Origin of the sequence: Streptomyces justiciae (assembly GCF_015163075.1) — a bacterium.
GTDB lineage: Bacteria > Actinomycetota > Actinomycetes > Streptomycetales > Streptomycetaceae > Streptomyces > Streptomyces justiciae.
The window spans coordinates 740,072-796,296 of record NZ_JADDXU010000001.1; the positions used below are offsets into that span (position 1 = coordinate 740,072).

Below are 56,225 nucleotides of genomic sequence, written 5' to 3' on the forward strand. Positions count from 1 at the left end.
GCGGTGACGGTCCGGGACACGGTGTCCTTCCACAACGCGGGCGCATCCTTCGACGACACCGGCCACCTGAAGGACCCGTCGGGCCCGGAGGCGGCGGCGAAGACGATGCTGGACCAGTTGGTGTGGTGGGGGAAGGGTCTGAGAGACGCAAGGGCGAGCCGCCCGTACGGGGCGTAGCCCCGTCTGGGGGGCGCGGGGAACTGCGCGACCAGCCCCCACCGGCCGTCAGCCGCGCTACCGAACCTCAGGCAGCACGACGGTAGCGACCGCACCCCCCTCCTCCGCATTCGACAACGAAACAGTCGCCCCGATCACCTGGGCCTGCCCCATCACAATGGTCAGGCCCAGCCCGGTCCCCTGCCCCCGCTCAACCGCCCCCGTCAGAAACCGCCGCGGCCCCTCCCGAAGCAACGCCTCCGGAAACCCGCCCCCGTGATCCCGTACGGTCACCACGGCCCCCTCCACCCGCACCTCCACCGGCGGTACCCCGTGCCGCACCGCGTTGGTGGCGAGGTTGGTCACGATCCGCTCCAGCCGCCGCGCATCGGTCCGCACCAGCGTCCCGTCGTGTCCGCCACTGAACTCGACGCCCACCGGCGCCTGTTGGACGAACCCGGCGACCATCGGCCCCACCGCCCGCACCTCCAGCTCCGGCTCCTCCACCGCCGCGTCCAGCCGGGCGATCTCCAGCAGATCCTCGGTGAGCGTCCGCAACGCCCCCACCCGGTCCCGCACCAACTCGGCCGGCCGCCCCGGCGGCAGCAGTTCCGCCGCGGTGTGCAACCCGGTCAGCGGCGTCCGCAGCTCGTGCGCGACGTCGGCGGTGAACCTCCGCTCCGCTTCGAGTCGTTGCTGCAACGAGACGGCCATCGTGTCGACGGCGGCGGCGAGTTCGGCGACCTCGTTCTTCGTGTGGGGCATGCCGGGCCGCCCGATCCGGGCGTCGAGATCACCCGCGCTGATCCGCCGTGCCGTCGCCGCCGCCGTGCGCAGCTCCCGGCTCAGCCGGCTGGACAGCGCCGCCCCGCCGAGCGCGGCCAACGCCACCACGACCACGCCCGACACCAGCAGATGCCGGTCGAACGCGCCCATCTCGGCGGCCTCTTCGCCGAGCGGCTTGTGCACGGACAGCACATGGCCGCCGATCGGCCGCGCCGCCCACACGCTCGGATGCGCGGACGACAGATCGAGGTACGTGGTCCGCTTCCCGGCGGTCGCCGCCCGTTCCAGCGGACGCGGCACGTCGTGTGCGTCGAGCCGGGCGTCGATGCCGTCCTGACTGACCTGTCCCGTCAGCTCGTACACCTGCCGCACCCGCACCAACTGCGCGAGCGCCTCCGCACGCGCCCCGGCGGACACCTGCTCCAGGCGCGCGTGATGCACCAGCAGTCCGATGGCGACGGCGACCAGCGCGCACCCGGTGGCGAGCAGCGCGGCGATCTTCCAGCGCAGGCCGAGCCCGTTGACGTAGGACCTGACCGCCCTGAATCCGGGACCGGTCATGACGCGCTGTCCCGGCTGTGTGCGGGAGTCGGCAACTCGGTGACGCCGTAGGGGAGTCGGGAGCCGTACTTCTTCTCGTCGGTCACGGTCGACAGGCGTTCGCCGTCCCAGTGGAAGCGGACGGCCTGCTGGGCGCCGTCCGCGCAGACCGAGCGGAGCAGCAGGTCGTGGCCGAGGGTCTCGACGGCGACCTGCCGGCCGCCGGTGAAGAGGACGTCGTAGACCTTGCCGGCGCGGGCGGTGTAGACGGCGAGCAGGGTGCGGCCGCTCTCGGTGTCGGCGGCGACGAGGAGTTCGGGGGTGCCGTCTCCGGTGAGGTCGACGTGGCGGGGCGGGCGGAGGCCGGCGTCGCCGGGCCTGGTGATCGTCGCGAGGCCCGCGAGCGGCCTCATCCGCGGGTCGGCGCGCAGGACGGCCCGTACGTCGAGGGCTTCGAGGCCCTTCGCGCCGACCTTCGGCAGCCCCTTCAGTGCCTCGGGCGGCCGCTGCCGGGTGGAGGCCGCGGCGCCGGGGGACGCCGACGACGTACCGGACCAGGCGTGCCAGACCGCCTTGGGCCGCGGCTGCACGGACACGGCGGGCGCGGGTTCCGCGGCGCCCAGCCCGTCCGTGCCGGCGCACCCGGCGACCGCGCCCGCGCAGACGAGGGCGGCGCAGCCGGCGGCGAGGAGACGGAGAGGGGAGGTCATGCCGGAGGTCGTGCCGGAGGTCATGTCCCCTACCGTGCGGTCCGCCCGTAACAGCGACCGGGAGGTTGTGTAACAGAAGCCCGGGAATGCCTACGTTTCGTGCTTGTCGGGACCAAAGGCCCGGCCCGATGTCACTTCGGCAGCCGCAGGGCGAGCCCGTCGAGGACGACCGCCAGGCCGTAGCGGAACTTCTCGTCGCGCAGGGCGACCGGGTCGGTGATCGCGGCGGCGTCCGTGTAGGAGCCGGCGAGGTGCTCGTGGCCGGCGGCGGCCTGCTGGGCGGCGGGCATCAGGCGGGCGATGAACGTGGCCTCGGTCTCGCCGGAGCGGGCGACGGTGGTGAGCCAGGCGGCCTCGGTGGTGCTCATGCCGATGACGTACGACAGCACGGTGTCGATGGCGCGGCTCGGCTCCGGGAAACCGGCCGCCGTGAACAGCGCGGCGAGACGCTCGGAGTAGGTCATGAGGTTGGGGCCGAGGTAGGCGAGGCCGGCCTGGCCGAGGACCGAGGAGAGCCAGGGGTGCCGCAGGGCCGTGGCGCGGAACCCGGCGGCGGCCTCGGTGACGGCGGCCCGCCACGCCGCGCCGTCCTGGAGCTCCGGTACGCGGATCTCGGCGGCGACCTCGTCCACGGCGAGCTCCATCAGCTCGTCCTTGGTCGCGACGTGCCGGTAGAGCGAGGTCGCGCCGGCGTTGAGGCGGGCGCCCAGCTTGCGCATGCTCAGCGCCTCGATGCCGTCGGCGTCGAGCATCGCGACCGCCTCCCGCACGATCGCCGCCCGGCTGAGGGCGGGCTGGTCGGGGGTGCGCTGCTCACGGGCCCAGACGGAGGGGAGGGGGGTGGCGGCGGGCTTGGCCTTGGGGGGCACGGTGACTCCTCGGGCTGCGGTGCGTACGGCGTGCGCAACCAGCGTACAGAGCCCATGGGTTGCGCACACTGTTCCGGCATGCGTACAGTGTTCGCATCGAAGGAACGGTGTTCGCAGCAGTGAGGGGATGTTGGCGATGGAACCGCGTAACCCGCGTCGTTGGTGGATTCTGATCGTGCTCTGCCTGAGCACGCTGGTGCTGACGGTCGACAGCATGGCGCTGACCGTCGCGGTGCCGTCGATGGCCGAGGACCTGGGCGCGAGCGCCCGTGACACCCAGTGGATCCTCGACTCCTACATCCTGGTCTTCGCCGGACTGCTGCTGACCTCGGGCAGCCTGGGCGACCGCTTCGGCCGCCGGAAGGTGATGCTGATCGGGCTCCTGGTCTTCGGGGCGGCGTCCCTGGCGGCGACGCTGTGCACGAGCCCGGGCGAGGTCATCGCGGTCCGGGTGGCGATGGGCGTGGGCGGAGCGCTGATCATGCCGTCGACGCTCTCGATCCTCATCACCGTCTTCGACGAGGACGAGCGCGGCAAGGCGATGGCGGCCTGGGGCTCGGTGTCGATGCTGGGCCTGGTGGGCAGCCCGGTGCTGGGCGGCGTCCTGATCGACCACTTCTCCTGGCACTCGATCTTCTTCATCAACGTGCCGATCGTGGTGCTGGCGCTGATCGCCGGGGTCGTGCTGATGCCGGAGTCGAGGGCGCCCTGGCAGAAGGCCGACCCGCTGGGCGCGGTGCTGTCGGCGGCCGGGATGACGGCCCTGGTGTGGTGGATCATCGAGCTGCCGCTGCACGGCGGCCTCGGCGGCAGCCAGACGCTCACCCTGATGACTGCGCTCGGCGCGCTGGCCGGCTTCGTCGTCTGGGAGAACGTCACCAAGGCCCCGATGGTCCCGCTGGTCCTCTTCAAGCACCGCAACTTCAGCGGTGGTTCGCTCTCCCTGGCCCTGGTCCAGATCGGCAACGGCGGACTGCTGCTCGTCCTGACCCAGTACCTCCAGTTCGTCCTCGGCTACTCGCCGATCAAGGCGGGCCTGGCGTTCCTGCCGCTCGCGATCGCCGCGCTCGTCGGCAACGGCCTGGGCGTGAAGCTGGCGGCGAGCATCGGCAACCGGTTCGTGATCCTCGCGGGGATGCTCGTGATGGTGGCGTGCTTCGCGCTGCTGACGACGGTGGACGCGGCGTCCGGCTTCACCGTCCCGGCGGTGGCCCTCGGGCTGCTGGGCCTCGGCGCGGGACTGGCGATGCCGGCCGCGGTGGGCGCCCTGATGGGCACGATCCCGGCCGACAAGGCGGGCGTCGGCTCGGCCCTCAACGACACAATCCAGCAGGCGGGCACGGCACTCGGCATCGCCATCCTGGGCTCGCTCCTCTCCAGCGGCTACACGGCGGAGATGCCGGCCGACGCCCCGGAGGCGGCCCGCCACTCGATCGCCGGCGCGGCGACCGTGGGCGACGCGAGCCTGCTGCACACCGCCCGGGAAGCCTTCGCCTCCTCGATGTCGACGACCTTCACGGTCAGCGCGATCGGCGTCCTGACGGCGGCCCTGCTGGCGGTCCTGGTCATGCGGGACGGCAAGGAGGGGCCGGCGCCCGCGGCGCAGGCGCAGGAGCAGGAGACGGAGGCCGAGCTCGCGGCCTGAGGTGTGATCGCGGAGGGCCGGTTCCCGGAAGGGGGCCGGCCTTCTGCGTCGGCTGTTGGCGGAGGTGCGGCTGGGCGGTGAACCCGGCGACGCCTGGCGGCCGGCCTCGATGCCGGGGGCCGGGCCGCTGCCGCAACGGGCCGACGTCTCCGGGCTGCCCGCGGCCGTCCCCGTCGCCCGGATCGCCGCGGAGGCCCGGGCCGACCGGGCGCGCACCGCGAGGGCACGGGCCCGGCGGGCCGCAGTCCTCGTGACCGCGCCGGTGGGGCTCTGCCAAGGTTCGTCACCCCGTCCCCCCGGGTACCCGGCGCGCGTGCGTATCCCGAGGAGACACCGCCGATGACCGCCCCGGACAAGCCGACGACCGGCGCGGACGCGCTGCCCGTCCTGCGCAGCCTGAAGGAACTGGCCGAGCTGGTGGAGCGCGGTGAGCGGCTGTTCGTCCGCTGGTCGCGCGGGCCGGAGGCCGATCTGGAGGAGACGGCCGTCAGTACCGACGACCTCACGGGGGTGAGCATGCCGGGCCTGTCCGCCAACCCGCTCGACGTCGAACCCTGGTGGCAGGACCGTTCGACCGAGCTGTGGGTGGCGCGCCGGCTGCACGACTACTCGCATCTGCCGCGCGAGAAGGGTCCCGGCGTACGCCCGTGGGTCCTGGTCGGCCGGGTGGCGGGCCGCGGCCCCGACAACGAACCCCTCGTCCGGGACGTGGAACCCGTCGGCTGGATCGACGAGGACGTCATCGGACAGGCGGAACGGGAGGTCGCCGAACAGGAGGAGCGGTGGGGGCCGCTACGGCGTGAACGGTGAGGCGGCCTGGCCCGGGGCGGGCGCCACCGACCTCACCCCTCGGCCGCCTCCCGCCGAGCGTCGTGATTGGCCAGCAGGTTCAGGAGTTCCGCCACGGTCAGTCCCGACTCCGCCGGATGACGCAGGATCGTTCCCGGCTGGATGCGGTACGTGTTCGATCTGCCCTCGCGCCTGTGGGTCAGATACCCGTCGCTCTCCAGATCCGAGATGATCTTCTGGACGGCACGCTCGGTGAGCCGGCAGCGGGCCGCGATGTCACGGATGCGGGTGGACTGGTCCTCGGCGATGGCTGCCAGCACACGGGCGTGACTGGTCAGGAACGTCCACCCCGAGTGTGGTTCCGGCACTTCTCCCATACCCCCCAGCATATGACCTCTGATTCGCGTAACCAAAAGACTGAATTAAATTTCCGGTATCTCTTGACGTGTGAAGGCGCGGTGCGGAAGCTGGAAGCGGAGCGAGCGGACTCGACAAGGACGGCGGAAATGCACGCACCGACGGCGGTTGACGAGGTCCTGGACCTGACCACGGACGTGCCGTCCCCGAGCGGCCACGTACGCGTCACGATCCGCGGCGAGCTCGACATCAGCGCCGTCCCGGCACTGGAGCGAGCCCTGCGGGAGGCCGTGGCGCGCGCCGCCCGCGGTGTCGACCTGGACCTGAGCGGTACGGCGTTCTGCGACTGCTCCGGCCTCAACGCCCTGCTGACCGCCCGGCGGCACGCGCTGGAACGCGGCAGAACGCTCACCATCCGATCCGCCGGCCCCGCGGTGCGGCACCTGCTGACCGCGACCGGCACCTGGCCACTGTTCACACCGGGGGAGCCCACCCTGAACCACGACGAGCAGGAACTGCGCAACGAGGTCGTCCAGCTGCGCCGCGCCATGCAGACGCGGCCCGCGATCGACCAGGCGCGGGGCATCCTGATGGCGACGTTCGCGCTCAGCCCCGAGGACGCCTGGGACGTGCTGGTCAGGATCTCCCAGAACACCAACACCAAGCTGCACGTGCTCGCCGACGAACTGGTGGGCACGGCACAGGACGGAGGCCTCCCCGACGGCATGCGACAACAGGTGACGGCGGTACTGGCGACCCTGCCCGCGTCCCCCGAGGCCGAGGAGCCCGCGCCGGACGCGAGCTGAGCCGGTCGGCGGTGCGGCGACGGAACCCGGTCGGGCCCGTCACCGCACCGCCACCGCATCTACATCAGTCCACCGGTCAGCCGACGTTCACCGCGCTCCACGCCGCGGCCACCGCGTTGTACTCCGTGCTCCCGGCCCCGTACAGGTCCCTCGCCGCGTTCAGCGTCGCGGTCCGGGCACCCGCGTAGTTCGTCGAGGACGTCATGTAGACGGTCAGCGCCCGGTACCAGATGGCACCCAGCTTGTCCCGCCCGATCCCCGACACCGAACCGCCGTTGCAGGTAGGCGAGTTGTAGCTGACGCCGTTGACCGTCTTCGCCCCGCTGCCCTCGGCCAGCAGATACGCGAAGTGGTTCGCGACGCCGGACGAGTAGTGGACGTCGAGGTTCCCGACCGAGGAGCTCCAGCAGTCGGCGGAGTTGCCGTCCTTCGACGGCTTGTCCATGTAGCGCAGCGCGTCCCGCCCGAAGCCGGACCGGACGATCTTCTCGCCGATCAGATAGTCCCCGGGGTCGGAGGAGTTCGCGGCGTAGAACTCCACCAGCGTCCCGAAGATGTCGGACGTCGCCTCGTTGAGCCCGCCGGACTCACCCGAGTACGTCAGTGCCGCCGTCTTCGACGTCACCCCGTGCGACATCTCGTGCCCCGCCACGTCCAGCGACACCAGCGGACCGAGCTGCGTCCCGTCACCGTCGCCGTACGTCATGCAGAAGCAACTGTCGTCCCAGAAGGCGTTGTTGTAGCTGTTGCCGTAGTGGACGCGGTTGTACGACCCCTTGCCGTCCCCGGCGATGCCGTTCCGCCCGTGGACGTTCTTGTAGTAGTCCCAGGTGACGTCGGTGCCGTACTGCGCGTCGACCGCCGCCGTCGCCCGGTCCGAAGTCGCCCCCGTGCCCCAGTGGTTGTCGGCGTCCGTGAACAGCGTCGCGGGGGCGCGGCTGAAGCAGATGCCGAGGATGCACAGGTCGGTCTTGTTGGCCGCGTCACCGGTGTACGTGTTCCCGCGCGTCGGGTCCTTGAGCTGGTACGTCGACCCCGACAGCGTCGTCTGAAGCGGCACCGTCCCGCCGTACAGCGACTTGCCGTCGCCCGAGGCGCTCTCCAGGGAGTCCCAGGCGTCGATCTGCGCCCCGGTCCCCGCGTCGGTCAGCACCACGCGCGCGACCGGGTTGCCCTGCGTGTCCTGGGCCACGGCCTCGGTGCGCCAGGCCAGCCTGGGCGTGCCGTGCAGGGCGTCGACGACCAGCTGCGGCTTGGCGGTCAGCTTCTTCAGCGTCTCGCCGAGGTTGGCGGCGCGCAGCGCGTTCGCGGCGAGGTCGGCGGCCTTCGGGGCGGACAGCGTGGGCGTCACGCGGGACAGCGAGATCGCCTTCTTCGTCGCCCGGTTGACGCCTTCGTACGACCCGTCCGGCGCCAGGTGGACGACGAAGTCGCCGCCCAGCACCGGCAGATCGCGGTACGTGCGGTCGTAACGCACGTGCTGGGTGCCGTCCTTGTCGACGACGACGTCCCGCACCTTGGTCTCCTGCGCGGACGTCAGCCCCAGCGCGGCGGCCCGCTCGACCAGTACCGAGGCCGCGTTGTCGACGGCGGTGGCCCGGGTCGGTCTGTCGGCCGCGTCGGCGGCGGGGACGAGTGCGGCCGCCAGCAGAGCGGTGGTGGTGGCGGCCACCCCGGCCGCGGCGAGCCGGGAACTCCGCAGGGAGGGGAGGGAGCGGACAGGGCGGACTGAGCGTATTCGGCTCATCTGTCTCCTCAGAAAGGCGCCTTGGGGCGCGTGGGGGAGGCGCTCGTGCTGGAGGAGATTCAAAAGGCACAGGCCTGTCATGTCCATACCGCGTCTGTGCCGGTGTGTGTGGAGAGAGAATCGTTTCTGTGAGCCTCGCGCCCCTGCCCCCGCCCTCCCTCCCGTTCTTCGTCTACGGCACCCTCCGCCCAGGTGAGCCCAACCACGACCACTTCCTGCGCGGCCGTACCCGGTCCGAGGAACCGGCATGCCTGCACGACGCGGCCCTGTACGACGGCCCCGGATATCCGTACGCGGTGGAGGAACCCGGCATCGTCTACGGCGACCTCGTCACCGCCCGCCCCGAGGAGTACGCCGCCCTGCTCGTCGCCCTCGACCGCCTGGAGGAGTACGCCCCCGGCGACCCCCGCAACCTCTACGAGCGGGTCGAGCGCGAGGTGGTCCGGGAGGCCGACGGGACACGGGTGCGGGCCTGGGTGTACGTCGCAGCCCCCGCCGTAGCCCATCGGCTGCGCCTGCGGGGCCGCCGTATCGAGACCGGCGACTGGCTCACCCTGGGCTGACTACAAGTCCCCGGCCGCTCTCAGGACTTGACCGCCTCCACCCGCACCGCGCACGTCTTGAACTCCGGCATCCGTGAGGTCGGGTCCAGCGCCGGGTTGGTGAGGGTGTTGGCGCGGCCCTCGCCGGGCCAGTGGAAGGGCATGAAGACCGTGTCGGGGCGGATGCCGGTGGTGATCCGGGCCGGCGCCACCGCGCGGCCGCGCCGGGACACGACCGCCACCGGGTCGCCCTCGGCGGCACCGAGCCGGGCCGCGAGCCGCGGGTGCAGCTCCACGAACGGGCCCGGCGCGGCGGCGTTCAGCTCGTCGACCCGGCGGGTCTGCGCACCGGACTGGTACTGGGCGACGACCCGGCCGGTCGTCAGCAGCACCGGGTACTCGTCGTCGGGCTCCTCCGCCGACGCCCGGTGCGAGACCGGCACGAAGCGGGCCCGGCCGTCGTCGGTGGCGAAGCGGTCGAGGAAGAGGCGGGGCGTGCCGGGGTGTGTGTCGCTGTCCTGGGTCGGGCAGGGCCAGAACACCCCGTTCTCCTCCGCCAGCCGGCGATAGGTGATCCCGGAGTAGTCGGCCACGCCGCCCGCGCTGGCCCGGCGCAGCTCCTCGAAGACCTCCTCCGGGTCGGTCGGGAAGCCCTTCTCCACGCCCAGCCGGTCGGCGAGTTCGTGCATGACCTCCAGGTCGCTGCGCACGCCCTCGGGAGGGGTGATCGCCTGCCGGCGCAGCAGCACCCTGCCCTCCAGGTTGGTCGTGGTCCCCGTCTCCTCGGCCCACTGGGTGACCGGCAGGACGACGTCCGCGAGGGCGGCCGTCTCGGAGAGCACGACGTCACAGACGGCAAGGAAGTCGAGGGACTTGATGCGCTCCTCGATGTGCGCGGCCCGCGGCGCCGACACCACCGGGTTGGAGCCCATCAGCAGCAGGGACTTGATGTCCTGGCCGAGCGCGTCGAGGAGTTCGTACGCACTGCGCCCCGGGCCGGGGAGGGAGTCGGGGTCGACGCCCCACACCTCGGCGACATGGCGTCGCGCGGCCGGGTCGTCGAGCTTGCGGTAGCCGGGCAACTGGTCGGCCTTCTGCCCGTGTTCACGCCCGCCTTGCCCGTTGCCCTGCCCGGTCAGGCAGCCGTACCCGGACAGCGGCTTGCCCGCCCGACCGGTCGCCAGGCACAGGTTGATCCACGCGCCCACGGTGTCGGTGCCCTTGGACTGCTGCTCGGGCCCGCGCGCGGTGAGCACCATCGCGGCCTCGGGCTCGCAGAACATCCGTACGGCTTCCCGGAGTTGGGGCACCGGCACGCCGGTGATCCGCTCCACGTACTCCGGCCAGTGCGCCATGGCTGCCGCCCGCGCGTCCTCCCAGCCGGCGGTGCGCTCGGCGACGTACGCCTCGTCGACCCGCCCCTCGGCGACGATCAGGTGCAGCAGTCCCAGCGCCAGGGCGAGATCGGTGCCCGGGCGCGGCATCAGATGCAGGTCGGCCTGGTCGGCGGTCTTCGTCCGGCGCGGGTCGACGACGATCAGGGTGCCGCCGTTCTCCTTCAGCTCGGTGAAGAAACGCAGCGACGGCGGCATGGTCTCGGCGAGGTTGGAGCCGACGAGGATCACGCACCCGGTCTTCGGGATGTCCTCCAGCGGGAACGGCAGCCCGCGGTCCAGGCCGAACGCCTTGATGCCGCCGGCCGCGGCCGAGGACATGCAGAAACGGCCGTTGTAGTCGATCTGTGAGGTGCCGAGGACGACCCGGGCGAACTTGCCCAGCGTGTACGCCTTCTCGTTCGTCAGGCCGCCCCCGCCGAACACCCCGCACGCGTCCGGACCATGTTCCGCACGCGTACGTTGCAGCTCCTCGGCGATCCGGTCCAGCGCCTCGTCCCACGTCGCGGGCACCAGCGTGCCCCCGGAGCGCACCAACGGGGAGGTCAGGCGGACGCTCGACGAGAGCACCGCGGGCGCTGTCCGGCCCTTGCCGCACAGCGCCCCCCGGTTCACCGGGAAGTCCGCGCGCTCGGTGACCTCCACGCCCCCGTCCGGGACGGGCGTGAGATTCATCCCGCACTGCAGGGCGCAGTAGGGGCAGTGGGTGGGCGTCGCGGTGTTCTGCATGCCCTTCAGCGTGCTTCCGCCGTGTTACGTGCGCGGCGGCTCCCTGTTACGCGAGCGGCACGGCGACCTCCCCGCCGCACCCCGGCCACGGTGAGGGCGCCTGCGCAGGCGCACGCCGTCCTGTCCGACGGCACGAAGATCGACTCTCCGCGCTTCCTGCGACGCGCGGAGTCGAGCGCGGATTCAGCGTGCCGCCGGGACCGCCGGCACCCCGGAGGCCAGCGCTTCTTCCGGTAATACTGCCTCGTCCTGCCCGCCCCGTCCCGGCCCCGCTGCTCCGAGCCGTCGAACGTAGTGGCCCGGAGGTGCGCAACGGCATGGCCGGCATTTCCCGGCCTCGGACCGGGGAGGTCGTCAAGAACGCCGGGTGTTCCACGCCCTGTTCGCGACCCACGACCAGAAGGAGGGCATGACCGCGTTCCTGGAGAAACGCGCCCCCAAGTTCACCGGCCGCTAGCCAGCGCCTCGCGCACCCCCGGTTCCTTGGGCCCGAGGAACCGGGGATCGGGCTCGAAGACGGCGTCCAGCGCGGCCTTGCCGGCGGCGAAGATCTCGCGGGTGCCGCCGTAGTACCAGGTCACGTCGTGCTTGGCGTCGACCCCGACGCCGTACGACGTCACACCGGCCGCCTCGCACAGCGCGACCGCCCGCCGGATGTGGAAGCCCTGGCTGATCAGCACGGCGCGGTCCACGCCGAAGATCTTCTTGGCCCGGACGCAGGAGTCCCAGGTGTCGAACCCGGCGTAGTCACTGACGATGCGGGCGTCGGGAACCCCGTGCCGCGTCAGATAGGCCCGCATCGCGTCGGGCTCGTCGTAGTCCTCCCGGCTGTTGTCGCCGGTGACGAGGACGACCTTGATCTTCTGTTCCCGGTACAGCTTCGCCGCCGCGTCCAGCCGGTGCGCGAGATACGGCGACGGCTCCCCGTCCCACAGCCCGGCGCCGAAGACCACGGCGACCTCGGTGCGCGGCACGTCCGCGGTCGTGCGCAGCCGGTCGCCCGTGACGACGTACATCCAGGTCGCCGGGAGCAGCGCCAGCACACACCCGGCCATCACGGCCTGCACGAGCCGCCGCTGCCCGGTACGGGTGCGCGGCAGACGGGGTCGGCGCAGTCTCACGGGGTCCCTCCCAGGTCGTCCTTCGACAGTCAGGGACGTGCTGTAAGCCTCCACGGTTCGCCGCCGCACACGTGACCAGCCTCACGCACACCCACGAAACCGCAGGTCAGCCCACCTCACACCGCCTTACCGGGCGACGGTGAACCCACGGAAAATCCCCGTTATCTTCATGCAACGGGGCGGCAACGTCCCCCGGCCACCATCGGTCCATGACGGCGTCGAGTAATTCGAGAGCTCCTCGCGACGAGTCCAAGGCAGTCCACTTCGACAGTACGGCGCACCTCATGAACCGGATCAGCAGCCAGCTCGCCAGCCAGCTCAGCCTCGTGTCCCTCGACGGCAGGCGGCGCCCCGAGCCGCCCGCGCTCGTCGTCGTGGCCCACGGCAGCCGCGACCCGCGCGCCCTGAGCACCGTACGCAGCCTCCTCGACAAGGTCCGCGCCCAGCGCCCCGGCCTTCCGGTCCACCTCGGCCACATCGAGCTCAACGAGCCGCTGCTGACCGACACCCTCAAGACCCTCGGCAACCGCGAGGCGATCCTCGTCCCGCTCCTGCTGAGCCGCGGCTACCACGTGAAGCGGGACATCCCGGAGATGGCCGCCGAGACGCAGGTACGCGCACGCGTGGCGTCGGCGTTGGGCCCGCACCCGTTGCTGGTGGACGCGCTGCACGCCCGCCTGGTGGAGGCGGGTTGGGAGGAGACCCCGAGGCCGGGCAGCGCGGTGGTCCTGGCGGCGGCCGGCTCACGCGACCCCGAGTCGAAGGTGGACATGGCCCGTATGGCGACTTTGCTGTCGACCCGCCTCGGAGTCCCGGTGGTCCCGGCCTACGCGACGACGGCGGCCCCCACGGTCCCGGCGGCGATCGAGGCCCTGACGGCGAGAGGCTACGACCGTGTGGCGATCGCCTCCTACTTCACGGCCCCCGGCCGCTTCGCGACGGAGTGTGCGGAGGCGGCACCGTGGATAGCGTCGGCGCCGCTAGGGACGCACGAGGCGATGGCGAGCCTGCTGCTGCACAGGTACGACCAGATGACGTCCCTAAGGGGCGCGGGGAACGGCGCGAGCAACCACGAACAACCCGCACTCGCCGTCTGACAGAACAAGGCAGACGAACCGGCGAATTGTCAGTCCCTGCCCGTACTGTCGAGTCATGCCGTACGACCTGCCCTCAACAGACCGCTGGGCCCCGGAGCCGGACAAGCGCCCCGGCCGCACCGCCTTCCAACGCGACCGCGCCCGCATCCTCCACTCGGCCGCGCTGCGAAGGCTCGCCGGAAAAACGCAGGTCGTCACCCCAGGCACCCGAAGCCAGGCCTGGGACGCCAGCCCCAGAACCCGCCTCACGCACTCCCTGGAGTGCGCCCAGGTAGGCCGAGAACTGGGCGCAGCCCTCGGCTGTGACCCCGACCTGGTCGAAGCCGCCTGCCTCGCCCACGACCTCGGCCACCCCCCGTTCGGTCACAACGGCGAACAGGCTCTCAACGAGTTCGCCGAGGACTGCGGCGGCTTCGAGGGCAACGCGCAATCCCTGCGCCTCCTCACCCGCATCGAACCCAAACGCTTCACCGAGGAAGGCTCGGTAGGCCTGAACCTCACCCGCGCCACCCTCGACGCGGCCACCAAGTACCCCTGGCCCCGCGGAGCGCAGACGTCGCCGAAGTTCGGCGTCTACGAGGACGACCGCCCCGTCTTCGACTGGGTCCGCAAGGACGCCCCCGGCACCCGCACCTGCTTCGAGGCGCAGGTCATGGACTGGTCCGACGACGTGGCGTACTCGGTGCACGACGTGGAGGACGGCCTGCACGCGGGCCACATCGACCCCAACTGCCTGCACGCGGAACCGGAACGGCAGGCGGTCTTCGCGGTGGCCCTCGGCCGGTACGTCCCCGACGACACCGACCCCGCCGAGCTCGCCGCGGCCCTCGACCGGCTCCAGGACCAGCCGTGGTGGCCGCACGGCTACGACGGTTCCGCCGTCGCCCAGGCCCGCCTGAAGGACGCCACCAGCCAGCTCATCGGCCGCTTCTGTCTCGCCGCCGAGGGCGCCACGCGCGCGGCGTTCGGCGCCGGCCCGCTCACGAGATACGCCGCCGAACTCGTCGTACCGCACGAGACGCGGCTGGAGTGCGCGGTCCTCAAGGCCGTAGCCGACCGGTACGTGATGCAGCGCGCCGAGCAGGAGCGGCTGCGGGCCGACCAGCGGATCGTGGTCGCGGAACTCGCCGAGGCGCTCACCGTCCGCGCCCCGGACGGGCTCGACCCGCAGTTCCGGGCGCTCTTCGACCAGGCGACCGACGACCGGGCCCGCAAGCGGGTGATCGTCGACCAGATCGCGTCCCTCACGGACGCGTCGGCGCGATCGCTTCACGCTCGTCTTACCGGGCATATGTGAGACAGATGTGCCATGGGTGAAGCGAAACACGCCCGAATGTGACCCTCCGTGGCCTGATCGGGCCACTCCCTCTTCCCCCATCACGCTGCGTGCGGGACGCTCCCATGTGGCGGCACCCTTACGAGGAGGCATCAAGTGGTCGACGCGGACCAGACATTCGTGATCGTCGGGGGCGGTCTCGCCGGCGCCAAGGCGGCCGAGACGCTCCGAGCGGAGGGCTTCACCGGTCGCGTGATACTGATCTGCGACGAACGCGACCACCCCTATGAGCGCCCGCCCCTCTCCAAGGGCTACCTGCTCGGCAAGGAGGAACGCGACAGCGTCTTCGTGCACGAACCGGCCTGGTACGCGCGCAACGACATCGAGCTGCACCTCGGCCAGACGGTCGACGCGATCGACCGCAAGGCCAAGACCGTCCGCTTCGGCGACGACGGCACGCTCGTCCACTACGACAAGCTGCTTCTGGCCACCGGGGCCGAACCCCGCCGCCTGGACATCCCGGGTACCGACCTCGCGGGCGTCCACCATCTGCGCCGCCTCGCCCACGCGGAACGCCTCAAGGGCGTCCTGGCCGCGCTCGGCCGGGACAACGGCCATCTCGTGATCGCGGGCGCCGGCTGGATCGGCCTGGAGGTCGCGGCGGCGGCCCGGGAGTACGGCGCCGAGGTCACGATCATCGAGCCCGCCCCGACCCCGCTGCACGGCGTCCTCGGCCCGGAGCTCGGCGGCCTCTTCGCCGACCTGCACCGGGAGCATGGCGTCCGTTTCCACTTCGGCGCCCAGCTCACCGAGATCGTCGGCCAGGACGGCATGGTGCTGGCCGCCCGCACCGACGACGGCGAGGAACACCCGGCCCACGACGTCCTCGCCGCGATCGGCGCGGCCCCGCGCACCGCCCTCGCGGAGGCGGCGGGACTGGAGCTCGCCGACCGGGCGCACGGCGGCGGTGTCGCGGTCGACGACCGGCTGCGCACCTCCGACCCCGACATCCACGCGGCCGGTGACGTCGCCTCCTTCCACCACGCCCTCTTCGACAGCAGGCTGCGCGTGGAGCACTGGGCCAACGCCCTCAACGGCGGCCCCGCCGCGGCCCGCGCGATGCTCGGCCAGGACCTCGTCTACGACCGGGTCCCCTACTTCTTCTCCGACCAGTACGACCTGGGGATGGAGTACAGCGGCTGGGCGCCCCCGGGGTCGTACGACGAAGTGGTGATTCGCGGGGACGCCGGAAAGCGTGAGTTCATCGCGTTCTGGGTGAAGGAGGGCCGGGTGCTGGCCGGGATGAACGTGAACGTGTGGGACGTCACGGACCCGATCCAGCAGCTGATCCGGACGAAGACACAGGTGGACACGGAGGCGCTGGCGGACCCGCACGTTCCGCTCGAAAGCCTCGTCTCTTGAGTGTCAGTCCACCACCGTAGAATCACCTCGTGGCTGGACGGATCAACGACGAGGACGTGAAGGCGGTACGGGACGCGGTCCCGATCGACGCCGTGGTGTCCGAGTACCTCCAGCTGCGCAACGCGGGCGGGGGCAACCTCAAGGGCCTCTGTCCGTTCCATGACGAGAAGTCGCCGTCCTTCCAGGTCAGCCCGAGCAAGGGACTCTTCCACTGCTTCGGCTGCCAGGAGGGCGGCGACACCATCACGTTCGTGATGAAGGTCGACCACCTCACCTTCTCCGAGGCGGTCGAGCGCCTGGCCGGCCAGGCCGGCATCGCGCTGCGCTACGAGGAGGGCGGGTACAACCCGGCCCACCAGCGCGGCGAACGCATCCGCCTGGTCGAGGCCCACAAGATCGCCGCCGACTGGTACGTGGAACAGCTGGCGACCAGCCCGGAGGCCGACACCGGCCGCAAGTTCCTCGCCGAGCGCGGCTTCGACCAGGCCGCCGCCGAGCACTTCTCCGTCGGCTACAGCCCCCAGGGCTGGGACCACCTCACCCGCTACCTCCGCGGCAAGGGCTTCACCGACAAGGAACTCCTCCTGTCGGGCCTCTCCCAGGAGGGCCGCCGCGGCCCCATCGACCGCTTCCGCGGCCGCCTGATGTGGCCCATCCGCGACATCGGCGGCGACGTGGTCGGCTTCGGCGCCCGCAAGCTCTACGAAGCGGACAACGGCCCCAAGTACCTCAACACACCCGACACGGCGATCTACAAGAAGTCCCAGGTCCTGTACGGCATCGACCTGGCGAAGAAGGACATCGCCAAGGCCAGCCGCGCGGTGGTGGTCGAGGGTTACACCGACGTGATGGCCTGCCACCTGGCCGGCGTTACGACCGCGATCGCGACCTGCGGCACCGCCTTCGGCGGCGACCACATCAAGATCCTCCGCCGGCTGCTGATGGACAACGGCAGCGCCCGCGTGATCTTCACCTTCGACGGCGACGCGGCCGGCCAGAAGGCGGCCCTGCGCGCCTTCGAGGACGACCAGAAGTTCGCCGCCGAGACCTACATCGCCATCGCCCCCGACGGCATGGACCCCTGCGAACTGCGCCTGGCGAAGGGCGACGAGGCGGTCGCCGACCTGGTCGAACCCCGTACGCCGCTCTTCGAGTTCGCGCTCCGCCAGATCGTCGTCCGCTACGACCTCGACACCCCGGCGGGCCGCGCCGCCGCCCTCGACGAGGCCGCCCCGATCGTCGCCCGCATCAAGAACAGCGGCGCGCAGCACGAGGTCGCCGTCCAGCTCGCCGGCATGCTCGGCATCCTCGACACCCAGTTCGTCGTCAAGCGCGTCGCCCAGCTGGCCCGCTGGGCCCGCGACCGCGGCGGCAAGGGCGCCCCCGCCCCTTCCCGCGGTGGCCCGCAGCAGCCGTACGAGGCCACCCAGCGCCCGACCGCCGGCGGCCCGGCGCTGCAACTCCGCAACCCCGTCTACGCCACCGAGCGCGAGCTGCTGAAACTCGCCCTCCAGCGCCCCGAGTTGGTCTCCCCGGCCTTCGACGCCTACGGCATCGACGAGTTCACCGCCGCCCCCTACGCCGCCGTACGCCAGGCGATCATGGAGGCGGGCGGCGCCGAGTACGGCACCCAGGACGCGCAGGACTACCTCGTCCGGGTCCGCGAGGCCGCCCCCGACGACGCGGTCCGCGCGATGGTCACGGAGCTCGCCGTCGAGGCGATCATGCGCAAGACCGTCGACGAGATCTACGCGGGCATCCAGCTCGTCGCGGTCCGCCGCCGGGCCGTCGAGCGCCGCGTCCGCGACATCCAGAGCACCCTGACCCGTCTCGGAACGCACGGAGACCCGGCCGAACTGGCGGCAGTGCAGAACGAATTGTGGGTACTCCAGCAGTACGACCAGGCGCTGCGAGAGCACGGAGCCGCAGCTCTCTGAGCGTGTCGCGTCCGTCAGGGTAACCACCCGGTCACGGACCGGACTCAAAAAGTCACCGCACGCCCCTCGTGGCGGCGATGTGTCGTACTCCACACTGGGTTCCGGTGCCTGAGTCCTCGGAGCGCGGCCGATCCGTCCCCAACGGGTCCCAGACCCCCGCGGTTCCGCTCATCGCGTACGGGACGGACAGCGGCGAGGCCGCCGACTCCGCCCCCGAAACAGCGCTGCCGCACTCTGCAGCGATCATCCTGGAGGTCGCCCCCGTGCAGACCCAGACCCTCACCCAGACCGAGAACAGTACGGACGCCACGGAGCCGGACGCCGAGACCGACGTTCTCGTCGCGGTCCCCCCGCAGAACCGTGTCGTGCACCACCCCGAGACCGAGCCCGAGGAGCCGCCCGCCGACGCGCTGGAGAGCGCGGAGGCCGTGGAGGCGCCCGAGCCGGTCGAGGTCCCGGAGGCCCCGGAACCGGCCGCCCGCAACCGCGCCGACACCAGCGGCCCGTCCTCCGACCTGTTCCGCCAGTACCTCCGCGAGATAGGCCGCATCCCGCTGCTCACCGCGGCCGAGGAGGTCGAGCTCGCCCGGCGCGTCGAGGCGGGCCTGTTCGCGGAGGAGAAGCTCAGCACCACGCCCGACCTCGACAGCCAGCTCGCCCTCGACCTGGACCGCCTGGTCGTGATGGGCCGCATGGCCAAGCGCCGCCTCATCGAGGCGAACCTGCGCCTGGTGGTGTCGGTGGCCAAACGGTACGTCGGCCGCGGCCTGACCATGCTCGACCTGGTCCAGGAAGGGAACCTGGGCCTGATCCGCGCGGTCGAGAAGTTCGACTACGCCCGCGGCTACAAGTTCTCGACGTACGCCACCTGGTGGATCCGCCAGGCCATGTCCCGCGCCCTCGCCGACCAGGCCCGCACCATCCGCGTGCCGGTCCATGTCGTCGAGCTGATCAACCGGGTCGTCCGCGTCCAGCGCCGCATGCTGCAGGAACGCGGCTACGAACCGACGCCGGAGGAGGTGGCAGGCCACCTCGACCTCGCGCCGGAACGCGTGAGTGAGGTGCTGCGGCTGGCCCAGGAACCGGTGTCGTTGCACGCGCCGGTGGGCGAGGAGGACGACGTAGCCCTGGGGGACCTGATCGAGGACGGCGACGCGACGTCACCTGTGGAGTCGGCGGCGTTCCTGCTGCTCAGGGAGCATCTGGAGGCGGTGCTGTCGACTCTGGGGGAGCGGGAACGGAAGGTCGTACAGCTGAGGTACGGGCTGGTCGACGGGCGGCCGCGCACGCTGGAGGAGATAGGCCGCATCTTCGGCGTGACGCGGGAGAGGATTCGGCAGATCGAGTCGAAGACGCTCAACAAGCTGCGAGATCATGCTTTTGCGGATCAGTTGAGGGGCTATCTGGATTGATGCCGGGTGCGGGTTTGTGGGGGCTGGTCGCGCAGTTCCCCGCGCCCCTAGGTTGGACCAGCCCCCCACCCTCATTAGTCCACCTCGGCCACCGCCTGCGCGAACTGTGCCTTGTACAGGCGGGCGTAGGCGCCATCCGCCTCCAACAGGTCCGCGTGCGCGCCCTGTTCCACGATCGAGCCGTTCTCCATCACCAGGATCGTGTCCGCGTCCCGGATGGTGGAGAGGCGGTGGGCGATCACGAACGACGTGCGGCCGTGGGCGAGTTTGGCCATCGCCTTCTGGATCAGCACCTCGGTGCGGGTGTCGACGGACGACGTGGCCTCGTCGAGGACCAGGATCGTCGGGTCGGACAGGAACGCCCGCGCGATGGTGATGAGCTGCTTCTCACCGGCGCTGACGCCCGTGCCCTCGTCGTCGATCACCGTGTCGTAGCCGTCGGGCAGCGTCCGGACGAACCGGTCGGCGTGCGCGGCGCGCGCGGCCTCCTCGATCTCGCCGCGGGTGACCTCGCGGGAGGCGCCGTAGGCGATGTTCTCCGCGATGGTGCCGCCGAACAGCCAGGTGTCCTGGAGCACCATGCCGATCTGGGCCCGCAGTTCGTCCCGGGACATCTTCGCGATGTCCACCCCGTCGAGGGTGATCCGGCCGCCGGAGGCGTCGTAGAACCGCATGAGCAGGTTGACGAGCGTGGTCTTTCCGGCGCCGGTCGGGCCGACGATCGCGACCGTGTGACCGGGCTCGACCTTCAGCGACAGGTCCTCGATCAGCGGCTTCTCGGGGTCGTAGCGGAAGGAGACGTTCTCCAGCGCGACCCGTCCGCGCAGGTCCTCCGGGCGGAGCCCCGGGACCGGGTCGGCCTCCTGCTCCTCGGCGTCGAGGAGTTCGAAGACCCGCTCGGCGGAGGCGACGCCGGACTGCACGAGGTTCGCCATGGACGCGACCTGCGTCAGCGGCATCGAGAACTGGCGGGAGTACTGGATGAAGGCCTGCACGTCACCGATGGAGAGGGCACCCGACGCGACCCGCAGACCGCCGACCACCGCCACCAGCACGTAGTTGAGGTTCGACACGAACATCATCAGCGGCTGCATGACCCCGCTGTTGAACTGCGCCTTGAACCCGGCCTCGTACAGCGCCTCGTTCTGCTCGGCGAACTGCTGCGCCGACTCGTCCTGCCGCCCGAAGACCTTGACCAGGGTGTGCCCGGTGTACATCTCCTCGACATGCGCGTTGAGCTTGCCGGTGGAGCGCCACTGCTGCACGAAGTGCGGCTGCGACCGCTTGCCGACGCGGGTGGCGACGACGAACGACAGCGGCACGGTCACCAGCGCGACCAGCGCCAGCAGCCAGGAGACGTAGAACATCATCGCGAGCACACCGATGATCGTCAGCAGCGAGTTGATGAGCTGGCCCATCGACTGCTGGAGGGTCTGCCCGATGTTGTCGATGTCGTTCGTCGCCCGGGACAGCACCTCGCCGCGCTGCCGCTTGTCGAAGTACGACAGCGGCAGCCGCGACATCTTCGTCTGCACGTCCTCCCGCAGCCGGAACATCGTGCGGTTCACGGCCCGGTTGACCAGCCGCGTCGCCACCGCCATCAGCAGACCCGCGATGAGGAACGCACCGGTCGCGAGCAGCAGCACATGTCCCACGGCGGTGAAGTCGATGCCCTCGCCGGGGGTGAAGTCGCTGCTGCCCAGCATGTCGGCGATCGCGGAGTCACCGCGCTCGCGCATCCCGGCGAGGACCTCCTCCTTCGAGGCCCCGGCCGGCATCTGCCGGCCGATGATGCCCGCGAAGACCAGGTCGGTGGCCTTGCCGAGGATCCACGGCCCGATCGAGTTCAGCGCCACGCTCACCACGACACACGCGACGAGCGTGTAGACGGTGAACCGCTCCGGCCGGAACTGCCCGATCAGCCGCCGGCCCGACACCTTGAAGTCCAGCGAACGGCTGTCCGGGCCGCCGCCGGCCATCATCCGCCCCATGGGCCCGGCCATCAGGCAGCCTCCGCTTCCGTCAGCTGGGAGAGCACGATCTCCCGGTAGGTCTCGTTGTCCGCCATCAGTTCGTGGTGCGTGCCGGTGCCGACGACCCGGCCCTCGTCGAGGACGACGATCCGGTCGGCGTCGCGGATGGTCGCCACCCGCTGGGCGACGATCACCACGGTCGCCTCCGCCGTCTCCGCGGCGAGCGCCGCGCGCAGGGCCGCGTCGGTGGCGTAGTCGAGCGCGGAGAAGGAGTCGTCGAAGAGATAGATCTCGGGCCGCTGGACCAGCGTCCGGGCGATGGCGAGCCGCTGCCGCTGACCGCCGGAGACGTTCGTGCCGCCCTGGGCGATGGGGGAGTCGAGGCCGTTCTCCAGACCCTCTACGAAGCTCTTGGCCTGCGCCACCTCCAGCGCGTGCCACAGCTCCTCGTCCGTGGCGTCCGGGTTGCCGTAGCGCAGGTTCGTGGCGACGGTCCCGGCGAAGAGGTACGGCTTCTGCGGCACGAGCCCGACCGTCCTCGCCAGCAGCGTCGGCTCGACGTCCGCGACCGCGACCCCGTCGACCAGCACCTCGCCCTCGGTCGCGTCGAACAGCCGCGGTACCAGCCCCAGCAGCGTCGACTTGCCGCTGCCGGTCGAGCCGATCACGGCGGTCACCTCACCGGGCCGGGCCACCAGGTCGACGGCCTTCAGCACCGGCTCCTCGGCGCCCGGGTAGCGGAAGCCCGCGTCCCGGATCTCCAGGTGCCCGTGCCGGCGCAGCTCGGTGACGGGGGCGAGCGGCGGGACGACGCTGGAGTCGGTCCCGAGGACCTCCTGGATGCGCTCGGCGCACACCTCCGCGCGCGGCACCATCATGAACATGAAGGTGGCCATCATCACGGACATCACGATCTGCATCAGATAGGCGAGGAACGCGGTCAGGTCGCCGATCTGCATCCCGCCGCTGTCGATGCGATGGGCACCGAACCACACCACCGCGATCGACGACAGGTTCACCGTCGTCATCACCACGGGGAACATCAGCGCCAGCATGTTGCCGGTGGCCAGCGACATGTCGGTGAGGTCGCTGTTGGCCTTCCGGAACCGCTCCTCCTCGTACTGGTCCCGCACGAAGGCGCGGATCACGCGGTTGCCGGTGATCTGCTCGCGCAGCACCCGGTTCACGGTGTCCAGCCGCACCTGCATGGACCGGAACAGCGGCCGCAGCCGCCGTACGATCAGCGTCACGCAGATGCCCAGCGTCGGTACGACGGCGACCAGCACCGCCGACAGCGGCACGTCCAGGCCGAGGGCGAGGACGATGCCGCCCACGCACATGATGGGCGCCGACACCATCAGGGTGAACGTCATCAGCGCCAGCATCTGCACCTGCTGGACGTCGTTCGTGGTCCGGGTGATCAGCGAGGGCGCGCCGAAGTGGCCCACTTCCCGGGCCGAGAACGACTGCACCCGGTCGAAGACCGCGGCCCGCACGTCCCGTCCGAGCGCCGAGGCCGTCCGGGCGCCGTAGTAGACGGCCCCGATGTTGCACACCACCTGGGCCAGCGAGATCCCGATCATCAGGGCGCCGTAGGACAGGATGTAGCCCGTGTCCCCGTTCACCACGCCCTGGTCGATGATGTCGGCGTTGAGCGTGGGCAGGTAGAGGGTGGCGCAGGTCTGCAGGAACTGCAGCAGGACCAGCACACCGATGGGTTTCTTGTAGGGCCTGAGATAGGTCCGCAGAAGTCGTATGAGCACGCTACGTCTCTCGGAGTCGGCGACAGGGGCCGGAGGTGGTTGCCCCTGGCCCCTATCGTCGGACACTCCCCCCGCGTTACCTCAACCGATTAAGCCGACAGCAGTGCTCTTTACCGCCTTATGGGCGGAAGACGCCCTCGGACGGTCAGCCGCGGAAGGCGTTCGGATGGGTCTGCTCCCGCACCGACACGAACTGCTGCCGCACGGCCTGCCCCACCGCCAGCTCCTCGCCGGGCTCCAGGATCTGCGCGGCCGCCCCCTGCCAGGCCGGCGGGGTGCGCGGGTCGAGCGTGCCCTGCGAGACCCCGAGCGCCCAAGCGGCCTGCCGGGCAGCCCCGATCGCCGCGTAGTCGGCGGGCTGCGGTACGACGACTTGGGCGCCGAAGATCGCGGGTGCCGCGGCCTGCACAGCCGACAGCTCGGCGGCGGCCCCCAGCAGAAAGACCCGCCGCACCTCCACGCCCCGCCCGCGCAGCACGTCGAGGGCGTCGGCGAGCCCGCACAGCATGCCCTCGAACGCGGCCCGCGCCAGATGCTCGGGCTTCATCGACTCCCGCCGCAGCCCGGCGAGCGTCCCGGCGGTGTGCGGCAGACTCGGCGTCCGCTCACCCTCCAGGTAGGGCAGCAGTACGAGCCCATGGGCGCCCGGCGTCGACTTCATCGCCAGCTCGGACAGCGCCTCCAGATCGGGCAGCCCGAGCAGCTCGGCGGTGCCGCGCAGGGTGCGGACGGCGTTCAGGGTGGTGACGACGGGCAGGTGCATGCCGGTCGCGTCGGCGAGGGACGTGATCATCCCGGAGCTGTCGACGAGGGCCTCGGGGTGCACGGCCATCACGGACCCGGAGGCGCCGAGCGACACGACGGCGTCGCCGAGCCCGATCCCCAGCCCGAACGCGGCGGCCATGGTCTCGCCGGTCCCGGCGGAGATCAGCAGTCCCTCCGGGGTCGTACCGGCCGCCTCCGAGGGCCCGATCACCTCGGGCAGCATGGCCTGGTGACCGAGCGCCAGCTCGACGAGGTCCGTGCGGTAGGCGCCGGTGGCGGCGGACCAGTAGCCGGTGCCGGAGGCGCCGCCGCGGTCGGTGGTCCGTCGTACGGGCCGCCCGAGAAGCTGCCAGACGAGCCAGTCGTGGGCCTGGAGGAGGACGGCGGTGCGCAGCGCGGCGTCGGGCTCGTTCTTCACCAGCCAGCGCAGCTTGGTCACCGGCTGCGGCGCCTGCGGCACGCACCCCACGGCCTGCGCCCATGCCTCGCGTCCGCCGAGCGCGTCGATGAGGTCGGCCGCCGCGACCTGGGCACGCTTGTCGCCGCCGACGAGCGCGGGGCGGACGGTGTTGCCCTGGGCGTCCAGCGGCACGACGGCGTTCTGCTGCGCGGACACGCCGATGGCCTGCACGCCTTCGAGCAGCCCGCCGCCGGCCGCCTCACCGAGGGACAGCAGCCAGGCCTGGGGGTCGACGTCGGAGGGACGGCCCTCCACCGGGTGCGGGGCGTAGCCCTGCCTGAGCACGGCGCCCGTGTCCGCGTCGCAGACGACGATACGAGTGAAATCGGGCGCACTGTCCAGCCCGGCGACTATCCCCATGGCGAAAATTCTATGGGCCGGACGACGTCACCCCGCCCGGCACTCAAGTGTTGCTGGTTCCCCAGTCGTCCTCGGCGGCGCCGTTGGTGTTGCGGTCCCGCAGCGAGCGCACCCGCTGGGCCACCGAGTCCGGCACCCGGTCGCCGACCTTGTCGCTGACCGCGTGGTACGCCTTGCCCGCGAACTGGCGGCCCTGCTGGGCGGCCGACTCGGCGGTGTTGCGGACCGCGGGGTTCTGCGAGACCTGCCGCGCGGACTTCTTCAGCTGCTCGTAGCGCTCGCGCCCGGCACGCGTGCCCAGCACGTAACCCAGAGCCAGCCCGGCGACGAAAGTGAGCTTGTAGCGCATGGCGGCCACCCTTCCCTTGCGTAGGTCTGCGGTGCGGCGTCGGTGCCGGGGGGAACCGATTGGCGGAGCACCCCCCTGCTTGCGCTAATGTATGTGTCGCAGCGGACGCCCGCCCCCTGGCGAATACCCAGGGAGGTACGTTCGATGCAACGAGGCATTCCTCCGTAGCTCAATTGGCAGAGCAGCCGGCTGTTAACCGGCAGGTTACTGGTTCGAGTCCAGTCGGGGGAGCTTCGATCTTCCGTAGCTCAATTGGCAGAGCAGCCGGCTGTTAACCGGCAGGTTACTGGTTCGAGTCCAGTCGGGAGAGCGTGTTGAACAAGGACCCCCGAAGGGGTCCTTTTTCATGTGATCACCCCTGGGCCGGGAACCGCGCAGGTCACGGCGGAGTCCTTCAGGGCATGCGAAGTCGACCATACGAAGCAGGAGATCGTATGAGCGGCTATGCTGCGGCAGACGGCGCGCACACATGTACGCGACACGCCGCTATGGGGCGGTAGCTCAGCCGGTTAGAGCAGCGGACTCATAATCCGTCGGCCGTGGGTTCGAGTCCCACCCGCCCCACCTGTGCAGGCTTCTGACCTGCGGAAACGTTCATGCTCCCAGCACTGCTGGGATTCGCCGGCGACCGCCTCAGGCCCAGGCCGAAGAAGACGCCCGCCCGCCCTCACCATCGCCCTGGTGACCATCGGACTCCTGGTCGTCGCCTGGCCCGCCCGCGACCTGCAACTCGCCCTGCCCGACAACGGCAGCGCCGCGAAAGGCACCACTCAGCGCGAGACTTACGACACCGTCACCGAGGAGTTCGGCCCCGGCCTCAACGGCCCGCTGCTCATCCTCATGAACACCGGCGACGCCAAGGCGTCCTCCGCCGCGCAGCTGACCGCCGAACTGAACTCCGTGCGCAAGGAGCTGGCCGCCACCAAGGGCGTGGCCCTCACCTCGGCGGCCCAGCAACTCGACTCCGAGTACGCGCTGCTGACCGTGGTGCCGACCACCGGCTCCGGGGACGAGGCCACCAGCGATCTGGTCAAGGCGCTGCGGGACAAGGAGTCCTCGATCCGGTCCCGGACCGGGATCTCGCTCCAGGTCACCGGCCAGACCGCGGTCAACGTCGACGTGTCGCAGAAGCTCAGCGACTCGCTGCTGACCTTCGCCATCGTGGTCGTGGGCCTGTGCCTGCTGATCCTGCTGATCGTCTTCCGTTCCCTGGTGGTCCCGGTCAAGGCGACTGTCGGATTCCTGCTCTCGGTCGCGGCCTCCTTCAGCGCCGTGGTCGCGGTCTTCCAGTGGGGCTGGGGCGCGGACCTCATCGACGTCGCGAGGACCGGTCCGGTCGTGTCCTTCCTGCCGATCATCCTCATGGCCGTGCTCTTCGGACTCGCCATGGACTACGAGGTGTTCGTCGTCTCCAGCATCCACGAGGAGTACGCCCACGGCGGCGACGCCCGCCGGGCCGTGCTGCTGGAGGAGGGCATCACGGGTGAGGACGCGATCGTGAAGCCGATCGCCTTCGCCCTGGCTTTCGGGGTTCTGGTCGACGCCTTCCTCATTCGGATGACGTTCGTGCCTGCGGTGCTCATGTGGGTCGGCCAGGCCGGCTGGTGGCTGCCGCGCGGTCTTCAGAAGATCCTGCCGAACGGGGACATCGAAGGACGCGATCTGCCCAAGCCGACGGCACAGGCGAGCGAGGCGTACGCCGCTGCCCCGCAACGCGACTGACACCGCCGGGAGCAGGGGCGACGCGTCCGGGGCCTGGCGAGCCCAGCCGTCACGCAGGCCCCGGACGTCGATGCGGGCCCCCGGCCTCGGAGGGGAGAAGAGGCCGTGTGCGATGGCGACCCGCGGGGAGCCAGGGGAGGGCAGCCGCCACCCTCACAGGGGACTGCCCGCGCCTGGCCGGCTCGGCTCGCCGTCGGAGATGGGAGGGGCGGCGCGCCGAAGCCCTCCAATAATTGCACACCAGCGGGTAGGTATGGAAATCCGAGCGCGTTCATCCGGTAGCGGACTGAAGAGGGGAAGCCAGGTCCGGAAAACCGGCATGTCCGCTCCCGCTCAGCTCGGCCCAGACCGTCTTGCCCTGCCTGGCGTGGCGGGTCCCCCAGTGTTCGGCGAGCTGGGCGACGAGGAGGAGGCCGCGCCCACCCTCGTCGAAGGTGCGGGCTCGGCGCAGATGGGGAGTGGTGCTGCCGGCGTCGGACACCTCGCACAGGAGCCCCCGGTCATGGATGAGCCGCAACCGGATGGGGGGCCGACCGTAACGGACGGCGTTGGTGACGAGTTCGCTGATCACGAGCTCAGTGGTGAAGTCGAGTTCCTCCAGTCCCCACTCGGTCAGCTGCCGCACGGCGCTCGTACGCGCTCCGGAAACGGCTGCCGGGTCGGCGTCCACGTCCCACGCGGCGACCTGGCTGTCCCCGAGAGTGCGGGTGCGGGCGAGCAGCAGGGCTACGTCGTCATGGGGCCGGCCGGCGGGCAGCAGGGTATGGAGCACGGTGTCGCAGGCTGCCTCCAGCGAGGCAGCGGGTTGTGCGAGAGCCTGACGCAGGAGGGTGAGGCCTGCCTCTACGTCGTGATCGCGGGCCTCGATCAGGCCGTCGGTGTACAGGGCGAGCAGGCTGCCTTCGGGGAGGTCGACCTCGGCCGCCTCGAAGGGCAGGCCGCCCAGACCCAGTGGTGGGCCGGGCGGCAGATCGAGGAGGTCGACGGCGCCGTCGCGGCTCACTACAGCGGGGAGCACGTGGCCCGCCCGTGCCAGGGAGCACCGGCCGCCCACGGGGTCGTACATGGCGTACAGGCATGTGGCGCCGATGTCCCCGGCCGCCTCCTCCGTGTCCGGGTCCGCAGAAGCCTCGGCGGACAGGCGGATGACGACGTCGTCCAGGTGCGTCAGCAACTCGTCCGGCGGCAGATCGATGTCGGCGAGAGTGCGGACCGCGGTCCGCAGACGTCCCATCGTGGCGGCGGCATGGATGCCGTGGCCGACCACGTCGCCGACCACCAGGGCGACCCGCGCCCCTGACAGTGGGATCACGTCGTACCAGTCGCCGCCGACACCGACCCGGGTGCCGGCGGGCAGGTAGCGGCAGGCGACCTCGACGGCCGACTGCTCCGCTGTACGCCGAGGGAGCAGGCTGCGCTGCAGGGTGAGCGCGGTGGCGCGGGCGTGTGTGTAGCGACGGGCGTTGTCGACGGCCATCGCGGCCCTGGCCGAGATTTCCTGGGCGAGGAGGAGAATCTCGTCGTCAAAGGGTTCCGGGAGTCCGGGAGTCCGGTGACGGGAGAACTGGGCGACGCCGAGGGTCGTGCCCCGCGCGCTCAGCGGCACCACCAGCACCGACCGGTCTCCGTCCGCGTACCGGGAGGGCAGCCCGGTGGCCAGGGCACGCTCCGAGGGGGATCCCACTGGGCAGGTGTGGAGTTCCTGCACCTCGATCACGGGGTCAGAGGCACCTTCCGCCACCGTCCCCTGGGCCATCCTGCGCAGTACGGGCGGACCTGCTGCGACCGTGTCGTGCTCATGGACCACGGAGTCCAGCAGGTCGACGGTGACGGAGTCGGCGATGCGGCCGATGGCGAGGTCGGCCAGCTCCTGAGTCGTGCGAGCGATGTCCAGCGTGGTCCCGATGCGCAGACCGGCCTCGTTGACCACGGACAGTCGCCACTGCAGTCGACGCTCCCGTTCCTCCTGGAAGGAGAGGACGCCCTGCTCGGAGGCGCGGTCGACATATCCGGTGGCCATCGCGATCATTCGGCGTGACGTCGCGCCGATCAGCTCGACGTCGTCGGTCAGGCGCGGTATTTCCGCGAGGAGTCTGTCGAGGACCACGCCCTGGCCGAGCCGGTGCGCCCGCAGCATCGCGGTGACGGGCGCACCGTGCTGTGCCAGTTGACGTGCGCGTTCCACGTCGGCCGGCGGTGGTTCGATGTCGCTCGGCTCGATGCCGAGTTCCAGTCCGGTCAGCACGCCGACAACGTGCTCCGCGATGTTCTCAGAAGTCATCCGGGCGAGGCCCGGGGCGGCCCAGAGCTCTGGAACCTCACGTCGCAGGCATCGCGCCACTTCCGCGATCAGCTCGTCCGCTCTCGGTGCGAGCTCATGCGCGACACGGGCCATGAGGCCGTCGGCCGTGGCGTCCACACTGTCGACGGTACGCCGCGCGGCACGCCCAGGGCATCGGCGAGCCTTCGGACGACGTCAGCCCACGGAGGCTGTCGCCCCGGCGTATGCCAGCGCGGCCATGGCCAGTACGACGGCGGGCAGCGCTCGCACCGGCGGGTCGCCGTGCCGCAGGTGGGCCCCTGCCGCTGCGGCCATCAGCAGCGCCAGTCCGATCGTGGCCGCCACCCCGAGCGGACTCGCGATCATTCCGAGGAGCAGCCCGATGACCCCGGCGACCTCCAGGGCACCGATGACGCGATATCGGCCAGGCGACATGCCGAGGTGAGCTGCCGCTTGGCGCATGAACGGCACCGCGGCGATCTTCGCCACGCCCAGGGGCAGGAATACGACGGACAGGGTGACGGCGAGTGCGATCTGTGCGGCCCTCATGCCGACCGGCCCCGGCGTTCGGCTCCCAGCCGGGCGAAGTGGTCGATGAGGTCGGGGTCGTCCACGGTGGCGGGGTTGACGACCTGCTCGACCGGGGCACCCTGGAGCAGGCGTTTGACCGGGACCTCCAGTTTCTTGCCGGTGCGGGTGTGCGGGATGCCCGGCACTTCGAGGATCTCGTCCGGGACGTGGCGCGGTGAGGCACCCGTACGGACGGCGGCGCGGATCTTCTCGCGCAGGGCGTCGTCCAGCTCGACACCGGCCGCGGGGACGACGAACAGTGGCATCCAGTAGCCGCCGTCCGGCTCCTCCGCGCCGATGACCAGGGCTTCGGTGATCTCGGGGAGGCGTTCTACGACGTCGTGGATGTCGGCGCTGCCCAGGCGGACGCCGTTGCGGTTGAGCGTGGAGTCGGAGCGGCCGTGGACGATGACCGAGCCATGCCCCGTGACCGTGATCCAGTCGCCGTGCCGCCAGATGCCGGGGTAGGAGGAGAAGTAGGCGTCGCGGTATCGGGTGCCGTCGGGGTCGTTCCAGAAGGCTAGCGGCATCGAGGGCATGGGGCGGGTGACGACCAGCTCGCCGACCTGGTCGGTCACGGCGAGGCCCTCGGCGTCGTATGCGGCCAGCGCCACGCCCAGGTGAGGTGCGGACAACTCGCCCGCCCAGATGGGGGTGTTGGGTGCGCTGCCCGCGAAGCCGGAGACGATGTCGGTGCCGCCGCTGATGGAGGCCAGCAGGACGTGGTCGCCGACGTGGTTGCGGACCCAGGGGTAGGCGGAGGCGGGCAGGGCGGAGCCGGTGCAGCCGACGACGCGGATGGATGACAGGTCGTGGACCGAGGGGTCGATGCCGAACTTGGCCATGCCCAGCAGGTATTGGGGGCTGGTGCCGAAGACGGTGACGCGGTGCCGGGCGGCCAGTTCCCACAGGGCGTCGAGTTTGGCGAAGGGCGCCGGGCTGCCGTCGTAGGTGCAGGTGGTGGCGCCGGTCAGGAGGGTGGAGACGACCAGGTTCCACATCATCCAGTGGGTGGTGGTGTACCAGAGCAGGCGGTCGCCGGGGCCGAGGTCGGAGTGCAGGCCCAGGGTCTTGAGGTGCTCCACCACCACACCCCCGTGGCCGTGGACGATGCCCTTGGGCAGGCCGGTGGTGCCGGAGGAGAAGACGACCCAGAGCGGATGGTCGAACGGCACCGGTACACAGGCGAGTTCTTCGGTGCGGGTCGAGGCGTCCTCCCAGGGGACCACCAGCGACGGGTAGGCCTGCGACGGCCAGGGCAGGCCCACATGGTCCGCCAGCACGGTCGCCTTCAACGTCGGCAGCGCGCGGGCCAGTTCGAGGACGGCGTCGCGGCGGTCGTGGGTGGTGCCGTTGAAGAGGTAGCCGTCGGCAGCGATCAGGACGGTGGGTTCGAGCTGGGCGAAGCGGTCGGCGGCGGCCTTGGGGGCGTAGTCCTGTCCGCACACCGACCACACCGCGCCCAGGCTCGCGGCGGCGAGGAACGTGACGATGGCGTGCGGGGTGTTGGGCAGATAGCCGACGACCCGGTCGCCCTTGCCGACGCCGAGGTCGCGCAGGGTGGCGGCGACGGAGGCGACCAGTTCGCGCAGCCGCCTGCCGGTCACCTCGTACCCGGCGCCGGTCTCGTCGAGGGCGAGGATAGCCGCGTCGTCATCCCGGATGTTGCGCAGCGCGTGGTGGGCGTAGTTGAGGGTGGCGCCGGGGAACCAGCGGGCGCCGGGCATCCGCTCCTCGGCTAGGACCTGTTCGTAGGGGGTGTCGGCGTCGATGTCGAAGTACTCCCACACCGCACCCCAGAAGCCCTCCAGGTCGGTGACCGACCAGCGGTGCAGGGCGGCGTAGTCGTCCGGGGCGATGCCCTGGCGCCGGGCGAACTCCGCGATACGGCTGGCGGCCACCGTCGCCGGATCGGGTGTGAAGAAGGGCGCGGTCGTCACGGTGTGCTCCTCAACAGGCTTTTGTCGACGGCCTGTTCGGAGAGAACAGGGCTTCGTGTGGTGTGCAGCAGGGCCGCCCAGGCGGCGGTCGAGGTGAAGTCACGGCCACCCGCCGGGACGACGTCCAGCACGACTCGGTCGGGCCGCAGGAGTACGGCGTCCGCGCGTCCGGCGCGCAGCCAGGCGGCGAGCGTGCCGTCGTCGCCGAGGTCGGCCACGGGGACCGCCTGGATGCCGAGGCCGTGGGCGAGCGCGGTCAGGGAGGGCCCCGGCTCGGTGGCGGTCAGGACGGCGAAGGAGTCGCCGAGCGCCTCGTCGAGGCGGGTGCGCCGGCCGCCGACGTTCACCCACGGCTGCGGACAGTACGTGCCCGCCAGTCCCCGGCGGACCCCGCGCCGCACCAGTGGTCCGGCGGTCAGGGGTGGGCTGAGGTCGCGGCCGGCCAGTTCGGTCAGGCCGGGTATGCGGCAGGCGGCGGCCAACGCCCTGCGGCGGAGCGTGGCGGCGCCGTCCTGGCCGCCGGTCATGGCCCAGCCCATGGCGACCGCGAGCCGCACCACATGCCGGGCATGCGGCCTGCGTTCCCTCTCGTACGTGTCCAACAGCCCTTCTGGCGCGCCCTGTTGCAGCACTCGCGCGAGCTTCCAGGTGAGGTTGTAGGCGTCCCGCAGCCCCGAGCACAGGCCCTGCCCGATGAACGGCGGGGTGAGGTGGGCGGCGTCGCCGAGCAGGAAGACCCGGCCGCTGCGCCAGCGGTCGGCGACGCGGGCCCGGAAGGTGTACTGCGTCTCGCGGACGACGTCGAAGTCCCCGTCGTACGAAGGCGACAGCCACGGGGCGATCAGGTCGCGGACCGTTTCCTGCCCTTCTCCTTCGCGGAGCCGGAACTCCCAACGGTAGCGAGTCTCGTTCACCCGCATGAAGGTCCCCGGCCGGTCCGGGTCGCAGACCTGGTCGACGCCCTCCCAGCAACGGACGGGGCCGGTCGTCTCGGCGTCGATGACGGTCCACTTCTCCTCGAACCGCAAGTCCTCCCAGACACCCCCGATGGCTTCGCGGGTCAGGCTGTTGGCACCGTCGCAGCCGAGGACCGCTTCGGCCCACAGTTCGTGCTCACCGCCGTCGCCGTCGCGGTAGGTCACGCGGACCGGGCCCGCGGTGTCCGGGCCGACGCCGGTGACCTCCACGCCGCCGCGCAGTTCGCATTCCGGGCGCTGGGCGAGGGCGTCGCGCAGCACGCGTTCCAGCTCGGGCTGGTCGAACATGCTGGACTGGGGGTAGCCGTGGTGACCGTGCGGGGAACGCCGGAACTCGGCCATCACCCGGTGCCGGGCGTCCAGCAGGCGCAGCCCGCCTGCCGGACGGGAGATCGCGGTGAACTCCTCACCGACGCCCGCGGCCTGGAGGATGCGGTGGATCTCGTCGTCGTTGGCGACGGCGCGCGGGAGCGGATAGACGTCCCGGTGGCGTTCGAGGACGACACTGCGCACCCCGCGCCGGGCGAGGAGCAGAGCAGCGGTCACGCCCACCGGTCCGGCCCCGACGATCACGACGGGCACACGGGCGGCTTCGTCGACGTTCATGTGCGGCTCACCTCGGGGTTTAGTTCGCGTCCGCGACGGGCGTGCGCTGCTCGCCGAGGTCGATGCGGCCGTCCGGGGTCGCGATCGTCGCCGTGATCAGGTCACCCGGGTTCAGGTAGTGCGGGTTCTTGGCCTGGCTCTTGAAGAACGCCTTCCACTTCACCGCGGGCGGCAGCAGCGCGCCGATCTTCTCCACCGCCTTCGGCGGGGCCTTGAGCGCGGTGCCGCCGGGGGTGCCGGTGAGGAGCAGGTCGCCGGCGTCCAGGGTCTGGAAACGGGCCAGCAGGGTCAGCGCCTGTGCCGGGCGGACGATCATGTCGGCGAGGGTGCGGTCCTGGCGCAGCTCGCCGTTGACGCTCAACTTCAGCCGCAGGTCGAGGAGATGAGTGAAGTCCTCCGGCTCCAGCAACGACAGGTACGGGCCGGTCGGCGTGAAGGTCGGGTACGACTTGCTCTCGTAGAACTGCGTCTTGGTCAGCTGCACCTCACGGGCGCTGACGTCGTTGGTTATCACCAGCCCGGCGACGTACGACGGCAGGTCCCCCTCCTCGACCACGGTACCGACGGGCAGGGAGGCACCCATGACGAGCCCGAGTTCGATCTCGTAGTCGAGGAACTTCACGTGGGAGGGGCGGACGACGGCCTCGCCCGGGCCACTGACCGATCCGGACGCCTTACGGAAGAAGGCGGGCGGGATGTCGCCCTTGAAGCCCGAATCGCGGGCGTGGCTGCGGTAGTTGACCATCTGGGCCACCACGCGGCAGGGGGTGGTCACCGGCGAGATCGCGACCAGGTCGGCTACCGGCGTGCCCGGTTCGCCGGAGGCGGCGGCCTCCCGGACGGCGGCCCGGTCGGCGATCAGTTCGGCGGTCGTGGCGGCCTTGGTGTTGACGGGGACGGCTCGGTCGCCTCGGACGACCCACCAGCCCTCGGCGGTACGCAGGACGTTGGTGCTCATGTCGGTGCCTCGGTTCAGGAGTTGGCGGCCTTGAGCAGGCCGAGGAGTCGTGCGGGGTCCATCTCGTTGTCGCCGCGCAGGGCCTCGATGACATCGCGGACGCGCTGCGGCGAGGGGCTCGCGCCGAGGAAGTCGCGGGTGGCGGGCGGGCCCCACTGGGCCAGGCCGCTGGTCGACATGGGCGCCCAGCCGGGTTCCACGTCGCAGGAGAACAGGTCGCCGTCGGCGAAGTGCTCCAGCATGAAGTGGTCGGGGTCGCGCCAGTAGTCGAAGAGCTGGCTGCCCTGGATGTGCCGCCCGATGCCCCAACTGCGCTTGTAGCCGCGCTTCTTGAGGTATTCGCCACCGGCGGCGATGGAGTCCAGGTCGGTGACCTGGTAGGCGGAGTGGACGTATCCCGTGCCCGGCCCCAGATGCATGGCCAGGGTGTGGTGGTCGGCCGGTACGCCGCCCAGGTCGCAGCGGATGAACGCCATCGTCGGACCCCGTCCGCGCTGCCCGTCCAGGAACAGGAAGTCGGACACGATCATCCCGAGCGTGTCCAGGTACCAGTCCAGAGCGCGGCCGAACACGCGGGTCTCCAACACCACATGACCGAGGCGCTGGATGCGGGACGGCTCGCGCGGCGGACGCTGCGTGAGGTTCGTACGACGGTGATCCGTACCGAAGTTGAGGAGCAACGGCCGCTGCTCCGGCAGGGCGGGCAGCTGTTCGGCGCAGTGCACGACCCGCACCGGGAAGCCCGAGGGGTCGAGCAGGTCGACCACCTTGCCGCCGCCGGGCACGTCGGCGTCCCGTACCTCCCGGCCCGTCGCGCGGGCCAGCCGGTCCAGGTCGGCCCGCTCCGCCGCCCGGAACACCGGGCCGATGAAACGGGACGTACGCCCGCGCCGGATCACCATGCACGGCGAGCCCGCGAACGTGCCGCGCAGCCACAACGCCTCAGGGGTACGGGCCGCCACCGAGAAACCGAAGTCGAGGGCGAACACCTCGGCCCGGTCGAGGTCGGGTTTCTCGAACTCCAGCCACGCCAGGTCGGCCACCTTGATGACCGGGTTCCGGGAGCGGCCGGGGTGTTCGCCACGCAGGGCGCCCTGCTCGCTGTGGAGGTCCTGGTGGGCCGTGATGACGTCGGCCCCGTTGACGCGGATTTCAGACATGGTGCCCTCCGAGCAACATTGCCGTAATGAGGAAATCATCAACTGTGACACTTCTGTCGTCAAGATGTTCGCCGCAGGAAATGATGAATTCATCAGGACTGCGATCTCCATCGTGCGACCGCTAGACTCTGCGCATGCCTACGTCAGCCCTGCCCAGCAACCGGTTCGAGCGGCGTCGTGCGGAGACCCGTGGGGCTCTCGTTCGAGCGGCCCGGCAGATACTCGCCGAGAGCGGTGACACCAGCGCGAGCATCCAGGCGATCGCTGAGCGCGCGGACGTCGGCTTCGGCTCCTTCTACAACCACTTCGATTCCAAGGCGGAGCTGTTCGAGACGGCGGTGGTGGACGCCCTGGAGGAGTTCGGGCAGGCCTTCGATGAGCGCCTGACCGGGATCGACGACCCGGCGGAGCTGGTCGCGGCCGGCTTCCGGCTCAGCGCCCGCATGGCCGACTCGCACCCGGAGCTGATGCAGGTCCTGCGCCGTCGCGGCCTCGGCCACATCCACTCGGACAACGGCCTGGCCCGCCGGGCCCTGCGCGATCTCCAGGTCGGCATCGACTCCGGCCGCTTCACCGCCCTCGACCCGGTGGTCGCCCTGTCGGCACTGGGTGGAACGCTGCTGTCCCTGGTGGAGCTGCGGTTCGCCCGTCCCGAAGTGGACGGCGACGAGGCGGCCGCCAACCTCGCCGAGATGGTCCTGCGCATGCTGGGCCTCTCGGCGGACGACGCCCACGAGGTCGCCCGGCGCCCCCTGCCCGACCTCGACTGACCTCAACCGGACGACGAGTCCGGGCGGAACGTGACCGAGCGGCCTGTGAAGCGGGCGTCGATCCCGTCCCCGGTGGTGGTGACCGACCGCAGGTGCAGTCCCTGCGGAACGTTCTGCAGCGGAATGGGCTCGTCCAGGGCCTTGTCGAGCAGTGATTTCAGCGGGGGGAGCAGTTCGCCCTGCTCGGCGCGGACGTCGGTGAAGGCGATGCGGTTTCCGCTCGCCGCCGAGACGGCCGCGCTCACGGTCACGTCGCCGACGAGCGGCAGACTCGCGGTCGCGTTGATCCGGTCGGGCTCGTCGCCTTGTGACACCTGCGCGCCTAGCGCGCTCGACACGTCCGCGTAGGACAGGAACGCGGTCGCCGTGACGCTGTCCGCATGAGCCTCCTCGGCGCTTCCCGAGGTCTTCAGCCCGTCCATCCCCACCGTCAGCTTCGTCACCGGAAGCGGCCGGGTGGTGCCGCCGGCTGGAATGTCGTGGGCGGTCAGGTCGACATGGTCCAGGCTGCCGTCGGCCAGCTGGGTCAGCACGGGAAAGCCCCTGACGTGCACCGATGGCCGATCGGCGGTTCCCATGCCGTCCTGGAACGCCTTGGCGGTACGACTCTCCGCGCGAGCTGCGGCGATCCGGTCGACCGCGACTCCGCCGACCAGCAGGGCCACCAGGGAGGCGGCGGCGATGATGAGGCGGCGCCTGGTCCGGGGCGGGGGGCTCACGTACGTGGAGCCGTCGCCGTAGTAGGGCTCGCCGACGTACGCCTCGTCGGGGTGGGACTGGTACATGGTTCTCCTCTGCGAGTGGTGCTTGGGGAAGTGCGCCTATGCGGCGTCGTCCTCGGGCCGGACGAGCCCGTGGACACATGTCGCGGCGCTGTCGTCGGCCACGCCCATGGCGATCAGGGCGGCGGTCGCGGTGCCGGTGCCGTCGTCGCTCCAGACCCCGCTGTTCACGCAGTCCAGAAGCCCTAGCAGGTGCCCCTCCAGTGCCCGGGTCAGTACGACCGGGGGGACGCTGGTTTGGAAGACCCCCTGCCGCTGCCCCCGGCCGATGATCGCCTCCGCCATGTCACGCGCCGGGGCGAGGACTTCAGCGAGCCGATCGGCCCCGAGGTCCTGGGGGGCGAGGCGCAGCAGGATGCGGTAGCGGTCACCGACGGGCCATACGGCGAGGACGAAGCGCGCCAGCTCCGTGACGGCATCCGCCACCGGCACCCGAGGGGCCGAGACCGCCCGCCGCAACGCCTGCGCGGCCTCCTCCACCAACCCCTCCACCAGTGCGGCCCGGCCGTTGAAGTGGCCGTAGACCGTACGGCGCACCACACCGGCAGCCTCGGCGATGTCACCGAGGCTGCTGTCGGGGTCACGGCCGAGTTCCTGCCGGGCCGCTTCGAGGATGCGGGCCCGGGTGAGCAGGGTTCGGCTGCGTTCCGGGGCGGCTGTGACGGGTGCGTGGGTCATGTCGACCTCCGGTTGACGGGGGAGGGCGATTCGATAGTTGCACATCGACGGGCAATAAACTAGTCTGCACATCAGCGGGTAATTAACTGCCCCTGGTGCCGGGCCTCCTCTTGGCCCCGCCTGCACCGCTCCCCTTGATCCGCACCCCGAAGCCTCCGCTTCACCTCCTGCCGAGGAGCCTGACGATGCCGCTCTTTGCGAAGACACCCGTCGAGAAGATGACCGAGCCGTATCCGCGCCGCTGGTGGGCCCTGCTGGTCCTGTGCCTGAGCCTGCTGATCGTGGTGATGGCGAACACGTCGCTGATCGTGGCCGCCCCCGACATGACCAGGGACCTGGGGCTGAGCAGCAGTGACCTTCAGTGGGTCATTGACGGCTACACCGTCCCCTACGCCGCGCTGATGCTGGTCCTCGGCGCGATCGGCGACAAGTACAGCCGCCGCGGAGCCCTGGTACTGGGCCTGCTGATCTTCGTCGGTGGATCGGTGATGGGTGGCCTGGTCGACGAGACCAGCCTGGTCATCACCGCCCGCGCGATCATGGGTGTCGGCGCCGCCGTCGTCATGCCGGCCACACTCTCGCTGCTGGTCGCGATCTTCCCGCGCGCCGAGCGCGCCAAGGCGATCACCGCCTGGTCCGCGACCTCCGGGCTTGCCATCGCCGCCGGTCCGCTGGCCGCCGGCTGGCTGCTGGAGGACCACGCCTGGGGCTCGACCTTCCTGATGAACGTCCCCATCGCCGTCCTCGGCGTGGTCGGCGCGCTGCTGCTGGTGCCACCGTCGAAGGCGGAGGGCATGGGCCGTATCGACTACGTCGGCGGTCTGCTGTCGATCGTGTCGGTCGGTTCCCTGGTCTACGCGACCATCGAGGGCCCGCACTTCGGCTGGGGCGCCGGTCCGATCACCGCTGCCGTCGTCGCCGGGGTGGGTCTGCTGGCCTTCGTGGCCTGGGAGTTGAAGCACCCCAACCCCATGCTGAACGTCCGCAAGTTCGCCGAGCGGCCCTTCAGCGGCTCGATGCTCGCGGTGCTGTTCTTCTTCTTCGGCACCTTCGGCTCGATCTACTACTCCACCCAGTTCCTGCAGTTCGTCCTCGGCTACGACGCCCTGGAGACCGGCATCCGCCTGCTGCCCCTGGCCGGAGCCGTCTTCGTCGGCGCCGCCGTCACCGGCAAACTCGCCCCGAAGCTGGGCGTGAAGATCGTGGTCGGCACCGGCATGGTCATCGGCACCGCGGGCGTTTTCCTGCTCACCCAGATCGAGACGGGCTCGACCTACACCGACTTCCTGACCCCGCTACTGCTGCTCGGCTTCGCCATCGGCCTCAGTCTCGCCCCGGCCACCGACACCATCATGGGCTCCTTCCCCGAGGACGAGCTCGGCGTCGGCGGCGGCGCCAACGACACCGCCCTGGAACTCGGCTGCGCCCTGGGCATCGCCATCCTCGGTTCGCTGCTCGCCACGTCCTACAAGGACAAGCTCACCGACCTGGTCGGCGGCCACCTCCCGGCCGAGGCCATGGACACCGCCAAGGACTCCGTCGGCGGCGGCATCGCGGTCGCCGAACAGGTCGCCAAGAACCCCCAGGGCGGCGCCGAACAGGCCCAGACCCTGCTCGGCGCGGTGCACGAGTCCTTCGCCCACGCCATCGCCCACACCAGCCTCATCGGCGGCATCATCATGGCCGCCGGAACCCTGATCGTCATCGCCGTCCTGCCCGGCCGCAAGCACACCACCACCAAGCATGGTGAGGCGGAAGCGGCGCAGACGACCGAGGAGCAGGCCGAGACCGTGGGCGCCTGAGCCCGGTACACCGGAGGCCGGACCCCCGATTCCCGCCTCCTCCACCCCCAGGACGGGCCGTGCCTTGAGCGGCGCACGGCCCCGGGACGGTGCCGGGAGGGGACACCTGGCACCGTCCCCCTTTCGTTGTCTGCACCCGGGACTCCGACACGCCGCCGAGGACCGCGGAAGGCGGACAGCCATTTCTGATCCCGAGAGCGACACATCGGGCACCAGATCCCTCTCGGGCGGTGCGACCTTCGGGACATGGGAGAAACAGATCGAAGCCCTGGTCAAAGCCGGGCCCATCCCCGAACTTCCGGAACTGGAAGGTGCCCTGGACCCCGGCGGGGTGCTCGGAACACTGCGTGAACTGCGCGTGATGCGCAACGACACCGGCAACGGCGGATTCACCTTGATCGGGCGGCGTCTCCAAGGAAGCCATCCCGACTGGGAGCCCTTCGAACGCCCGTTCCCCGACCCGCTCGACCCGGACCGTATCTACGTGACAGCCCCTCCTTCCCACGGCCGCTGCCGTTGTGGCCCATCGCGCGGGCCGAGGTCTGCGAGGACTGCGACGCACGGGAGCTGTTCCTGTTTCACAAGTTCGACAGGGCGAGCGGAGACATCTCCCTGCGCTGCGGCAGGGACCACACCTTCCCCCGGGACGACACCTGAAGTTTGCCGCCCTGGACCGGTCGTCGAACGAGTGGCCTCTCTTCCTGGACGACGACAGCATCAGTGACGTATCACTGATCGCCCCTCGTCGCCGGTGTCGTCGCCGTGTCGTCGGCCGGTGTCCCGTCGTCCGACGACGTGTCCTGGGCCTCCTCGGTGACGACGACCACCGTGCTGCCCGCCTCGACCTCGCTCCCGGCAGCCGAGGTGCTGGACGTGACCACGGCGTCGGAGGCCTGGGAGTACCCGGAGGCGACAGTCACCTGAAGGCCGAGTCCACCGAGCTCGTCCTGGACCTCGGCAAGGGTCTTGCCGACGATGTCGGTCGGGATCTGCACGGTCTGCACCGACTTGGCGATCTGGACGTCGACCGACGTACCGGGCTCGACCTCATCTCCCGCACTGGCGCTCTGTTCGACGACGGTGCCGGCCTCGGCGCTGCTCTCCACCTCGGTGGTGTCACCCAGTTCGAGGTCGTGCTCGGCAAGCAGCTTGCGCGCCTCTCTCAGGGTGCTGCCGGTGAGGTCGGGAACCGTGGACTTCTCCGCCTCCTTGGCCACCGTGAGGGTGATCTCGGTGCCCTTCTCGACGCTCTTGCCGCCGGCTGGGTCCTGCTCCAGGACGGTCCCGGCGTCCTCATCGGACACCTTGTGCCGGAGCTTCACCTTGAAGCCCTTGTCCTCCAGGATGCGGGACGCGTCGTCCTCGTCCTTGTCCGTGACGTCCGGCACTTCCACCTTCGGTGCGCCGGTGGAGACGGTCACGGAGACAGCGTCCCCCTTGTCGAGTTCGCCGTTGACCGGGGTCTGTTCGCAGATGTGGTCCTTGGGTTGGTCGGCGCAGGGCTTCTTCTTGCTGACGGTGAGTGTGAGCCCGACGTTGTCCGCCGTTCGTCGGGCCTCCTCCAGGGTCTGGCCGACGAGGTCGGGTACGTCCGCCTTGCCGTCGTCGGCCGTACCGCGCCCGAACATGAACCAGCCGAGCATGAGTGCTGCGACGACGACCGCGACGCCCAGCCCGATCAGCGCGGCACTTCCTCGACGGCGACCGCTCTCCGCCGGGTCACCGCCGTCCGGCTCCTCGTCACCACCGTCGAAGTCCCGGTCCAGGACAGTCTGTGCCCCGAGGTACGCCTCGACATCGGCGAGCATCTCCCCCGCGGACTGGTAGCGATACGCGGGGTCCTTGGTCAGGGCCCGCAGGACGATCGTGTCGACCCGCGGGCCGACCTCGGGGTTGTAGAGACTCGGCGGCCGCGGTTCCTCCTGAACGTGCTGGTACATCACCGCCATCGGCGATTCGCCGGTGAACGGCGTGCGCAGCGTGAGGAGTTCGTACAGGAGACAGCCCACCGAGTACAGGTCGGAGCGGGCGTCGATGGCCTGCCCCATCGCCTGCTCCGGGGAGAGGTACTGCGCGGTGCCGATCACCATGGAGGTCTGGGTCATACCGACGTCCCGTGCGTCACGGGCGATGCCGAAGTCCATGACCTTCACCTGGCCGGCCCAGGTCACCATCACGTTGGCCGGCTTGATGTCCCGGTGCACGATGCCGTGCTGGTGGGAATGGGCGAGGGCCTCCAGGATGCCGGCCGTCATCTCCAAGGCGCGTTCGACGGTCAGAGGCGGTCCGGAGTACAGGGCCTCGCGCAGGGTGGCGCCGTCGACGTACTCCATCACGAGGTACGGCAACTGCGCCCCGTACGAGTGGTGTTCACCCGTGTCGTAGACGGCGGCGATGGCCGGGTGGTTGAGCGAGGCGGTGGACTGGGCCTCCCGCCGGAACCGCTCCTGGAGCGCCGGATCGTGGGCGAGGTCGGTGCGCAGCGTCTTCACCGCGACGCTGCGGTCGAGCCGGAGATCGTGCGCGAGATGTACCTCGGCCATGCCTCCGGAGCCGAGCAGCAGTCGCAGTTCGTACCTGTCGCCGAGGACCGCCACCGGCGCAGGGTGGGAGAAGGCCAGATCATCTGGTCCGCCGAAGTTCATGGGCAAGATAATTGCACATCTAGGGGTAACTAAAGAAGCTGGGCAGACACGAAAAGACCCCCGGCGCTTCGCACCGGGGGCACGTCGAACTGCGTGGGGCGAACTCAGGCCTCGGCGGCGGCCACCTCGTCGACGACGATCCGCGCCCGCTTCTCAGGCACCCCGGCCGCGATGAGCGTGGTGACCGCCACCCGGGTGCCGTCGTCCTCCAGCGCCCCGGTATTGACCTCTTCGAGCAGGGCGACCGTCATCGCCTCGAGACCGGCGCTCAGCACCGGGGCCGGCAGGTGGGAGTGGAAGACGCCGTCCCGCTGTCCCTGCTCCACGATGGCCGTGACTCGGACCCGGGCGGGCTCCAGGATCCCGGAGACCCTGTCCATGCCGAGGTCGCGCCGGGCCAGCGCCAGGAGCATCCGGTAGCGGTCGCTCACGGGCCAGAGCGACAACGAGAAGTGGGCGAGCGCCTGATCGGCCGGTTCCGTCGCGCCCGCTCCGACCGCCACAGCGGCCTGGAGCGCCTCAGCGGCTTCCTCGGCCAGCGCGTCAAGCAGCGCCGCCCGCCCGGGAAAGTGCCCGAACAGCGTGCGCCGTACGACACCGGCGGCGCGGGCGAGCTCCTCCAGGGTGGTGTCGGGATTCCGCCCCAGCTCCTGACGCGCGGTGGCCAGGATGCGTGCCCGGTTGGACCGTGCGTTGCGTCGCTGGGGCACACGGCCGACAGGCTGGGACACAGCAGAACCTCGAAGAAGCCGGAACGGAGAACGGACTTCTTCATTCTGGCACGCGAGTCCCTACCGACCCCGGCCGCATCCGGGGTCGGTCGGGGCCTGGTCAGGCGGGCAGCTCCTTGATGTCGGACGGCTCCTGCGGCTCGATGCCGTTGAAGCGGTGCCGGAAGTCGCTGGAGGCGGGGTACGCGGCACGGCGCGAGCGCATGATCGAGCCCAGCGGGCGGTGGGCCTCCAGCGCGTGCCAGGGGCTGAAGGAGAGGACGTCGTCGGCGTAGCGGCGGCGGGCGTCGCTGTAGGCGTCCTGGGCGGGCAGGTGCAGCACGGCCACGGTCCGGTGCGGTGACAGCTCCTCGGGCCACAGGACCGAGGCGTCCTCCACCGGCATCCGGTCGATGTCCGTGCACAGCTGGGCGCGGAGGTCGTACTCGGCGCTGTGGTGGGCGAAGAAGTCGATGACGAGGTCGCGCAGGGCCGACTCGCCGGCCTTCTTGTCGACGTGGCTGCCGGTGAGGGCCTTGACGTTCGCCGAGCGGGGCGCGGCGGACATCTTCGCGACGTGGTCGCCGTAGCGCAGCGCGGCCATGGAGTGGAAGGTCTCGCCGAGGATGTGGTCGTTGGCGGCGGCCAGGGTCTCGACGGCGGGCGGAAGCGGACGTCCGACGCGCGTGAGGGCCTTGGCGGCCACTCGGGCGGCCGCGCCGGTGAGCTGGAGTTGCTGGTCGCTCTGGCGGGGCTGTTTCTCCAGCAGGTCCTGGAGTTTGGCGTATTCGGCGATGTTGCCGAAGGGCAGGGTGGGGTGGTTGACGAGGAGGAAGTCCTGGGTGGTGAAGCCGTCGTCGAGGGCGCGGGGGCCTGGGGCGCCGATCACCTTCATCGCGAGGCCGCGCTGGACAGGTACTTGGTCGGAGCGCAGGTCGCCGGGGGCGGAGGAGAAGCGGACGATCACCGGGTAGGTGGCCGGCTCGGCGAAGAGGCCCTGGGCGAGGTGGGCGGGCAGGTCGGGCTGGATGCGCAGCTCGCCGGCGAGGACGCCGTGGCTCTTGGCGTGGGCGTCGCGCAGGCCGTGGCGGTGTTTGTCGGCGACCTGCTGGTTGGCCTTGCCCATGGCCGCGACGACCTGGCGGACGAGTTCGTCCTCGTTCGGAAAGGGCTGTTCGAGGTCGGGGCTGTAGCGGATGTACGAGGTCATGGGGAGGGCCTCCGCGCGAGGTGGGGGGTCAGGTGCCGGCGGCGAGCCAGCGGATGGCGGACAGGCTCGGCATGAAGAAGTACTCGCCGCCGAGGAGGGTGTTGAAGGACTGGATGTTCTGCACCCTGCGGGGCGGGGTGCCCGGCACGGTGAAGTAGGCGCCCTTGTCCTGGAGCGAGATCATCGGGTCCTTCTCCTTGCCCAGGCCCATGAAGTTGCCGGAGCCGACCCATTCGCTCTGGAGGAACTCGACGTTGTCGATGGCGCGGGCACCGAGGGCGATGAAGTCCAGGCCGCGCGGTGTGCCGTCGTCCTTGAGGCGGTCCGGCGGCAGCGGGGTGCCGTAGGAGGTGCCGCGCCGGATGATCCGGCGGATGTTGACGTCGGTGAGGACGGTCAGCTTGGTGTCGCGCGGGTTCATCCGGCGGATGTGGGAGCCGAGCGGGGTTTGCAGTCCGCGCGGGTCGGCGGAGTAGTCGAAGTCGTTGATCCGGTTAGGGTCCTCACCGATCGCGGGGGTGTCACGTTCCGGGGCCAGGGCGAGGGGTGCGCCGCTGCGCCAGCGGCCGACGAGCTTGGCGGCCAGCAATTCGCGCTCGGCTTCCGTGGAGGCGTTGTCGTGCAGCCACTTGTTGAAGGCCGCGACATGGGAGTGGTACTTGCGGAAGACCACGTACGTGCCGTTGCGGCCGAGGACGTCCGGAGCCGGCACGGGCAGCGGGACGCCCGTCTCGCTCGGGTAACCGAGGACGAACTCGCCCGCCTTGATGGGCCGTCCGTCACCGGGCAGCGGTTCGGCGCCACTGCCCTCGACGACGGGCTGGCTGAAACCGTCCCGGTAGCCGAAGACGTTGAACCCGTCGGCCGCGAAGTCCTGGTGCGACAGCAGCCGCACGCCCGGTACCTCGCCCAACTCCTTTTCGTAGGAGGCGACTTCGGCCCGCCAGTCGTCCTCGCTCGCGGCATACACCGTGACGGCGACATGCACCCGCGGCGTGCCGAAGGGGAACTCCCAGCGGTCCGGGGCGTTCACGCCGGTGTCCCGCAGCCGCTCGGCGCGGGCGGCCATCCCGGCGCGGAAGTTGGCCGGGAAGGAGGCCAGTGAGGTCTCGGGCAGCCCCAGTGCGACCAGACCCTGGTAGCTGAGGGCGAGGGCCAGCCAGGACGGCTGCGGTTCGTCCCAGCGCGCCGCCGATGTCACCCTCGGCGCCAGTCGGCGCAGCAGCTCCCTGCCCGCGGCCGGTTCGGTGATCTCCAGAATCGCGTGGGTGCCGAAGTAGGGCTCGGGCCGGGCCCGCAGCAGGGTCGCCTGGATGTCGTCAAGGTCCAGAGTGGGCGGGCGGCGCAGCCGCCGGAACAGCGGGGAAGGCATGGTGCGCCTGCCGTCAGTTCAGGTCCGACAGGAAACGCTGCACGGCGGCTTCCTGCCGCTTGAGCCGGTGGCCTTCGGCGACGGTGAGGTTGGGGTGGGCGACGAACCACGCCTCCGCCGGGATCTGGTACTTGACGATGAAGTCCTTCACGTCCGGCGAGGTGATGCCGGGCCAGCCCTCGACGTTGCTGAACAGATAGTCCATGAACTCAGGGATCTTGGTGGCGAAGTCGTCGATGTAGGGGTCCCACTCGCCGTCGAAGGCGGTCGCGAACAGCAGCTTCGTGTCGTTGTCGAGGAACACGAAGCGCATGTTGTGCAGGGTGCCGACCTGACCGGCGCCCGCCAGGTTCCCGCCGACCAGGTTGAAGAACTTCCGCAGCCGCGCGGCGCCGTTCGGCTTCAGCGGCAGGATCGTGGTCAGCTCGGACACCTCGCCGCTCTTGGCGCCGATCCGGCCGGCAGTGGTGACGGCGTGTTCGGCCATCTCCGCCTTGTCGGCCAGCACCTCGGCGGCCTTGAGCTTGAGCGCGATCTTCGCGTCCGACAGTGCGGTGTCGACCTTCTCGCGGACGGCATCGGGGAACTGCTGGAACTTCGCGTGCAGGTCTTTCTCGCTCATGGCGCCTCTCCTTGGGGGTGGACGGCAATACTTCACGTACCGCCACAAATAGGCCTTCGCGAGATGGCGCGCAAGCGGGACGAGATCCACTTTCTGACCATCTCCGCATAACTGATTACATCATCAGTTCACCGCTCCGGCTTGTCAATGCGCCACTCGCGGGGGGTCGCATGACCCACGTCACTGTGAGACAGATTGACTCACAAATCATCTGTGAGTCACTGTGTCTCACAGATGGCCCACCAAGACCCATCCATCACTCGAGGGAGTTCCCGATGGCGGATCACTTCTCCGGACCGCGCATCCTCTTCGACCCCGCGTCCGACGTCGCCGACGTCTTCGCGTTCCCCAGCCCGGACCGGCCGGGATGCCTGGTGCTCGTCCTCGACGTGTTCCCGGCCGCGGCCCCCACGGCGTTGTTCTCCGACGCGATCACCTACCGCTTCCGGGTCCGGCCGGTCGCCCGGGCCGCCGAGCGTGCCGCGTTCACCGTCGGCGACACCGAGTACGGCCTCGACTTCACCTTCGCTGCGCCCGGCCAGATCCCCGGCAGCGACGAGCCGGTTCAGATAGGCACCTGCACGACGCCGAGCGGCGAGCAGTTCCTCTTTCAGGTCGGCAACGAGACGCCCACCGAGGCCGAAGGGCTGAGGATCTTCGCCGGACCGCGACTCGACCCTTTCTTCATTGACCTCGCGGGCGTCCTGGCCGCCGACGCCACACAGAAGCTCGCCTTCCGGCCCGGCGCGGACAACGTCCTCGAAGGGATGAATGTGCTGAGCATCGTCGTCGAGGTGGACCCCGAGGTGGTGTTCGGCCTGGACTGCGGGCCCCTGCTCGGCGTCGTCGGCGAGACCGTGACTTCCGGCGGCCGCCCGGTCCGGCTGGAGCGCATGGGCCGCCCTGAGATCAAGAACGTTGTTCTGGCGAGCAAGAGCCACGACCCCGTCAACAGCGACCTGGAGATCCGCGACCTCTACAACGAGGGGGACGCCTTCGCGGTACGACCGGACTACGCCGGGGCCTACCGGACGCGGTTCAATGCCAACCTGGCGTTCTTCGACCGCCTCGACGGCGAGCGCGTCTGGCCGGCGGACGATCAGGGGACTCATCCTCTGACGGAACTGCTCCTGGCCGACTTCCTCGTCGTCGACATCTCCCAGCCCTTCTCCGAGGGCAGCTGCTTCGAGATCGAGACCGCTCTGCTCGCCGGACGCCCCCACACGACCTGCGGCGGCAGGGCACCCAACGACGACATCGTGGACACCCTCTACACGCTCCTGGTCAATGGCGTCGACGGCCCCCGCATCAGCGACGGCGTCGACCATGCCACCCGGCCGGCCACGCATGAGTTCCCGTATCTCGTCGCCCCCAACCCGAACCCGCCGGACCTTACGGCGGTGATGGCCGCGCTGCTCGCCCCGCCGGAGCCGGAGGAGGAAGCGGCATGACGGGCCGACCCCTGCGCGCGGACCAGGAACCGGTCACGACCGACGGCGCCCTGGCCCTGGTGAATCTGTCGGCCCAGATCGACGGCGTGGCGGCACCCGTACGCCGGGCGGGCTCCGCCGCGCCCCGCGCCGTCGCGCAACAGGCGGTCCTGGTCGACCTCCTGACACTGCGCGGACACCTCCTGGGCCGCATCGCCGACTACGAGCAGGCGGCACAACTCTCCGAACAGATGGTGTGGAACGCACCCGACGACAGTGCCGCTCTGCTGGCCCGGGCCCGCACGCGGGCGACCCTGCACCGCTTCGCCGAGGCCATGGTCGACCTCGATGCGGCGGGCAGGGCCGGCGCGGGGCAGGCCACCCTGGACGCGGAACGCGCGGCGATCCTTCAAGCGGTCGGCTGTCACGCCGAAGCCCATGGCTTGCTGCGGAGCGCAGCGCCCCACCAGACCGACTTCACCATGCTGTCGGCACTGGCCGTTCTCCAGGCAGAGCGGGGCGAGACCGCCGAGGCGGAGCACGTGTTCGACGAGGCGCGCACCGTCTACCGGGGCGTCTCCCCCTTCCCGCTCGCCCAACTCGACTTCCGGCGCGGCGTGATGTGGCTGCGCGAAGGCGACCTGCCCACGGCCCGGTCCTGGTTCGCAGTGGCCCGGCGCCGGGTGCCGGGCTATGCCCCGGCAACCGGTCATCTCGCCGAGGTCGACCTCCTCCTGGGCGCTCCCGAGACCGCTGTCGCCCGCCTGCGCCCACTGGTGGAGACGAGCGACGATCCTGAGTACGCCGCACACCTCGCTCTCGCCCTGCGAGCGGCCGGCCGCCACCAGGAGGCACAGCTGTGGCGGGACCGAGCGGCGGAACGCTACGAGGAACTGGTGACGCGTCATCCCGAGGCGTACGCCGATCACGCCGCCGACTTCTGGCTCATGGTCGGAGGCGATGTCGACCGTGGACTCCAACTCGCCCTCCAGACCCTGGTCATGCGCCAGACCAGCCGCTCGTACGCCCTGGTCAGGCGCGCCCGCGAGGCAACCGAGGGACTGGCCCGCGACGCCTCCGGACCGAGACATCCTGCGACTAGCATGTGAGGCAACTTGTCTCACACGAAGGGTGCCGCATGCCGGAGGAGCGAGCCGATCCACGCCAGGTGCGCAGCCGCGAGGCCATGGTTGCCGCGGCCACCACGCTGCTCACCGAGGGCGGCCTGGAGGCCGTCTCGCACCAGGCCGTGGCCGCCCGCGCCGGAGTCGGCCGGGCCACGGTGTACCGCCACTGGCCCGACCTGCTCGGTCTCCGGCTGGCGGCACTGGAAGCCGGCATGCCGCCCCTGTCACCGGCGCCCGAGGACGTACGGGCCGCCTCCGGTGCCGACCCGCGCGCCGAGCTGGTCCACTACCTGCGCCAGCTCGGCGAGCGGCTCGACGACGCCCAGGCCGGGGCCGTTCTCGCCGCCGTACTGGGCGGGGCACAGCGCGACGACGGGATGCAGCACCTCCGTCGGACTCTGCTGACCCAGATCGTCGACTCACTGCGCCCTGCCGTCACTGCTGCCGTCGCCCGGGGGCGCCTGCGCGACGACGTCACGGCCGAGGCGTTCGCCATGACGACCGTCGGGCCGCTCGTCTATCAACGGTTCCTCGTGGGCGCCCGGCTCGGTCACGACACGGTGGACGCGGTGGTGGATTCGGCACTGCGGGCGTGGGCGCCGTAGCGACTCCGGTTCGACCGGAACCCCGGGTGGACAGGCCGGGGTCGTTTCAGGGCTCGCTTTCTCCCGCAACTGTCCGAAGCTCCACTCGCTACACCGTATGGCATTTTTACACTTGACTGTAAAATAACCATGGACGGTAAAGTGACACTCATGATGAGCGAGGGTCTGCGGGAGCGTTCCAAGGTGCGACGCAGAGGAGCGATCCTCCAGGCGGCCTACGCTTCGACGCGCTCGCGGACCGGCTGGCCACCGCACTGCTCGAATGGCCGGATGGGCAGACGACTCTGGGCGCGCTGCACGACTGCATCCTCGCCGAGGAACGCGGCGACGCCCCCGACGACTTCGGCCCCCGTATGGCCGCCGCCGCGGCGGCCGCCGTCATCAGCGAGGTCTGCCATTACGCGCAGGAACCCGACCTCGACCAGGCGATCGCCTTCCTGCGCGCCGGACTCCGCACGCTCGACACCGCCTGGTCCACCCGACACCTTGTCGATCAAGGTCTACTGTGAAGGGGCCGACGTATGCCTCTGCCGAAGCCGAACCCCACCAGCACCGCGATCGTGACCGGCGCCTCGTCCGGCATCGGTGCGGACATCGCCCGCGAACTGGCCCGACGCGGCCACGGTGTCACCCTCGTGGCCCGGCGCGAGGACCGGCTGCGCGACCTGGCCGCCGAGCTCTCCCATAGCGTCCGGGTCGAGGTCATCGCCTGCGACGTGGCCGACGCCGAGCAGCGCGCTCGGCTCTTCGATACGGTGGCCGAGCGAGGCCTCACGGCGGACATCCTGGTCAACAATGCCGGCATCGGGACCATCGACGCGGTGGCCAACTCCCCGGTCGAGGCCGAGATCGCCCAGGTGCGGGTGAACGTCGAGGCGGTCATCGACCTCACCACCCGCGCAGTCCAGCAGATGGTGCCGCGCAGGCGCGGCGCGATCCTCAACGTCGGGTCCGTGAGCGGCTTCATTCCGCAGCCTGGGCAGTCCGGCTACGCGGGAACGAAGGCGTTCGTGCAGCGGTACAGCGAGGGCCTGCGCGCGGAGCTGGCGGGCACGGGTGTCACGGTCGCGGTGCTCTGTCCCGGTCCGGTGCACACTGAATTCGCCCAGGCCGCGGGCCTGGACAGCGACGGCTATCCGTCGTTCCTCTATATGCCGTCCCGTGAGGTGGCGAGGATCGGCGTCGACGCGCTCGACGGCGACCGTGGTGTGGTCGTTGCCGGGCTGCCCATGAGGATCGTCAGCCGCCTGATGCGGCTGGCTCCCCAGCGCCTCCTGCTGTCCGCGCTCGTGCGGCAGAACCCGGGTCTGAAGCGGGTTCGCGCCTGACCTTCCCGCATGTGGAGCCCCTTGTGATCCAGCACTGCTGTAGCGTTTACTCCAATTGGAGTGACCGCTACAGTCAACGTGCATCAGAGCCACAAGGAAGTCACCTCATGGCCGCCGCCCCACGCCGCATCGACGTCCACCAGCACCTCGTCCCCGCCTTCTACCGGGACCTCCTCGCCAAGCAGGGCATCGCCGAGGCCGGTGGCCGGGCGCTGCCGGACTGGAGCCCCGGGTCGGCGCTGGAGCAGATGGACCTGCTGGGAACGGAGTCGGCGATCGTCTCCGTTTCCACGCCGGGTACCGGATTCCTCGACGATCCGGCCGAGGCTGCCCACCTGGCCCGGCGGCTCAACGACTTCTCCGCCGACCTTTCCGCCGGTCATTCGGGACGGTTCGGCTGGTTCGCCACCCTGCCCATGCCGGATGCGGCCGCCTCCGCGACCGAGGCCCGGCGGGCGCTCACCGAGCTGGGCGCCGACGGGGTCACCCTGCTGGCCAACAACCGGGGCACCTATCTGGGAGCCGACGGGCAGGACTCGCTGTGGCAGGCGCTCGACGAGCATGCGGCCGTCGTGTTCGTGCACCCGGCCGACCTGCCCGCCCCGCCGGTCGAGGGCATCCCGCCGTTCGCCGCCGACTTCCTGCTGGACACCACGCGCGCCGCCTACCTGCTCGTACACAACGGCATCCCGCGCCGCTACCCGAACGTCCGGTTCATCCTCAGCCACGCCGGCGGGTTCGTCCCCTACTCCTCGCACCGGATGGCCGTCGCGATCGCCAGTGACACCGGGCGCAGTCCGCTGGACGTCCTGGAGGACTTCCGCGACTTCTACTTCGACACAGCGCTGTCCTCCAGCCCCGCCGCGCTGCCAACACTGCTGGCCTTCGCCCGGCCCGGGCACGTCCTGTTCGGCAGTGACTGGCCGTTCGCGCCTGTGGCGGCGGGGCAGTACTTCGCGAACGGGCTCGACAGCCATCCGCTGGTGCCGGGTTCGCTCATGGCCATCAGCCGTGCCAATGCCGAGGCGCTTTTCCCCCGCTTCGGGGGCGGGGCCGCCGCGCCTTCCCGGCCCAGGGCGGGCCTGCGGCAGACCGCCCAACGGGCCGCCGCCCGGCTCGTCTTCAAGCTGGTCCAACCCGGATGACGTCTCACATGCCCCCGCGCAGCACCCGCGACAGCCCCAGGGCCGCTGTCCGCACCGCCGGTGCCAGCTGGGCGGGGCTGAAGCGGGAGCGCGGCACGGCTACCGAAAGGGCGGCCACCGCGCTGCCGCCGGAGAAGACTGGTGCCGCGATACAGCTCACTCCCAAAGCCGCCTCCTGTTCCTCGTACGCGAGCCCCGAGACCTGGATCTTCTCCAGGGCCATACGCAGCCGCGCCGGGTCGGTGATCGAGTGCGGGGTCAGGCTCGGCAGGGGCTGTGTGAGCAGTTCCTCGGTCAGCTCGGCACCGGAGAAGGCGAGCAGGGCCTTGCCGACGCCGGTGCAGCTCAGTGGGAGGCTGCCGCCGATTCGGGAGGGGAGCTGGAGGGCCTCGTGGCCGTGGATGCGTTCGAGGTAGACGACGTCCATGCCGTCGCGCACCCCGAGGTGAACGGTCTCCCGCGTTGCCTCGAACAGGTCCTGGAGGAACGGCAGGGCCGCCTCACGCAGATCGAGCCGATGCGGGACCAGTGAGCCGAGCTCGAACAATTTCGGGCCCAGCCGGTACTGGGCACCGGACCGCTCCAGCCACCCCAGCCGGACGAGGTCCGTCGCCAGCCGATGGACGGTCGGCTTGGCGAGCCCCGTGCGCTCCGAAAGTTCTGACAGGCGGAACGGTCCGCCGCTCGGGCTGAAGCATTCCAGGATGACTGCGACCTTCTCCAGCATGCTGCCGCTCGCGATGTTCCGTGACACGGAACAAAGCTTGGCTGGTTCGCGGCGAGCTGTCTATATCGGTGTCAGTACTCGCACTCCCTGGAGGGAATCCATGCCGAACGCCGCCTCCCCGGCCGTGCTCAAGGCCGCCGACCTGCTGGAGGAGGCCGCCGTCACCCGGGCCGCCTGCCCGCCGGTGCGCACCCTGTTCGACGACGGCGACCTCGAGAACGCCTACGCCGTACAGCAGGTCAACGTCCGCCGCGCCCTGGACGCCGGACGCCGGATCGTCGGCCGCAAGATCGGCCTGACCTCCACGGCCGTGCAACGGCAACTGGGCGTGGACCAGCCCGACTTCGGCGCGTTGTTCGCGGACATGGCGGTGCCGCAGGGCGGCGAGGTGCCCGCCGGGCGGCTGCTCCAGCCGAAGGTGGAGGCCGAGGTCGCGCTCGTCCTCGCCGAGGATCTGCCGCACCGCGAGTGCACGGTCGTGGACGTGCTGCGCGCGGTCGACTTCGCTCTGCCCGCCCTGGAGATCGTCGACAGCCGGATCGCCGGCTGGGACATCTCCCTCGTCGACACCGTCGCCGACAACGCCTCCTGCGGCCTGTACGTCCTCGGCGGCACCCCCGTGCCGCTCAGCGGGCTCGATCTCCGCTCGGTGTCGATGACCATGACCCGCAACGGCGAGACCGTCTCCCAGGGCACCGGCGCCGACTGTCTCGGCAGCCCCCTCAACGCGGCCGTCTGGCTGGCCCAGGCGCTCGCGGAGCGGGGCGACCCGCTCCGCGCGGGCGACCTCGTGCTGACCGGAGCCCTGGGCCCGATGGCTCCCGCAGCCCCCGGTGACGTCTTCGACGCCCATGTCTTCGGCCTGGGCTCTGTCCACGTCGGGTTCGGCCAGGAAGGGGCGCAGTCATGACCACCAAGGTCGCCATCATCGGCTCCGGCAACATCGGCACGGACCTCATGATCAAGGTCCTGCGGCTCTCGGAGAGCCTGGAGACAGTCGCCCTGGCCGGTATCGATCCGGACTCCGACGGCCTGGCCCGCGCCCGCCGCCTCAAGGTCGCCACCACCCACGAGGGTGTCGAAGGCCTGGTGAAACTGGACGAGTTCGCCGACATCGACATCGTCTTCGACGCCACCTCGGCCGGCGCCCACCGTCATCACGACGAGGTGCTCCGCCCGCTCGGCCGCACCCTGGTCGACCTCACTCCGGCCGCCCTGGGCCCGTACGTGGTCCCGCCGGTCAACGGCGACGCCCATCTCGACGCCCCCAACGTCAACATGGTCACCTGCGGGGGCCAGGCCACCATCCCGATCGTCGCCGCGGTCAACGCCGTATCGCCCGTGCACTACGGCGAGATCGTCGCGTCGATCGCCTCCCGTTCCGCCGGCCCCGGCACCCGGGCCAACATCGACGAGTTCACCGAGACCACGTCCTCGGCCATCGAGCAGGTCGGCGGGGCCGCGCGCGGCAAGGCGATCATCGTGCTCAACCCGGCCGAGCCCCCGCTGATCATGCGGGACACCGTGCACTGCCTGGTCTCCGATTGCGCCACGGAGGCCGTCACGGCGTCGGTCGAGGAGATGGTCGCGCGCGTGCAGGCGTACGTGCCGGGCTACCGCCTCAAGCAGAAGGTGCAGTACGAGAAGGTGGCGGCGGACGACCCGCTGAGCGGCCTGGGCCCCGGCGAGCTGCTGAAAGTCTCCGTCTTCCTCGAAGTCGAGGGCGCCGCCCACTACTTGCCCGCCTACGCCGGAAACCTCGACATCATGACCTCGGCCGCGCTGCGCACCGCTGAGCGCATGGCCGCCCACAGCAGGGAGGCGGCCAAGTGACCGCTCTGTACATCCAGGACGTCACCCTGCGGGACGGCATGCACGCCGTCCGGCACCGCTACACCGTCGAACAGGCCCGCACCATCGCCGCCGCCCTGGACGCGGCGGGCGTGGCCGCCATCGAGATCGCCCACGGCGACGGACTGGCCGGTTCCAGCATCAACTACGGCATCGGCGCGCACACCGACTGGGAGTGGATCGAAGCCGTCACCGACGTGGCCTACCACGCCGTACCGACGACCCTCCTCCTGCCGGGCATCGGCACCCTGCACGACCTCCGCCAGGCACACCGCCTCGGCATCCGCTCGGTCCGCGTCGCCACGCACTGCACCGAGGCCGACATCTCCGCCCAGCACATCGCCGCGGCACGGGAGTTGGGCATGGACGTCGCCGGGTTCCTGATGATGTCCCACATGGCCGAACCGGCCGAACTGGCCCGCCAGGCCAAGCTGATGGAGTCCTACGGCGCCCACTGCGTCTACGTCACCGACTCCGGCGGTCGGCTCACCATGGACGGTGTCCGCGACCGCTTCCGCGCCTACCGCGAAGTCCTCGACCCGGCCACGGAGTTGGGCATCCACGCCCACCACAACCTCGGACTCGGCGTCGCGAACAGCGTGGTCGCCGTGGAGAGCGGTGCCGTACGCGTCGACGCCTCCCTCGCCGGCCAGGGCGCCGGTGCGGGCAACTGTCCCCTGGAGGCGTTCGTCGCGGTCGCCGACCTGATGGGCTGGGCGCACGCGTGCGAGCTGTTCCCGCTCATGGACGCCGCCGACGATCTCGTACGACCGCTGCAGGACCGCGAGGTACGGGTGGACCGCGAGACCCTCAGCCTCGGCTACGCGGGCGTGTACTCCAGCTTCCTCCGCCACGCCGAGACCGCCGCCGCCCGCTACGGTTTGGACACCCGCAGCATCCTCGTCGAGGTCGGCCGTCGGGGCATGGTCGGCGGTCAGGAGGACATGATCACCGACATCGCGCTGGACCTGGTCGCCCGCGCCGAGGCGTGATCCGGCAGCAGATGAAGGGCCCGATGCGGATCGCCGCATCGGGCCCTTCGCGTGGGGCCGGTCAGTCGTCGGGGGTGCCTGCGCCGCTGAGTGAGGGCACGGTGTCCTCGCGGCGGGCGAGGGAGAGACCTCCGAGCCGGAAGTGGTCGAGCTTGTCGATGATCGTCTGACCGACCGGGGTGTGCCCCCAGATGCTGATGCCCTGATGGGTGCTGGGCTGCCAGGTGGCCTCGTCGACGACGATGGGGTTCCAGCCGACCTCCCACTCGAAGCCCGACGGGGTACGGGCGTAGTACGACAGCTCCTTGTCGTTCGTGTGCTGACCCACCGACAGGGCCATGTCGAAGCCGAGTTCGTGCACGCGGTCGTAGCTGCGGGCCAGGTCGTCGAGTGAGGCGGCCTGGATGTTGAGGTGCTGGACGCGGGTGCGGACCGGGTCGATCGGCAGGCCGCGGACGGCAGCGATCGCGATGGAATGGTGGCGCTCGTTGACCCGCAGGAAGCGGACCTTGAGCTGCACGCCGCTGATGGCCTCGTCGATGTAGTCGGTGAGCCGGGCGTCGAAGACGGTGTCGAAGTAGCCGCGCAGCTGCGTCGGCTTGGTGGAGGTGATCGCGATGTGTCCCATGCCGGAGTCGCCAGTGACCCAGCCGGAGGCGAGCATGCGCAGCGGCTCGGGGGAGACGACCGGGGTGGTGTAGATCTCCTGGGTGATGCCCTTGGGACCGGGGAAGCGCAGGAGGCGTTCGACGCCGCGCAGGGCGGCCTCCTCGGCGCTGCCCTCGACGCAGGGGACGCCGTGGGCGCGGACGCGGGCCTCGATCCGCTCGAAGGAGGCGTGGTCGTCGATGTGCCAGCCGGTGGCGACGACGTCCTCGGCGGGGCCGCGCCGGAGCAGGAAGCGGCACTCGTGGTCGTCGAGGCGGAAGCGCATGACGTCACGGGAGATGTCGTCGTGGTGCATGCCGATGGCGTCGGTGCCGAAGCGGCGCCAGTCGGCGAAGCGGTCGGACTCGATGACGACGTAGCCGAGGTGGACGGCCCCGAACACGGAAGCGGTGTTCATCGGCGGCCCGCCAGGAAGTCGGCGCAGAGGCTGTTGAAGAGGTCCGCGCGCTCCCACTGCACCCAGTGCCCGGTGTTGGCGACCAGGTAGAGGTCGCAGTTGGGCAGCCGGTCGGCGAGCATCGGGCCGCCGGAGGGCCGGTTG

At 70.7% G+C, this 56,225-nt stretch carries 49 protein-coding genes, 3 tRNA genes and 2 pseudogenes (2 of these 54 running past the window's edge); 26 read left to right on the plus strand and 28 right to left on the minus strand.

Going from position 1 to position 56,225, the window contains the following annotated elements; translation table 11 throughout:
- On the plus strand, positions 1–177 hold the 3' portion of the coding sequence (locus IQ210_RS03250) for an NADPH-dependent FMN reductase (RefSeq protein ID WP_194076666.1). The gene continues 423 nt to the left of window position 1, outside the view; the window shows 177 of its 600 coding nt (coding positions 424–600); its start codon lies beyond the left edge, outside the window; it ends in the stop codon at positions 175–177.
- A gap of 57 nt (positions 178–234) precedes the next feature.
- On the opposite strand, the gene IQ210_RS47845 is transcribed toward IQ210_RS03250, so the two are convergent.
- The 3 genes from IQ210_RS47845 to IQ210_RS03265 all read right to left on the minus strand — a co-directional run bounded on the left by IQ210_RS47845 (position 235) and on the right by IQ210_RS03265 (position 3,061).
- The gene (locus tag IQ210_RS47845; RefSeq protein WP_194076668.1) at positions 235–1,503 is read right to left on the minus strand and encodes a sensor histidine kinase; all 1,269 of its coding nucleotides are present in this window, start codon (positions 1,501–1,503) and stop codon (positions 235–237) included.
- Complete coding sequence (locus IQ210_RS03260; protein WP_194076670.1) at positions 1,500–2,216, minus strand: hypothetical protein; 717 nt, start codon at positions 2,214–2,216, stop codon at positions 1,500–1,502. The genes IQ210_RS47845 and IQ210_RS03260 overlap by 4 nt, the downstream gene beginning before the upstream one ends.
- A gap of 107 nt (positions 2,217–2,323) precedes the next feature.
- Positions 2,324–3,061: a TetR/AcrR family transcriptional regulator gene (locus IQ210_RS03265; RefSeq protein WP_194076681.1), complete on the minus strand. Its 738-nt coding sequence runs from the start codon at positions 3,059–3,061 to the stop codon at positions 2,324–2,326.
- A gap of 136 nt (positions 3,062–3,197) precedes the next feature.
- Between IQ210_RS03265 and IQ210_RS03270 the strand changes: the two genes are divergently transcribed.
- The 3 genes and pseudogenes from IQ210_RS03270 (at position 3,198) to IQ210_RS03275 (ending at position 5,516) form a co-directional block, all read left to right on the plus strand.
- On the plus strand, positions 3,198–4,706 hold the full coding sequence (locus tag IQ210_RS03270; protein ID WP_194076683.1) for an MFS transporter: 1,509 nt from the start codon (positions 3,198–3,200) through the stop codon (positions 4,704–4,706).
- Between the two features lie 43 nt (positions 4,707–4,749).
- A pseudogene (locus IQ210_RS47075) lies at positions 4,750–4,980 on the plus strand (type II secretion system F family protein); the annotation flags it as partial.
- Positions 4,981–5,045: 65 nt separating this feature from the next.
- Positions 5,046–5,516 carry a DUF6098 family protein gene (locus IQ210_RS03275; RefSeq protein WP_194076685.1) on the plus strand — a complete coding sequence of 157 codons (471 nt, stop codon included), beginning with the start codon at positions 5,046–5,048 and terminating at the stop codon, positions 5,514–5,516.
- Between the two features lie 32 nt (positions 5,517–5,548).
- On the opposite strand, the gene IQ210_RS03280 is transcribed toward IQ210_RS03275, so the two are convergent.
- A complete protein-coding gene (locus tag IQ210_RS03280) occupies positions 5,549–5,872 on the minus strand; it encodes a helix-turn-helix transcriptional regulator (protein WP_194076687.1) in 324 nt (107 codons plus the stop codon).
- A 129-nt stretch (positions 5,873–6,001) separates the two neighbouring features.
- On the opposite strand from IQ210_RS03280, the gene IQ210_RS03285 reads away from it, so the two are divergent.
- A complete protein-coding gene (locus IQ210_RS03285; protein WP_194076689.1) occupies positions 6,002–6,658 on the plus strand; it encodes an STAS domain-containing protein in 657 nt (218 codons plus the stop codon).
- A gap of 76 nt (positions 6,659–6,734) precedes the next feature.
- On the opposite strand, the gene IQ210_RS03290 is transcribed toward IQ210_RS03285, so the two are convergent.
- Positions 6,735–8,405, minus strand: a complete 1,671-nt coding sequence (locus IQ210_RS03290; RefSeq protein WP_194076691.1) for a M4 family metallopeptidase — start codon at positions 8,403–8,405, stop codon at positions 6,735–6,737.
- A 143-nt stretch (positions 8,406–8,548) separates the two neighbouring features.
- On the opposite strand from IQ210_RS03290, the gene IQ210_RS03295 reads away from it, so the two are divergent.
- A complete protein-coding gene (locus IQ210_RS03295; protein ID WP_194077084.1) occupies positions 8,549–8,968 on the plus strand; it encodes a gamma-glutamylcyclotransferase family protein in 420 nt (139 codons plus the stop codon).
- A gap of 20 nt (positions 8,969–8,988) precedes the next feature.
- On the opposite strand, the gene IQ210_RS03300 is transcribed toward IQ210_RS03295, so the two are convergent.
- Positions 8,989–11,070: a molybdopterin oxidoreductase family protein gene (locus IQ210_RS03300; RefSeq protein ID WP_194076693.1), complete on the minus strand. Its 2,082-nt coding sequence runs from the start codon at positions 11,068–11,070 to the stop codon at positions 8,989–8,991.
- 358 nt (positions 11,071–11,428) lie between these two features.
- Here IQ210_RS03300 and IQ210_RS03305 point away from each other — a divergent pair.
- Positions 11,429–11,527 (plus strand): annotated as a pseudogene (locus IQ210_RS03305) (enoyl-CoA hydratase); the annotation flags it as partial.
- Here the strand turns inward: IQ210_RS03305 and IQ210_RS03310 are convergent.
- On the minus strand, positions 11,514–12,191 hold the full coding sequence (locus IQ210_RS03310; protein ID WP_322656304.1) for a SanA/YdcF family protein: 678 nt from the start codon (positions 12,189–12,191) through the stop codon (positions 11,514–11,516). The pseudogene IQ210_RS03305 and the gene IQ210_RS03310 overlap by 14 nt on opposite strands.
- Before the next feature lie 284 nt (positions 12,192–12,475).
- Between IQ210_RS03310 and IQ210_RS03315 the strand changes: the two genes are divergently transcribed.
- From IQ210_RS03315 to IQ210_RS03335, 5 genes are all read left to right on the plus strand, one after another.
- On the plus strand, positions 12,476–13,288 hold the full coding sequence (locus IQ210_RS03315) for a sirohydrochlorin chelatase (RefSeq protein WP_228046724.1): 813 nt from the start codon (positions 12,476–12,478) through the stop codon (positions 13,286–13,288).
- A gap of 55 nt (positions 13,289–13,343) precedes the next feature.
- A complete protein-coding gene (locus tag IQ210_RS03320) occupies positions 13,344–14,585 on the plus strand; it encodes a deoxyguanosinetriphosphate triphosphohydrolase (protein WP_194076697.1) in 1,242 nt (413 codons plus the stop codon).
- 135 nt (positions 14,586–14,720) lie between these two features.
- Positions 14,721–15,986, plus strand: coding sequence for an NAD(P)/FAD-dependent oxidoreductase (locus IQ210_RS03325; protein WP_194076699.1), 1,266 nt, complete (start codon positions 14,721–14,723; stop codon positions 15,984–15,986).
- A gap of 29 nt (positions 15,987–16,015) precedes the next feature.
- Positions 16,016–17,923 carry a DNA primase gene (gene dnaG, locus IQ210_RS03330; RefSeq protein WP_194076701.1) on the plus strand — a complete coding sequence of 636 codons (1,908 nt, stop codon included), beginning with the start codon at positions 16,016–16,018 and terminating at the stop codon, positions 17,921–17,923.
- A 104-nt stretch (positions 17,924–18,027) separates the two neighbouring features.
- Positions 18,028–19,335 (plus strand): RNA polymerase sigma factor, encoded by a 1,308-nt coding sequence (locus IQ210_RS03335; protein WP_194076703.1) that lies wholly within the window; start codon positions 18,028–18,030, stop codon positions 19,333–19,335.
- A 74-nt stretch (positions 19,336–19,409) separates the two neighbouring features.
- Here IQ210_RS03335 and IQ210_RS03340 read toward each other — a convergent pair whose 3' ends face one another.
- From IQ210_RS03340 to IQ210_RS03355, 4 genes are all read right to left on the minus strand, one after another.
- Positions 19,410–21,338 (minus strand): ABC transporter ATP-binding protein, encoded by a 1,929-nt coding sequence (locus IQ210_RS03340; RefSeq protein WP_194076705.1) that lies wholly within the window; start codon positions 21,336–21,338, stop codon positions 19,410–19,412.
- Complete coding sequence (locus tag IQ210_RS03345) at positions 21,338–23,071, minus strand: ABC transporter ATP-binding protein (protein WP_194076708.1); 1,734 nt, start codon at positions 23,069–23,071, stop codon at positions 21,338–21,340. Before IQ210_RS03345 ends, IQ210_RS03340 begins: the two co-directional genes overlap by 1 nt.
- 145 nt (positions 23,072–23,216) lie before the next feature.
- A complete protein-coding gene (locus IQ210_RS03350; protein ID WP_194076710.1) occupies positions 23,217–24,656 on the minus strand; it encodes a xylulokinase in 1,440 nt (479 codons plus the stop codon).
- Positions 24,657–24,699: 43 nt separating this feature from the next.
- Positions 24,700–25,005 (minus strand): YtxH domain-containing protein, encoded by a 306-nt coding sequence (locus IQ210_RS03355; RefSeq protein ID WP_126271740.1) that lies wholly within the window; start codon positions 25,003–25,005, stop codon positions 24,700–24,702.
- A 158-nt stretch (positions 25,006–25,163) separates the two neighbouring features.
- Between IQ210_RS03355 and IQ210_RS03360 the strand changes: the two genes are divergently transcribed.
- From IQ210_RS03360 to IQ210_RS03375, 4 genes are all read left to right on the plus strand, one after another.
- Positions 25,164–25,236: transfer RNA gene (locus IQ210_RS03360), tRNA-Asn, on the plus strand.
- 6 nt (positions 25,237–25,242) lie between these two features.
- A tRNA-Asn gene (locus IQ210_RS03365) sits at positions 25,243–25,315 on the plus strand.
- 180 nt (positions 25,316–25,495) lie between these two features.
- Positions 25,496–25,569, plus strand: a tRNA-Ile gene (locus IQ210_RS03370).
- Positions 25,570–25,686: 117 nt separating this feature from the next.
- Positions 25,687–26,727: an MMPL family transporter gene (locus IQ210_RS03375; protein WP_322656305.1), complete on the plus strand. Its 1,041-nt coding sequence runs from the start codon at positions 25,687–25,689 to the stop codon at positions 26,725–26,727.
- A gap of 271 nt (positions 26,728–26,998) precedes the next feature.
- On the opposite strand, the gene IQ210_RS03380 is transcribed toward IQ210_RS03375, so the two are convergent.
- The 6 genes from IQ210_RS03380 to IQ210_RS03405 form a co-directional block, all read right to left on the minus strand.
- Positions 26,999–29,122: an ATP-binding SpoIIE family protein phosphatase gene (locus IQ210_RS03380; protein ID WP_194077098.1), complete on the minus strand. Its 2,124-nt coding sequence runs from the start codon at positions 29,120–29,122 to the stop codon at positions 26,999–27,001.
- An 81-nt stretch (positions 29,123–29,203) separates the two neighbouring features.
- Positions 29,204–29,557, minus strand: coding sequence for a DoxX family protein (locus IQ210_RS03385; protein WP_194076712.1), 354 nt, complete (start codon positions 29,555–29,557; stop codon positions 29,204–29,206).
- Positions 29,554–31,518, minus strand: coding sequence for an acetoacetate--CoA ligase (locus IQ210_RS03390; protein ID WP_194076714.1), 1,965 nt, complete (start codon positions 31,516–31,518; stop codon positions 29,554–29,556). Before IQ210_RS03390 ends, IQ210_RS03385 begins: the two co-directional genes overlap by 4 nt.
- Positions 31,515–33,101 (minus strand): bifunctional 3-(3-hydroxy-phenyl)propionate/3-hydroxycinnamic acid hydroxylase MhpA, encoded by a 1,587-nt coding sequence (gene mhpA / locus IQ210_RS03395; protein WP_194076716.1) that lies wholly within the window; start codon positions 33,099–33,101, stop codon positions 31,515–31,517. The genes IQ210_RS03390 and mhpA overlap by 4 nt, the downstream gene beginning before the upstream one ends.
- A 19-nt stretch (positions 33,102–33,120) precedes the next feature.
- Positions 33,121–34,059 (minus strand): fumarylacetoacetate hydrolase family protein, encoded by a 939-nt coding sequence (locus IQ210_RS03400; protein WP_194076718.1) that lies wholly within the window; start codon positions 34,057–34,059, stop codon positions 33,121–33,123.
- 14 nt (positions 34,060–34,073) lie between these two features.
- Complete coding sequence (locus IQ210_RS03405) at positions 34,074–35,219, minus strand: VOC family protein (RefSeq protein ID WP_194076720.1); 1,146 nt, start codon at positions 35,217–35,219, stop codon at positions 34,074–34,076.
- A 134-nt stretch (positions 35,220–35,353) separates the two neighbouring features.
- Between IQ210_RS03405 and IQ210_RS03410 the strand changes: the two genes are divergently transcribed.
- A complete protein-coding gene (locus IQ210_RS03410; protein WP_194076723.1) occupies positions 35,354–35,989 on the plus strand; it encodes a TetR/AcrR family transcriptional regulator in 636 nt (211 codons plus the stop codon).
- Positions 35,990–35,991: 2 nt separating this feature from the next.
- Here the strand turns inward: IQ210_RS03410 and IQ210_RS03415 are convergent, their stop codons facing one another.
- Positions 35,992–36,774 carry an LmeA family phospholipid-binding protein gene (locus IQ210_RS03415; protein ID WP_194076725.1) on the minus strand — a complete coding sequence of 261 codons (783 nt, stop codon included), beginning with the start codon at positions 36,772–36,774 and terminating at the stop codon, positions 35,992–35,994.
- A gap of 36 nt (positions 36,775–36,810) precedes the next feature.
- A complete protein-coding gene (locus IQ210_RS03420) occupies positions 36,811–37,449 on the minus strand; it encodes a TetR/AcrR family transcriptional regulator (protein ID WP_228046728.1) in 639 nt (212 codons plus the stop codon).
- Positions 37,450–37,634: 185 nt separating this feature from the next.
- Here IQ210_RS03420 and IQ210_RS03425 point away from each other — a divergent pair, with 185 nt between their 5' ends.
- Entirely contained in the window at positions 37,635–39,251 is a 1,617-nt protein-coding gene (locus IQ210_RS03425) for an MFS transporter (RefSeq protein WP_194076730.1), read from the plus strand.
- Between the two features lie 728 nt (positions 39,252–39,979).
- Here IQ210_RS03425 and IQ210_RS03430 read toward each other — a convergent pair.
- From IQ210_RS03430 to IQ210_RS03450, 5 genes are all read right to left on the minus strand, one after another.
- Positions 39,980–41,896 (minus strand): Stk1 family PASTA domain-containing Ser/Thr kinase, encoded by a 1,917-nt coding sequence (locus tag IQ210_RS03430; protein WP_194076733.1) that lies wholly within the window; start codon positions 41,894–41,896, stop codon positions 39,980–39,982.
- A gap of 104 nt (positions 41,897–42,000) precedes the next feature.
- Positions 42,001–42,627 carry a helix-turn-helix domain-containing protein gene (locus IQ210_RS03435; RefSeq protein WP_194076735.1) on the minus strand — a complete coding sequence of 209 codons (627 nt, stop codon included), beginning with the start codon at positions 42,625–42,627 and terminating at the stop codon, positions 42,001–42,003.
- Positions 42,628–42,727: 100 nt separating this feature from the next.
- A complete protein-coding gene (locus tag IQ210_RS03440; protein ID WP_194076737.1) occupies positions 42,728–43,816 on the minus strand; it encodes a catalase family protein in 1,089 nt (362 codons plus the stop codon).
- Between the two features lie 28 nt (positions 43,817–43,844).
- Positions 43,845–45,188 carry a Dyp-type peroxidase gene (locus tag IQ210_RS03445; protein WP_194076740.1) on the minus strand — a complete coding sequence of 448 codons (1,344 nt, stop codon included), beginning with the start codon at positions 45,186–45,188 and terminating at the stop codon, positions 43,845–43,847.
- 13 nt (positions 45,189–45,201) lie between these two features.
- On the minus strand, positions 45,202–45,810 hold the full coding sequence (locus IQ210_RS03450) for a hypothetical protein (protein ID WP_194076742.1): 609 nt from the start codon (positions 45,808–45,810) through the stop codon (positions 45,202–45,204).
- Between the two features lie 275 nt (positions 45,811–46,085).
- Here IQ210_RS03450 and IQ210_RS03455 point away from each other — a divergent pair, with 275 nt between their 5' ends.
- Genes IQ210_RS03455 through IQ210_RS03465 form a run of 3 tightly spaced genes read left to right on the plus strand, consistent with a single transcriptional unit; the run spans position 46,086 to position 48,972 of the window.
- Positions 46,086–47,261, plus strand: a complete 1,176-nt coding sequence (locus tag IQ210_RS03455; RefSeq protein WP_194076744.1) for a DUF4331 family protein — start codon at positions 46,086–46,088, stop codon at positions 47,259–47,261.
- A complete protein-coding gene (locus IQ210_RS03460) occupies positions 47,258–48,349 on the plus strand; it encodes a tetratricopeptide repeat protein (protein ID WP_194076746.1) in 1,092 nt (363 codons plus the stop codon). The genes IQ210_RS03455 and IQ210_RS03460 overlap by 4 nt, the downstream gene beginning before the upstream one ends.
- A 29-nt stretch (positions 48,350–48,378) precedes the next feature.
- Entirely contained in the window at positions 48,379–48,972 is a 594-nt protein-coding gene (locus IQ210_RS03465) for a TetR/AcrR family transcriptional regulator (RefSeq protein ID WP_194076748.1), read from the plus strand.
- Between the two features lie 215 nt (positions 48,973–49,187).
- Here the strand turns inward: IQ210_RS03465 and IQ210_RS03470 are convergent, their stop codons facing one another.
- Positions 49,188–49,469 (minus strand): hypothetical protein, encoded by a 282-nt coding sequence (locus IQ210_RS03470; RefSeq protein WP_194076750.1) that lies wholly within the window; start codon positions 49,467–49,469, stop codon positions 49,188–49,190.
- Between the two features lie 24 nt (positions 49,470–49,493).
- Between IQ210_RS03470 and IQ210_RS03475 the strand changes: the two genes are divergently transcribed.
- Positions 49,494–50,300 carry an SDR family NAD(P)-dependent oxidoreductase gene (locus IQ210_RS03475; protein WP_194076752.1) on the plus strand — a complete coding sequence of 269 codons (807 nt, stop codon included), beginning with the start codon at positions 49,494–49,496 and terminating at the stop codon, positions 50,298–50,300.
- Positions 50,301–50,407: 107 nt separating this feature from the next.
- The gene (locus tag IQ210_RS03480; RefSeq protein ID WP_194076754.1) at positions 50,408–51,445 is read left to right on the plus strand and encodes an amidohydrolase family protein; all 1,038 of its coding nucleotides are present in this window, start codon (positions 50,408–50,410) and stop codon (positions 51,443–51,445) included.
- Positions 51,446–51,449: 4 nt separating this feature from the next.
- Here the strand turns inward: IQ210_RS03480 and IQ210_RS03485 are convergent, their stop codons facing one another.
- Positions 51,450–52,172, minus strand: a complete 723-nt coding sequence (locus IQ210_RS03485) for an IclR family transcriptional regulator (protein ID WP_194077100.1) — start codon at positions 52,170–52,172, stop codon at positions 51,450–51,452.
- A 100-nt stretch (positions 52,173–52,272) separates the two neighbouring features.
- On the opposite strand from IQ210_RS03485, the gene mhpD reads away from it, so the two are divergent.
- The 3 genes from mhpD to dmpG are packed head-to-tail and all read left to right on the plus strand — an operon-like array spanning position 52,273 to position 55,015.
- Positions 52,273–53,082 (plus strand): 2-keto-4-pentenoate hydratase, encoded by an 810-nt coding sequence (gene mhpD, locus IQ210_RS03490; protein WP_194076756.1) that lies wholly within the window; start codon positions 52,273–52,275, stop codon positions 53,080–53,082.
- Positions 53,079–54,005 carry an acetaldehyde dehydrogenase (acetylating) gene (locus IQ210_RS03495; protein WP_194076758.1) on the plus strand — a complete coding sequence of 309 codons (927 nt, stop codon included), beginning with the start codon at positions 53,079–53,081 and terminating at the stop codon, positions 54,003–54,005. The genes mhpD and IQ210_RS03495 overlap by 4 nt, the downstream gene beginning before the upstream one ends.
- Positions 54,002–55,015 (plus strand): 4-hydroxy-2-oxovalerate aldolase, encoded by a 1,014-nt coding sequence (gene dmpG / locus IQ210_RS03500; protein WP_194076760.1) that lies wholly within the window; start codon positions 54,002–54,004, stop codon positions 55,013–55,015. The genes IQ210_RS03495 and dmpG overlap by 4 nt, the downstream gene beginning before the upstream one ends.
- 61 nt (positions 55,016–55,076) lie before the next feature.
- On the opposite strand, the gene IQ210_RS03505 is transcribed toward dmpG, so the two are convergent.
- Positions 55,077–56,081 carry a VOC family protein gene (locus tag IQ210_RS03505; RefSeq protein ID WP_194076762.1) on the minus strand — a complete coding sequence of 335 codons (1,005 nt, stop codon included), beginning with the start codon at positions 56,079–56,081 and terminating at the stop codon, positions 55,077–55,079.
- Positions 56,078–56,225: the end of an alpha/beta fold hydrolase gene (locus tag IQ210_RS03510; RefSeq protein ID WP_194076764.1), read on the minus strand. The gene runs 716 nt beyond the window's last position; 148 of the gene's 864 nt are visible here — the last part of the coding sequence; its start codon lies beyond the right edge, outside the window — the gene reads right to left on this strand; the stop codon is at positions 56,078–56,080. Before IQ210_RS03510 ends, IQ210_RS03505 begins: the two co-directional genes overlap by 4 nt.

What these genes read in the sequence shown, in the direction of transcription:
- IQ210_RS03430 (WP_194076733.1), bottom strand. Translation starts at nt 41,896, where the DNA reads ATGAACTTCGGCGGACCAGATGATCTGGCCTTCTCCCACCCTGCGCCG.
- IQ210_RS03290 (WP_194076691.1), bottom strand. Translation starts at nt 8,405, where the DNA reads ATGAGCCGAATACGCTCAGTCCGCCCTGTCCGCTCCCTCCCCTCCCTG.
- IQ210_RS03340 (WP_194076705.1), bottom strand. Translation starts at nt 21,338, where the DNA reads ATGGCCGGGCCCATGGGGCGGATGATGGCCGGCGGCGGCCCGGACAGC.
- IQ210_RS03350 (WP_194076710.1), bottom strand. Translation starts at nt 24,656, where the DNA reads ATGGGGATAGTCGCCGGGCTGGACAGTGCGCCCGATTTCACTCGTATC.
- IQ210_RS03450 (WP_194076742.1), bottom strand. Translation starts at nt 45,810, where the DNA reads ATGAGCGAGAAAGACCTGCACGCGAAGTTCCAGCAGTTCCCCGATGCC.
- IQ210_RS03505 (WP_194076762.1), bottom strand. Translation starts at nt 56,081, where the DNA reads ATGAACACCGCTTCCGTGTTCGGGGCCGTCCACCTCGGCTACGTCGTC.
- IQ210_RS03380 (WP_194077098.1), bottom strand. Translation starts at nt 29,122, where the DNA reads ATGGCCCGTGTCGCGCATGAGCTCGCACCGAGAGCGGACGAGCTGATC.
- IQ210_RS03445 (WP_194076740.1), bottom strand. Translation starts at nt 45,188, where the DNA reads ATGCCTTCCCCGCTGTTCCGGCGGCTGCGCCGCCCGCCCACTCTGGAC.
- IQ210_RS03300 (WP_194076693.1), bottom strand. Translation starts at nt 11,070, where the DNA reads ATGCAGAACACCGCGACGCCCACCCACTGCCCCTACTGCGCCCTGCAG.
- IQ210_RS03425 (WP_194076730.1), top strand. Translation starts at nt 37,635, where the DNA reads ATGCCGCTCTTTGCGAAGACACCCGTCGAGAAGATGACCGAGCCGTAT.
- IQ210_RS03420 (WP_228046728.1), bottom strand. Translation starts at nt 37,449, where the DNA reads ATGACCCACGCACCCGTCACAGCCGCCCCGGAACGCAGCCGAACCCTG.
- IQ210_RS03480 (WP_194076754.1), top strand. Translation starts at nt 50,408, where the DNA reads ATGGCCGCCGCCCCACGCCGCATCGACGTCCACCAGCACCTCGTCCCC.
- IQ210_RS03385 (WP_194076712.1), bottom strand. Translation starts at nt 29,557, where the DNA reads ATGAGGGCCGCACAGATCGCACTCGCCGTCACCCTGTCCGTCGTATTC.
- mhpD (WP_194076756.1), top strand. Translation starts at nt 52,273, where the DNA reads ATGCCGAACGCCGCCTCCCCGGCCGTGCTCAAGGCCGCCGACCTGCTG.
- IQ210_RS03315 (WP_228046724.1), top strand. Translation starts at nt 12,476, where the DNA reads ATGAACCGGATCAGCAGCCAGCTCGCCAGCCAGCTCAGCCTCGTGTCC.
- IQ210_RS03475 (WP_194076752.1), top strand. Translation starts at nt 49,494, where the DNA reads ATGCCTCTGCCGAAGCCGAACCCCACCAGCACCGCGATCGTGACCGGC.
- IQ210_RS03270 (WP_194076683.1), top strand. Translation starts at nt 3,198, where the DNA reads ATGGAACCGCGTAACCCGCGTCGTTGGTGGATTCTGATCGTGCTCTGC.
- IQ210_RS03260 (WP_194076670.1), bottom strand. Translation starts at nt 2,216, where the DNA reads ATGACCTCCGGCACGACCTCCGGCATGACCTCCCCTCTCCGTCTCCTC.
- IQ210_RS03355 (WP_126271740.1), bottom strand. Translation starts at nt 25,005, where the DNA reads ATGCGCTACAAGCTCACTTTCGTCGCCGGGCTGGCTCTGGGTTACGTG.
- IQ210_RS03400 (WP_194076718.1), bottom strand. Translation starts at nt 34,059, where the DNA reads ATGAGCACCAACGTCCTGCGTACCGCCGAGGGCTGGTGGGTCGTCCGA.
- IQ210_RS03455 (WP_194076744.1), top strand. Translation starts at nt 46,086, where the DNA reads ATGGCGGATCACTTCTCCGGACCGCGCATCCTCTTCGACCCCGCGTCC.
- IQ210_RS03275 (WP_194076685.1), top strand. Translation starts at nt 5,046, where the DNA reads ATGACCGCCCCGGACAAGCCGACGACCGGCGCGGACGCGCTGCCCGTC.
- IQ210_RS03495 (WP_194076758.1), top strand. Translation starts at nt 53,079, where the DNA reads ATGACCACCAAGGTCGCCATCATCGGCTCCGGCAACATCGGCACGGAC.
- IQ210_RS03440 (WP_194076737.1), bottom strand. Translation starts at nt 43,816, where the DNA reads ATGACCTCGTACATCCGCTACAGCCCCGACCTCGAACAGCCCTTTCCG.
- IQ210_RS03460 (WP_194076746.1), top strand. Translation starts at nt 47,258, where the DNA reads ATGACGGGCCGACCCCTGCGCGCGGACCAGGAACCGGTCACGACCGAC.
- IQ210_RS03415 (WP_194076725.1), bottom strand. Translation starts at nt 36,774, where the DNA reads ATGTACCAGTCCCACCCCGACGAGGCGTACGTCGGCGAGCCCTACTAC.
- IQ210_RS03485 (WP_194077100.1), bottom strand. Translation starts at nt 52,172, where the DNA reads ATGCTGGAGAAGGTCGCAGTCATCCTGGAATGCTTCAGCCCGAGCGGC.
- IQ210_RS03320 (WP_194076697.1), top strand. Translation starts at nt 13,344, where the DNA reads ATGCCGTACGACCTGCCCTCAACAGACCGCTGGGCCCCGGAGCCGGAC.
- IQ210_RS03465 (WP_194076748.1), top strand. Translation starts at nt 48,379, where the DNA reads ATGCCGGAGGAGCGAGCCGATCCACGCCAGGTGCGCAGCCGCGAGGCC.
- IQ210_RS03405 (WP_194076720.1), bottom strand. Translation starts at nt 35,219, where the DNA reads ATGTCTGAAATCCGCGTCAACGGGGCCGACGTCATCACGGCCCACCAG.
- IQ210_RS03280 (WP_194076687.1), bottom strand. Translation starts at nt 5,872, where the DNA reads ATGGGAGAAGTGCCGGAACCACACTCGGGGTGGACGTTCCTGACCAGT.
- IQ210_RS03285 (WP_194076689.1), top strand. Translation starts at nt 6,002, where the DNA reads ATGCACGCACCGACGGCGGTTGACGAGGTCCTGGACCTGACCACGGAC.
- IQ210_RS03410 (WP_194076723.1), top strand. Translation starts at nt 35,354, where the DNA reads ATGCCTACGTCAGCCCTGCCCAGCAACCGGTTCGAGCGGCGTCGTGCG.
- IQ210_RS47845 (WP_194076668.1), bottom strand. Translation starts at nt 1,503, where the DNA reads ATGACCGGTCCCGGATTCAGGGCGGTCAGGTCCTACGTCAACGGGCTC.
- mhpA (WP_194076716.1), bottom strand. Translation starts at nt 33,101, where the DNA reads ATGAACGTCGACGAAGCCGCCCGTGTGCCCGTCGTGATCGTCGGGGCC.